Source organism: Parcubacteria group bacterium (assembly GCA_041657845.1).
In the GTDB taxonomy this organism is placed as follows: Bacteria; Patescibacteriota; Minisyncoccia; order Moranbacterales; family JAKLHP01; genus JAKLHP01.
On record JBBABD010000007.1, the window covers coordinates 1 to 41,769 of the forward strand.

Consider the following 41,769-nt stretch of genomic DNA (forward strand, 5'->3'; position numbering starts at 1 on the left):
TGGATTTTCCTGTTTCACTAGACATTTTTTTGGAAATAATTGCCGTTGAAGCTATTCCCAAAGCCGCAACAACACCGATAAAAAGCACTACCAAAGAAAAAACAAGAGCAGATCCGTGTTTTGTTTCTATTTTTTTCATAATATTTTTGTTTTTAGCAAGGTTATGCCATAATGATACCCCCCGCTGGCGCTTGCTGTCAAATTGAAATTAGCTTTCAATCTTGGAAATATTGCTAAAAGCTGAAAATTATAATACGCTTATAGGATGCTGAAAAATTATGAACAATTCATCAAGTTAGCCATAAAAAAACTGCCCAATGGCAGCAACGGTTTTCAACAGCTCAAAAAGGATATTTGCCGGAAAATTGGCGGGTTTCCTCCAACCAATGCCGACCTTCGAGATTGCTATGATAAAATATTAAAAACTAAAAAAATAAAGAGAAGTGAGAAGTTAGAAAAACTACTCAAGAGCCGAGGAGTTAGAACTGATTCCGGAGTAGCGGTTATTGCCGTGCTTACAAAATCCTATCCTTGTCCCGGAAAATGCCTGTATTGCCCGACAGAAAAAGATATGCCAAAAAGTTATCTTTCTAATGAGCCGGCGGTAATGCGCGCGATCAAAGTCGGCTTTGATCCCTACCGGCAAGTGCAAACCAGAATAAAATCTCTGGAACTTAATGGACATAATACCGACAAAATAGAATTGATTGTGATGGGAGGAACATTCTCCAGTCTGCCAATCAACTATCAGAAAAAATTTATTTGCGAATGTTTTCGAGCGTGCAATGAATACCCTGGAAGAATTATGAATCATGAATCACGAATTAAGAATTTGGATAAATTATTATTAAAAGAACAGAAGAAAAATGAGAAAGCGAAGCATCGGATTGTTGGATTGACCCTGGAAACCAGGCCCGACTATATTAATGAAAAGGAAATAGTAAATTTCCGAAATTTGGGATGCACTCGAGTAGAACTTGGGGTGCAGAGTATTTTTGACGATGTTCTTCTAAAAAATAAGCGCGGACATTCGGCAAAAGCCACTGTAGAGGCCTCTAAATTGCTGAAAGATGCCGGATTTAAGATAAACTATCACATTATGCCCGGACTTTACGGATCGAATCTTAAAAAAGATTATTTGATGTTTGAAGAATTATTCAGTAATCCTGACTTTCAACCGGATATGCTGAAAATTTATCCGACAGTCGTCACCGGAAACAGCGCTTTGTACAAAATATGGAAAAAAAGAGGATATAAACCGCTTACTGACAAAAAATTCCAAGAATTTATTTTAAAAGTAAAGAAAGAGATTATTCCTCCTTACGTTCGCATAGCTAGATTAGTTCGCGATATTCCGGGAACTTCGATTGTCGCCGGACCGACAATTTCGAACATTCGCCAGCTTATTGAAAAAGAATCTGTTTGCCAGTGCATACGCTGCCGGGAAGTACGGGCTAGCTATGAAATAAAAGAAAAAATACTATTAGACAGGATCGATTACGATGCCTCAGATGGCAAAGAAATATTTTTGCAATATATTTCTCCTCAGAGCAAAAAACTTTTTGCCCTCCTTCGGCTTCGGATTACAAGCACAGGTTTCGCCATTATCCGCGAAGTGCATACCTACGGAAAACTGGCTAAAATCAACAAAAGGGATAAATTCTCTCCCCAACACATCGGTCTTGGAAAAAAATTAATCCTTGAAGCGGAAAAAATCGCCAAAAAAGAATTCAGTTTGAATAAAATCGCGGTAATTTCCGGAGTGGGAGTAAGAAATTATTACCGAAAACTTGGATATGCGTTGAAAGATACTTATATGATTAAAAAATTATAAGCTTTGACAACCAAGCCCAATCTTGATAATTTTAAGACAACGAGGAGGACAGTAATCTTAACAATAGAAAATACTATTCCAAAAAAGGAGTGTGAGAGATGGATAAACTGACTATACTGAGTGGCAACGGAAACAGTGATTTGACACAAAGAATTTGCGCTTACCTTGGCGTAAAGATGTGCGATGCGAAAATCGGCAGATTTAAAGATGGTGAAGTTGAGGTAGACATCAGGGAATCGGTTAGAGGACAGGATGTATTTCTTATCCAACCGACCTGTCCTCCAGTCAACGAAAACCTAGTGGAACTACTCGTCTTGCTGGACGCTCTCAAGCGAGCTTCAGCAAGAAGGATCAATCTCGTCATGCCGTACTACGGTTATGCAAGACAGGATAGGAAAGTTGTGCCTCGGGCTCCCATCTCAGCCAAACTTGTTGCTGATATGATCCAAGTGGCAGGTGGAAACAAGCTAGAAAGATTGGTCGCTTCGGAATTGCACGCAGGACAAATCCAGGGTTTTTTTAACATACCCGTCGATCACCTCTACACAAAAGATGTCTTTTTGGATCACTTCAGCCAGTTTGATGGGAAGAGACTAGTCGTAATTTCCCCTGATGCAGGAGGCATCGACAGAGCCAGAGCATATGCCCAAAGACTCCACAATGCAGACATCGCCATCGTGGATAAGAGAAGAGAAGAGGCAAATGAGTCAAAAATCATGCATATCGTAGGCGACGTTAAGGACAAAATTGCTATCATCATTGACGATATGATCGATACTGCAGGAACAACCGTACAGGTAGCCGAAGCGGCAGAAAAATACGGAGCATTGGAAATCTATGCCGCTTGCACTCACGCGCTACTCTCAGACAATGCAGTAGAGAGGATTAACAATTCGCCCATTAAAGAGTTAATCGTCGCTAATACGATTCCTCTGGGCGAAAAAGAAAATGCGCTGCAAAGGCTTCGTGTGCTCGATACTTCCCACATTTTCGGAGACGCAATTGAAAAGATCCACGTCGAAAAATCTGTTAGTGCTCTTTTCTAATGATCGCTATTCTGAGGCAGGGAGCCCACGCGCACCCTGCCTCTCTTCATATACTTTTGACATTTTTTCCAGGCGAGATAGTATTAATAGATAAGTAAATTTTTAAAAAATATATGCAAAAAATAATCATCGCCTCAGGTCCGGTAATCGTGGAGAATAATAAAGTTTTACTGGATCAGCATGGGGATACGAACTTTTGGAAATTTTGCGGAGGAAGGGTTGAAAATGATTGGGGACTAATCGAAACAGCGCATAAAAGACCCAAAGAAGAGTTGGGAATTGATATTGAGATTTTAGACGAAAATCCTTTTATTTCATACGCCGTTAAGGAAAATCCGGAAGGAAAAATGGACGTAATTTTGGTTCACTTCCTCGCCAAGAGAATTGGAGAAATAAAACCCGGAAAAGACATACGAGAATGGAATTGGTTTGATCTTGACAATCTTCCGGAAAATCTCGGACCAAACATTATCCCCGCCTTAAAGCATTTTAATTTCATCAAATAATCGTTAGCGCTAAGACCCTTGACAGGGTCTTTTCTTTTCTGCGTCAAAAGAATATAATAAAGGATGTTATTAAAAAAACAACTATGAAAATTATCAACGAAATTATTAAACTGAAAACTGCAACTACTTTGGATTTTATTGACATTACCGACAAAATCCAGAAAAAAATAAAAGAAGCCGGAATTAAAAATGGAATAATCAATATCCAAAGCATGCACACGACTATGGCCGTTATTGTCAATGAAGCCGAACCGCTTCTGATTGAAGATATGAAAAAAATTCTGGAAAAATTAGCGCCGAGAACTTATCAATATATGCACGATAATTTTGAAATTCGAACTGTCAACATGTGCGACGGAGAATGCGCCAACGGACATGCGCATAACAAAGCTCTGCATCTCCCTACTTCTGCAATGATGAATATAATAAAAAACGGCCTTCAGCTCGGAACCTGGCAAAGAGTATTCGCCGTGGAACTGGACAGATCCCGTCCCCGCCAAATCGCGCTTCAGATTATTGGAGAATAGCTTATTTCCCCGCCAATTGTCCACAAGCCCCGGCGATTTCGGTCCCGAGGCTTTTTCTTATGGTCGCATTGATTTTATTTTGAAGAAGGTAATCTTTGAATTTCTCTATTTTATTTTTCGAAGATGATTTAAATTCTCCGAACGTTTCATTATATGAAATAAGATTAACGTGAAGAAGATAAGAGTTTCCAATCGACTTCAAATATTCCATCAATTTATCTGCGTCTTTGATTTCGTCATTCAGACCCTCAAACATAATATACTCGATAAAAACTTTCCTTTTGCTTTTTTTGAAATATTCCTGCAAATCTTTTTTGATATCTTCCAAATCATAGGATTTGTTCACCGGCATATATTGGCTGCGCATCTCATTATCCGCAAAGTGTAGCGAGATGGCTAGATTAACCTGCGGAAATTCAGCTAGATATTTTTCAATTCCTCCCTTGATTCCGACCGTAGAAATGGAAATGCTTCGCGAACCAAAATTAAATAATTTCGGATTAATCAAATCTTCCACACTTTTTTTCACTTCTTCCCAATTGAGAAATGGCTCCCCCATTCCCATATAAACGATGTTGGAAAAATTTCCATTAATTTTATTCTTTTTCAGATATTGTTTCCAAAACAGGATTTGATCGGTGATTTCTTCAGCTGTCAGATTTCTTTTGAATCCTCCTTTTCCGGTCGCGCAGAATTCGCATCTGAGCGAACATCCAACCTGCGAAGAGATACAAGCCGTCCAAGTATTTGGACGAGGCGAAAGTAAGACAGTTTCTATGTAATAAACGTTGTCATCCTGAGCCGCCTCGGCGAAGGATCCTGAACGATTATAATGAAAGCTTTTATTACCAATACTGGGATTCTTCGCGAGGCGCTCAGAATGACAATGAATTTTAAACAAAGCTTTCACCGATTTTCCATCTTTTGATTCTAAAACTTTCTCCACCTTAAAAGATAAAACATTCAACTTCTTATTCAACAATTCCCGTAAATCTTTCGAAATAGTGGAAATTTCCAAAAACGAATAAGCGCCATCCTCAAAGATAGCTTTCTTAATTTGCTCTAACCGAAATTTCGGCTGATTATTTTCTTTTAAGATTTTTTCTAGTTCATTCAAATCCATAATTTATTCCACCGTCACACTCTTCGCCAAATTTCTCGGTTTATCCACATCCAACCCTTTTTGCACTCCGACATAATAGGCAAAAAGTTGCAGTGGGATGACGGATAGCAATGGCGTTAGCATTTCAAGAGTTTTGGGAATATAGATTACATCGTCGGCTATTTTTTTAATAGCGTTATCTCCTTCTGTTGCAATAGCAATTATTTTTCCGCCTCGGGCTTTAATTTCTTGCATGCCGGAAATATTTTTTTCATATACGCTGTCTTTCGGAACAATGAAAATTGACGGAAAATTTTTATCAATCAGCGCAATCGGACCATGTTTCATTTCTCCGGACGGATAACCTTCTGCGTGAACATAAGCAATTTCTTTTATTTTTAGCGCGCCTTCCAGAGCAATCGGAAAATTATATTTCCTTCCTAAATATAAAAAATCTTGATATTTGGCATATTTTTTGGCAATTTTTTTGATATTTTTTGATTGTTTCAATATATTTTCAATCAGCCTTGGAATTTTTTTCATTTCCATCGCGATTCTTTTTCCAGTTACTAGCGACATATCGCGTTGCCGTCCCAAAAATAAAGTGAGGAGAGCCAGAATTGAAAGCTGGGAGGTAAATGCTTTAGTAGAAGCCACGCCAATTTCCGGACCAGCATGATTATATATTCCCGCGTCAGTTTCCCGGGCAATAGTTGATCCGACCGAATTTACAATCCCCAGCACCATCGCTCCTTTGTTCTTTGCTTCCCGAATTGCTGCCAGAGTATCGGCGGTTTCTCCCGACTGAGAAATCGCAATTACCGCGGTTTTTTCGTCGAGAAGAGTTTTGCGATAACGGAATTCGGATGCATATTCAACTTCCACCGAGATCCCTGCATATTCTTCCAGCATATATTCTCCAACAAGTCCTGCATGATACGATGTTCCGCAGCTAACTATTATTATCCTTTCGATTTCCCGAATTTTTTCTGAAACATCCCGAAGTCCGCCAAGCTTCACCATTCCTTCTTCAGCAATAATCCTTCCTCGAACTGCATCAGAAATAGCGTCAGGCTGCTGAAAAATTTCCTTAAGCATAAAATGATCAAACCCCTGCTTCTCTGCTTTTTCAACTGACCAATCCAATTTGGCAATATTTTTTTTCAGCAACTTATTTTTAAGATTGATGACCTCGTAATTTTCCGGTTCAATAATCGCCACTTCTCCGTCCTCCAAAAAAATTACTTGATTGGTATGGCGGACAATCGCCGAAACATCGGAAGCGACAACATATTCCTTTTCTCCAAGCCCCAATATCAATGGGCTTCCCAATTTCGCCGCAATAATTTTATTCGGTTCTTTTTTATTTATTATCGCAAGTCCATATGTTCCCTTAATCATTTTCAAAGTTTCCAAAACAGAACTTTTAAAATCCATTTTTTTGTTAAATTCTTCAATAAGATGGGCAATGGCCTCCGTGTCAGTTTCTGAAGAGAATTTGTGGCCTTTTTTAATAAGCTGTTCTTTCAGCTCCTGATAATTTTCCACAATGCCATTGTGGACTAAAAAAATATTTCCTTCACAATCCGAGTGCGGATGGGAATTTTTATCGCATGGTTTTCCGTGCGTTGCCCAGCGAGTATGCGCAATCCCCAATACTCCTTCAAAACTATTTCCATTAATTTTATTTTCGAGCTCTGACACTTTTCCCACAGCTTTAAGAGTTGTTATCTTTTTATCTTCAAAAACAGAAAGGCCGGCGCTATCATAGCCTCGATATTCAAGGCGTTTTAGCCCTTCTATCAAAATCGGAACTGCTTTTTGTTTTCCAATGTAACCGATAATTCCGCACATAGTCTCGATGTCATTCCGAGCGAGCGATAGCGAGTCGAGGAATCTAATTAGATCTTTCGACTCCGTATCGCGGCGATACTTCGCTCAAGATGACATAATTTATAAAATTCAAAAAATTATTATTATTCGGATTTAGTTTTACATAAAAGAGAAGACTATCATTAATATTAGCGCAACAATCATCGCCAATACCCCCAGCCAGCCGAAAAAACTTACCCAATGAGGATTAGTTTCTTCACCCATTATTTTTTTGTCATTTCCCACAATCATAATTGTGATAAGAAGCGGAACCGCAATCACGCCATTAATGAAAGCGGAATAATACAAAGCCTTGATTGGATTGATTCCCAAACAGCTTATCGCCAAGCCGAATAATATTGAAAAAGCAATCACCAGATAGAATCCCTTGGCCTTGGAAAATTTTAATTCTAATCCTTTATGCCATTTCATCACTTCCGAAAGCGCATAGGCTCCCGATCCGGCCAGAATCGGAACAGCCAAAAGCCCAGTTCCGATTATTCCCAGAGCGAATAATAAATACGCAGCATTTCCAGCAAAAGGTTCTAGCGCCAAAGCCGCCTGCTCAGCCGAACCGATATCGGTTATTCCATTTTTGAAAAGCACCTGCGCCGTTGTTAGAACGATAAAGAAAAACGCCACATTAGCAAAAATCATTCCTGTTTTCACATCAGTCCGCATTCTTCTTATCCTCCCATGCATCAGCCTATTTCGAAGAGTGGCCTTAATAAGTTTCCCCTCTTCCACTTCTTCTGAAGCCTGCCAAAAAAATAAATAAGGCGTAATTGAAGTTCCAAAAACCGCCACCACAGCAAAAATGTATTCTTTATTGAATTGTATCTGCGGGGTAATAATATCTTTCCAGATGAGAGTCCAGCTAGGATGAATTATTATTCCGGTAATAACATAGGCAAACAGCGACAAGGCCAGCCATTTCAAAACCTTCACATATAAATGATATTGGACAAAAATCTCGACCAGAATAATAAAGAATGCAAATAGGATTAGTCCTGCATAAAAATTTATTTTTGTCAGCATCGAAAGCGATGCCGCCATTGCACCCAGATCCGCTCCTATATTCACCACATTAGCAATAATCAAAAGTCCGACAATCGTTATTACGGTTTTTTGGGAATAATGTCTTCTAATGACTCCGGCCAGCCCTTTGTTGGTCACTACGCCGATACGCGCGCAGGCTTCCTGCACTGCCAGCATTATCGGCAAGAGCCAAGCCGCCATCCAAATAATGGCAAAACCAAATTTTGCCCCGACTGAAGAATAGGTTCCAATTCCCGAAGGATCATCATCGGAAGCTCCTGTGATAAGACCCGGGCCCAAAGCTCGCAAAAAAATTCTGGCTCTCTTATACGGATGCCTAATAATTTCCTTGGCTTTCAAAACTTCCGATTCAGCAATTCGCAGTGTTCCGTCAATCGCCTTGATTGCTCCCACTTCTCCCCAAATAATCAGTTTTTTGGCAATAATTAAAGGCACTCCGACTTCTTCGTGAAATTCTCCGATTGTATATAATTTTTCTTTTTTATTTTCCATTTTTTCTTTGCATTTCCGAAATTTAAACAGAGACGGGTTCTATTATCTCTAATATTTCGTTGAAACTTCTAACTTCAAAATCACAATAATTTGTTATTTCATCATCATATCTTCCCTCAGGTATTTTCAGAAGAAAAGTCACCATCCCCGGATATGATTTTTTTATGTCTTTTAAAAATTTTTCGCGATCATCTATGAAAATCAATCCTTCTCCCTTTTTTACTTTTTTGTTTTTCAATATTTTTTTTATTTCAACCGCTTTTGAAAAATCAACAACCGAAATCTTTTTAAAATATTTTGCAATCCCGGAATTATTTATTTTTTCCTTCTGAAATTTCCTGTCTCCGAAAGAAACGACATACAAGTCTTCGTTTTTTACCTCATCTAGAAATTCTATTCCGTCACTGAATATGTATTCCGATGTATCGCTAATAAGTTTTGCGAATTCTTTTTCTATTTTTCCTGTTTCAAATCCCTGAGCTTTTATTCTTTCGATTTGTTTGTAGGGATTATATTTTCTGACTATCTTCTCTCCCTTTTTAACTTCAAAATATCTGTAATATTTTTTAAATGTTTCTTCTGAAACTCCATTCTTTTCGAAAATGCTTCTGATGTCAGCAACGAATTGCTTAGTATTAAATAAAACATCGTCAAAATCAATAAAAATTATCATATGGCTGGTTTTGAAAATTCATAGTTATTTTATTATTTTCATCAAAGCTTTGGCCAATTTTTCACCGTCATGGCGGATAAAAGATCGGCTATCAGCAATAACGTCTTTCTTTATTTCTTTTATTTTCTTATTATCCAAAATATTGGCTAAAACGATTCTATAATCCCTATCTTTTTTATTTTTATTTAAAATCACCACGGATCCGGCTCCTTCTTTTTTTTCATATTTCTTTACTAATTTATCAGGCATTTTTTCTTTATTAAAAACAACAAAATCTATCTTCTTTTTTCCGATGTGATCATTTAATATTTTCACATATTTATCCAGATCAAATCCTTCATTTTGCCCTTTTTTATTTGTAAGATTGCAGTTCAAGATTATTTTGGATTTTGATTTTTCCACAGCTTCACCGATACCCTCCACCATAAAATTAGGCAGAATTGAACCGTAAAGATCTCCCGGACCGATTATAATGAAATCGGCTTTTTTTATCCTATCAATAGCTTTTTTGCAAGCTTTTGCTTTAGGTTTCAGAAAGATTTCTTTAATCCCAAACTTTCTTATTTCCTCATTGTGATCTAAATTATTTTCTCCAACAATAACCTTGCCGTTATTGATTTTTATATGGAGGCGCATATTTCCTTCGCTCACTGGAATAACTTCTCCTTTTATGTTTAAAATTTTTATGGCTTCCTCAACGCCTTTGGAAAAACTTTTATTCATTTTTTCCAGAGCCGAAAGAAAAAGATTCCCAAAACTGTGGCCACAAAGTCCCCCGTTTTCGAACCGATAATTCATAAGGTTTCTCAGCATTTCAGATGAATCGCAAAGAGCCACTAAACATTGACGAACATCTCCCGGAGGCAAAACCCCTAATTCATCCCGAAGCACTCCGGCTGAACCACCATCGTCCGCCATCGAAACAATCGCTGAAATATTCACCGGATATTTTTTAAGACCAGAGAGAAGCACAAAGCTTCCCGTCCCACCTCCAATAGTGACAATATTTTTCTTTCGCATACGAAAACTTATTTCAGAAACTTACGTGATATCCTTTCGGCCAATGTTAAATCTTCCGGACAAGTGATCTGATGCCAAGCCGAAGCTTTCACTACTTTTATTCTATGCTCTTTGGCCATTGATGCCATAGTTTGTGGAAGCCCATATTCGAAATCGCCCGGTTTTTTGGGAACTAATTTATATTTGAAAAAATCTTTATTTAAAACATATACCGCAGTGTTAGCCAATCGGTATTTTCTTGTTTTATGCGGTGCTTCTATGACTTCAACCATATCCCCGTTTTTATCAACCCTAATAACCCCAAACTGCCCGGGATTTTCGACTTCATAACCCAAAACCGCCAAGTCATATTTTATTAATTTTTCCAGATCTTTTTTGCCGTATAAATCATCACCCATCAGAACCAAAAATTTTCCCTTTATCAAATCTTTTGTCCTATAAACAGCCCCTCCTGTTCCGTTAAGTTTTTTCTGAACTACATATTTTATTTTTTTGTTCTTAAATTTACTGCCAAAATACTTCTTTATCATGTCACCATGATAGCCGATGACGAAAATTATTTCATCTATCTCGTCCGGCAAGATATCGAGCTTGTACTCAAGTATCGGCTTGCCACCAACCTCAAGCATTGTTTTATTATTATTTTCGGTAAGATGGTTCATCCTAGTTCCTTTCCCTGCGGCTAATATCACTGCTTGCATAAATTTAGATTACAATATTAATTAACTTTCCCTTTACGAAAATTACCTTTTTTATTTCTTTGTTACCAATAAAATTTTTGATCTTTTCGCTTTCCATTGCTAACTTTTTTACTTCACCCTCAGAAATATCCGCCGGAACTTTTATCCTATCTCTGAGTTTTCCGTTTATTTGGATAACCAATTCTATTTCCTCATCTTTAATTAATTCCAGGTCATACTCCGGCCATTTTTCTTTAAATATGCTTTCTTCATGTCCCAACTTTTCCCAAAGTTCCTCGGAGAGAGCTGGTAAAAATATAGAAACAATAATTAAGAATTTTTCCCAGATTCCCACTGAAATTTTTTCACATCCATAAAAAACATTTGTCATTTCCATCAGTTTTGCAATCGAAGTATTATATTTCTGATTCTCCATATCATCTGCCACAGCTTTTACTGTTTTGTATAATTTCCTGATCAAATTTTCATCATCCTTATAATCTTGAGATGCGCGGACATTTAAATTAAAAACTCTTTCCGCCCAATGCCTAGCGCCCATAATTCCTTCATCACTGAAACTCCTATCTTCGCTTAGCGGACCAAGAAATAATAGATAAATTTTAAGTGCGTCGTAACCGATTTTTTCTCCATATTCTTCAGGATTAACGACATTCCCCTTGGACTTGGACATTTTTTTTCCGTCTTTCAAAATCATCCCGTTAGCCCTGAACCTCTTAAACGGATTGTCAAAATCAGTAAGTCCCAAATCGTGAAAAAACATCGTAATAAAACGAGTGTACATAAGATGCAGAACCGCGTGTTCATTGCCTCCGATATAAATATCAACCGGTAGCCATTTTTTACCCATTTTTTTATCAAAAATCTCTTTGTTATTTTCAGAAGAAATATAGCGGAAAAAATACCAGGCTGAATCTAGAAAATTATCCATCACATCGGCTTCACGTTCAGCTAATCCTCCGCAAATCGGACAGTTTGTTTTGACAAAACTTTCGACATTAGCCAGCGGCCCCTTTCCATTTCCTGCCGGCTCCCATCCTTCTTTCAAATCGGGAAGTTCTACCGGTAAATCTTTTTCTGGAATTGCAACCGTTCCGCATTTCGCACAGTAGACTACTGGAATCGGCGGACCCCAGTAACGCTGCCTGGAAATGCACCAATCTCTCAATTTATAATTTATTTCTTTTTTGCCTGTTTGATTTTCTTCCATCCATTTAGTGATTTCCTCCCGTGCTTTTTCGGAAGTTAAATTATTGTATTTTTCTGAATTTATTAAAACCCCATCATCCGTAAAAGAAGCATAACATCCCTTCCAATCTAATTGTTCTTTTTTGACTCCTGTGCTGAAGCCATAATCATAAGCTTCTTTGTGTTCTTTTTCAGTTTTCCAACTAAATCTTTTATTCTTATCACCATTATGAAATAATATCTTTTTAATTTTTCCTTCACTGTGAATGTACCATAATTTTCCAACAAAATTATTTTCAGCTAGATCGAAGACTTTATCAACTTCTTCTGTATAAATTAATGACAGACTTTCCCAGCTGTTTGTTCCATCTAAAACAGTAGTAAACTTTCTGACTTGTTTATAAAATTCATCATTCAATGAACTTTTTATAGTAACGACAAAGCTTTTATTTGATTCTATAACTTTTTTAATCGGCAAATCATATTTTTTCGCAAATTCGAAATCTCTTTCGTCATGTGCCGGCACCGCCATTACTGCTCCGGTTCCATAACCCGACAATACATAATCCGCCACCCAAACCGGAACTTTTTCTCCGTTGATAGGATTAATCGCATATGCTCCTGTGAAAACTCCGGTTTTCTCTTTGCTTTCTTTTCTTTCCAATTCCGGTTTCTTGACAGCTGATTCGATATATTTTTTAACCGCTTCTTTTTGCTCGGGAGTCGTGATTTTCAAAACTAATTCATGCTCAGGAGACAAAACGCAATAAGTGCACCCGAAAAGCGTATCCGCTCTGGTTGTAAAAACTTCAAATTCTAAATCGCTTTTATCTATTTTAAATTTTATACGAGCTCCTTCTGATTTTCCGATCCAATTTTTCTGCGCGCTTTTGGTAATCTCTGACCAATCCATATCATCTAATCCTGACAATAAGCGCTGCGCATATTCCGTAATCTTGAAAAACCATTGTTTCATCTTTCTTTTCTCGACCACAGCCTTGCATCTTTCGCAAAGCCCATCTGCCTCGATTTGTTCATCCGCCAAAACTGTTTTGCAATCCGGACACCAGTTTACCAAAGCTTCTTTTTGATAAGCCAGTCCTTTTTCAAAAAGTTTCGCGAAAATCCATTGGGTCCATCTATAATATTCCGGCGAAGTAGTATTAACTTCTCTTGTCCAATCACAGCTAAGTCCGGCTGATTGGATCTGAACGCGAAAATTATTTATCGTCCTTTCAAGCATCTTGCTTGGAGTCTCGCCGATTTTCAGAGCATAATTCTCGCTATGGATACCAAATGCATCCCAGCCAATCGGTTCAAAAACATCAAAACCGCGAAGCTTCTTGTACTTTGCCATTACATCGACAGAAGTAAAGGCATAGAAATTGCCAATATGTAAACCTTCCGCACTTGGATACGGAAACATGAATAAAGCATAATATGGATTTTTTGCACCCAACAAATCTGGCGTAAATGTTCTTTCGTCTATCCACTTCTTCGCCCACTTTTCCTCAATTTTCTTCGGATTGTATTTTTCCATTTTGATATTAAAATAGCCCGAATACAGGCTTTTTATAAAGTCACGATTACCTTAAAAGTATAGCAACAAAAAAAGAACCTCGCAATAACCTGCCATTATTATTCTACCGGCGCCCTTTCCTTTATCTGAGAAATGTTATATAGTTAAAAATCAGTCAGGGTTAATTTTTATTACCTACAATTTTATGCTTATTGACGATATAACAATCAAAACATTTTCCGGAAAAGGAGGCGACGGGAAAGCCGCATTCAACAAGACCAAAATGAGTTTAGGGCCTACTGGAGGAAGCGGCGGAAAAGGCGGAAGCGTTTACGCGGAAGGAATATCCGATCTCAGCCGACTAAATCAATTTCGCTTCAAAAAAGAGTTTGGAGCCGAAAATGGAAAAAATGGAAATCCGCAATTCAGGGATGGAGCGGATGGAAAAGATCTTATTTTAAAAGTTCCAGTTGGAACAGTCATCCACAACCTCACAACTAAAGAAAACATTGAAATCACAAAAGTTGGCGAGATTGTCTTAATTGCCGTTGGAGGAAGAGGCGGGAAAGGAAATTTCCTATTCCGTTCGTCCAGAAACACCAGCCCAAAGCAATTTCAGCTGGGAAAACCAGGAAGCGAGCACGAACTTCATCTTGAGCTGAAACTTATTGCCGACGTTGGATTTGTCGGACTTCCTAATATTGGAAAGACTAGTTTGCTTAATGCGCTCACCAACACAAAAAGCAAAGTAGCCAATTACCTTTTCACAACTTTAGAACCGAATTTAGGAACATATTATGAATTAATCCTAGCCGATATTCCCGGACTCATTGAAGGCGCTTCGGATGGAAAGGGACTGGGAATAAAATTTTTGAAGCACATTGAAAGAACTAAAATTATTTTCCATTTTCTTTCCGCTGAAAGCGAAGATCCGATCAAGGATTACCAATTAATAAAAAAAGAACTCAACTCCTACAATCCCAACCTCCTCAAAAAACCGGAATATGTCTTCCTAAGCAAAAGCGATACGATTTCAGAGGCGGAAATTGACAAAAAACTTTCTGAAATCAAGAAAATAAGCCCCGGAGTTATCGCCATATCTCTATATGACGAAAAAAGCATCGACCGCGTTAAATCTTTGCTAAACAAAATTATAGAAGATAAAATCTTTAAAAAGAAAGAGGATTAAAAAATCAGGACTTATGCGTTTGACTATGACAATTCGCTTCTCGGAGGCACGATCACAAAATAGTCCGTCATCGCGCCGTAGCAAGCGGATTGGAAGAGGCAACCGCATAAGCCATAATAATTTATATCTTATTCTGATTTTTAAAAGCTTCCAGAACATTATTTAAAAGACACGCCACTGTCACCGGACCGACTCCTCCCGGAACCGGAGTCAGAAATCCGGCTATTTTTTTTGCCGATTCAAAATCCACATCCCCGAAAACTTTTCCGTTTTTTTTCGATATTCCCCCGTCAATCACGATTGCTCCGCTTTTTATTGTCTCGCCTTTAATAATGCCTTTCGATCCGATTGCGGTTATCAAAATATCCGCTTTTTTTATTTTACTCGAATTTTTCAAAACATCCTTTTTCAAGATGTATTCTCCTTTTATCTTTTTTCTCTCAAGCGCTTTAAGCATCATTTCTCCGAATAATTTTGAGTTGGCAACCACAACCGCCTTTTTCCTTTCAAATTTTTTCTTCGAACTTTCAATGGCTTCCATTATTGCCTGAGGAAATACCGGGAAGAATCTTTCTTTGCCCTTCAAAAATAATTTTATATTCTCCGGATGAAATCCATCAACATCTTTTTCCGGATTAATAGTATTGATTATTTTTTGCGTATTGAATTTTCCGGGAAGCGGAAGCTGGACGATAATGCCGTTAGTTTCAGAATCAGCATTAAGTTTCTTGATTAAATCAATAACCAAGCCCTGGCTGGCATCATTATTAAATTTATAAAGCTTAAACCCAATGCCCGCTATTTTTGCCTTTTTTTCTTTAAGACTCACGTAAATCTCGGAGGCTTCATTTTCTCCGATCATAATAACCGCCAAAAAAGGCTTTTTTTTAGCCTTCTTTACTTTTTTCGTTAAATCTAAAAGTATTTTTTCAGATATTTTTTTGCCGTTCAATAATTTCATACAGATAAATATTATTTGTATCTTAAAGCGTCCAACGGGTCAATCTTACTGGCGCGCCTGGCAGGAATAATTCCTGTCGCAAAACCGACAAACGCAGCAAAAATAACAATGAGCCCCATAAACCAAGCGGGACTATAGAACAAACTTACTGCCTGCCCTCCCATACGAGTTGCAACCACATTGACTATTCCATTGAAAACAAGCCCTTCCACCAGCCCCACGACAATTCCGCCTAGTCCTCCAAGGAAACCCATTATCGTTGATTCCATAATAAACATCATAGAAACTGAAAAGTTTGAGGCTCCAATTGACTTCATTATTCCCAATTCATTTGTTCTCTCTAAAAGAGCAATGGTCATAGTATTAAACATTCCGATTGCGCTCACCACTAAAGCGATTACTCCGAAACACATAAGTACGATCTGCACCACTCTAAACACTTTATTGGCCTGATCAACCGTATCAGAAAGAGATGAAACGGAAAATCCCTTTTCAACTATTGCATCGCGGACAATATTCATTTTCCCATCCGAAGAGCATCTGACTTTCGCTCCGTCATAACTCTCTACTTCTATTTCGCTTAAAGAATCGGAGTGAATATAAACAACATTTTCATCGCTTTCAACAATTCCTATTATAACATACCTTTTATTTAGAACTGGGATTTGCGCTTTTTCAGCTTCCGCATCGGATTCATTCCTGGGAATAAAAGAGGAAAAAATAATTTCTTTTCCAATTATAGAATCAGCATCGCTTCCAAAAAGCTGGACTACGGAAGAAGCAACTACTATCCCTTCCTTATTGTCATCGCTAAGCGGATCTCCCTTTATAATTTTATATCCTCCCAAGCGAAGAAATGAAGGTTGCGTCCCTATCACAACTAAATCCGCCGACAAATCATTCATTTGCCCTCTTGATGACAAGCTGAATGATTTGCTCACCTCCGCTACTCCATCCATACTTTCAATTTCACTGATTGCCTCCCGATTCAAATCTAACTCCGATGACTTGTTTTTTGCAATATCCAAAGTGAGCAACGAATCAGAAGTTGTTATTTTTTCCAGAAGAGTCCTCTGCAGTCCGTACCCCAAAGAAACCAGAAATAAAATAGCAGCGATCCCCACGCTCATTCCTAAAATAGTAAGCAGCGTTCGAGAAGTTCTCGCCTTGAACATTCTAGTTGAAAGTTTTAGAAGATCGAAAAATTTCATTTATTTAATTTAAATAACCTAATAACATAATTATTTCTATTTCTCTCGCTATCCTTTCGGAAGTATTTTTATAAATTCCTAATCCTCCCATAATCCTGGAAAGATCTATTATTTTTTTCATTCCAATAAAATCAATTTTATTTTCAATTCTATCTTTAAGTATAAGAGCAAAGCGCTTTTTCATTTCCGGATCAAAATTCAAATCAAAGAAATCAATAATATATTCGGAAAGAATTTCCGGGGATTTTTCCGGATCATTCCTTACAAAATCCGCCTGCTTAACAATTTCCCTCGCTCTTTGAGCAAAAGACCTTGCCCTTCTTTTGTCCCAGTTGGCTCCTCCGTCTGATTCATTTTTGTCCAGTCCATCTGCCAAAGATTTCTCATCGATATTTTTATAGAGAAACTCGACAAGCAATCTGTCAGCTTTTCCTAATTGTTCCTCCGTAAGCTCAGAAATGATATGGGAAAGTAATTGGCGAGATTTATATGGGATAAGAAGAGTTCCGACTTGCTGGGGAGTAAGACTTTTAAAAGCTCTCATTAAAATTCGAAGCTCTGGAGATATGTTTTTAGCCATATCGGTCATATCTTTCTCGGCTGCTTCAGGAGGCCTCTTCTCCGTATTAATCTCTTCATTAATAATTTTTCCATCCCGCATTGTTATTATGCGATCTCCATAATGCAAATGTTCTGCATTGTGCGTTACCAGTATTATGGTTTTTTTATCAACTTCGTTCAGTTCCTTGATTATTTTCATCACATTCAATGACGATTCACTGTCCAAATTTCCAACCGGTTCGTCGGCCAATATTATTTTCGGATTATTGATAAGCGACCTGGCAATAGCTACTCTTTGTTTTTGTCCTCCGGATAGCTGATTGGGAAATTTATGAGCTTGTTCGGCAATTCCGAATCTTTGAAGAAGCCTCATCGCCTCTCCCTTTCGCTCTTTTAAAGAAGCCCCTTTAAATGTCATCGGAAGACAGATGTTATCAATAACGCTTAAAGATTCAATAAGATAGAAAGCCTGGAAAATCATTCCGATAACATCTTGGTGGACTTCAAGCTTGTCTTGCATTTTCATTTTTGAAAGCGGTTTTCCGTTGATGCTTATTTCTCCCGAAGTTGGAATCTGAAGTCCCGCAATTGAATACATCAAAGTTGATTTCCCGCAACCCGAAGGCCCATGAACAATAAGATATTCTTGAGGAAAAATTTCAAGATTAACACCGTCAAGGGAGCGGACTTCGTTCGATTTCCCTTGATTATAAATAACCTTTAACTGCTCGGCCTTGATTATTGAGTTTTCCATATTACTTTCAAAAGAAAGCTGCGACCATTTTTTATTTTATAATTATAACATACCGTATTAATTTTTCATATAATTTGCTGTTTGGAATCTAAAAATATTTTTTTAATTTCCTCCCCATTTTTTGCTTTCATTAAATTTTCCCGTATCTCCTTCGCGCCTTCAAATCCGGAAATATAACATTTAAAATATTTTCTAAAATTCCCGAATTTTCTTATATTTTTATAATGTTTTTCAAATAAGATTGCATGTTTAACTAGCATCTTTAGCTTATCGTCTTTCGAAATTTCTTTTTTATTTTTATCAAATATCCAGGAATTGTTCAATATTTCCCTGCCGATCATTATCCCATCCGCCCCTGATTTTTCCGCTTTCATCCTTCCTTCTTCCATATTTTTCACATCTCCGTTTCCTATTATGATAATTCCGCTGCCCCTCATGATCCTTACTGCTTCGGAAATATTTTTCCAATCGGAAGTTCCTCCATATTTCTGTTTGGCAGTTCTTCCGTGAAGGCATATCGCAGACGGTTTTTCCCTGGCCAATTCCATAATCCAATCGTTCATTTCATCGCTCTTATAAAATCCGACTCTGGTTTTTACCGATACCGGAATCCGCCGGCTGGCAGACTGGGCGCCTCTTTTTGTTGCTCTGATAATTTCCCGCGCTAGCTTTGGATTTTTAATTAACTGGGCCCCTGCGCCTTGCTTCAAAACATCTTTGTCGGGACAGCCCATATTGATATCGATCCCGTCGAAACCAAGCTTGGCCATAATTTTTGCCGACTCAAAAAACTTCTCCGGATCTTTCCCGAAAAGCTGAATCACAATCGGTTTTTCTTTTTCGGTAAAATTGATATTGGGAGTGGAAAGCAAATTATTTTTTCCCACGCTGCATAATCCGTCAACAGAAACGAACCAGGTATAAAAAACATCCGGCTTTCCGCATTCGGAAACAATTTGCCGAAAAGGAGAATCGGTAATATCCAGCATCGGCGCCAAAGCGAAAAACGGCTTTGGCAATTTTTTCCAAAAATTATCATTCATAAAAACAGCCTATCAAAATTAACCAAAAAAGAAAAGTAATGTACAATTTGCATTTTTACGGTTAACGAAAAAATCGACAGTTTAATGCCGACTTTTAATACAATAAAACGCTAGCGCCTTTAATATATTTCTTAGTTAATTTATTTAATTCTTTTATCAATATTAAGCTGATAATAGAAGTCCGCAGAATCTACTATATTTCTGGCAGCTTTCAGAGAAAACCAAGCCACAAAAACACTCAGCGCCATAACTATTATTAAAGCCAAGCCTCCCGAAATATTTCTACTTAAATCAAATTTGTAATTACGCATAAAAAATATCACGATTAATTTTAAGTATACCATAAAAAATTCAAATCAAAAAAAGACGGCCTTTGCCATCTTTATTTTTTTATTTCGGACCCTTGAGCATAATGCTGTATCCCTTGGCATCATAAACACATCCCGGTTTGGGCCATTCATCCGGATCGGGACAGCAATCTTCATCCATATGCTTTCCTTTGGTGTCGCTTTTGGACGGATGTCCGTAATTTGATTCAGGGCAAGATAGCTTTACAACCTTAGGCTTCAAATTAACCAATCTGGATCTATCCTCTCTTTCCTTTGCTTGCGCTATCTCCTTAACTTTTTCTTCATCATCTTTTCCGCAAAGATCAGAAGATCTTTTTTGATCTTTATCTTCCTCGCACAACTCTCCAGGAGTTTTTAACTTATATTCATTAGCAGCTTTCATATCCGCTTTTTTTTCATTCGATTCATTTTTTTCAACATCAACAACTTCCTTGGCTGTTTCTTTCGTCTCAATAGTTTCCTTGGTCTGGGCATTGGTAATTCCGGAATCATCGGAGCGCGCAATAGGAATAGCGCTTCTGTCTCCCAGCCAAATTGCAGACACAATTATAAAAACGACTACCGAGAAAACTTTTAATTCTTCGCTAAAAGAATCTCTGACTTTGAAATTATTAATAAATTTCAAGATGCTTTCATATTCTTTTTCTTTGTTTTTTATCTTTTTTATTTCCTTTGCAAAAAAATTTTCTAACGCTTTCAAAAAAACATCCATATCCAAGAATAATAAATTACAGAAATTTTGTTCTTTTTTTGTTGCTTTATCGCTCATATTTCTTAACCAAACCATTACTTAATATTTTACCTTATTAAAGCAAAAAAATAAACAGGTTTCTACCCGTTTAATTTAATTATAGCACAAAAAAATGCCTTTGTCCAGTAAAAATTAATTAAAAGTTAATTGAAACACACATACAGGCATGGATCAATCCAGTCTGATTTTGTGTATAATAGTTTGGTTAATTTTTAATTTCAAATTTTTAATTTACTCGTATCTTAGCGCTTCAATCGGACTGAGATTCGCCGCACGACGAGCCGGATAAAATCCAAACACAATTCCCACCCCGGCTGAAACTCCGAAAGCCAAGAGAACCGATGATAAAGTAACTTGCGTTTTAAGACTGCTGACAAAACTTGAAATAACAATCGATGTAATCCAGCCGAGTAAAACTCCAACTGCTCCGCCAAAAAAAGTCAGCATTACTGCTTCGGCCAAAAATTGCAAATTTATGTAAACTTTTTTTATGCCAACTGCTTTTCGAAGGCCTATTTCCCTGGTTCTTTCGGTAACGGTTGTCAGCATCATGTTCATAATTCCAATTCCTCCAACCAAAAGAGAGATTCCCGCAATCGATGCCAAAAGTATTGTGAACGTGCTTGTGATGCTCGATGCAGTGGCAATAATATCCGCCTGATTCATAGTACTGAAATCAGCTTCTGCAGGATCGCTAATTTTGTGCCGCTTCAAAAGGAGATCCGTAATGTCATTTTGAACCGTAGTCATAGTAGTTTGATCCTGAGCGGCTATGCTGATATTGCTAACATAGGTATCGCCTGACAAGAAATGCTGAGCAGATGTTATGGGGACATACACATAATCATCCGGATTGCTAAAACCGGAACCTCCTTTTAACTCCGTTACGCCAATAATTTGAAAATCAACTTTTCCAATGCGAATAGTTTGTCCGACCGGATCAACGCCCGCGCCAAATAAATCGTCTCTCGTGGTAGGACCCAAAATTGCTACTTTAGCCGAAGATTTTATTTGTTGCTCGGTAATAAAAGCGCCTAAATCTATTTTTACATTCCTCACATCAAGATAAGCCGGAACCGTTCCCACCACCTGAGTATTGGTATTATTTCCTTTGGCTGTGATTTGATAACGCTTTGAAACTTCCGGAGCCACTCCCTTTATGCTTTGTACTTCAGTTTCGATAGCGGTGGCATCTTCCATCGTCAAAGTTTGAGCGCTTCCCCTTCCTCCGCTTACCGCTCCTCCTTGCGAAGATCCCGGCATAACAATAATAAGATTAGAACCGATAGCTTCAATACTGCTTGAAATGGAATTTTTAGCGCCCTGCCCGATTGATATCATAGCAATAACCGAAGCGATTCCAATGACAATGCCCAAAATAGTGAGCCCTGATCTCACCTTGTTCCCCATCAGCGAACGAATTGTTTCTTTAAATAAATCAGCAAACATTAAATAATTTACAATTTTCAATTTACAGTTTTCAATGAATTTTTCAATTTTCAATTTGATAATTTTCAAACATTGGAAATTGAGTCATTGTAAATTTATTGTAAATTGATCATTGATCATTGAAAATCTAAACAACGTGATCATTGGGAACATTCTTCTCATCTTTTTCAATCGCTCCGTCTCGAATATGGATTATCCTATTAGCGCAATCAGCTACATCCATTTCATGAGTTATTAAAATTATAGTGTGCCCTTTCCTGTTCAGTTCTTTTAACGCCTCCATAATAATATGGCTGGTTTTTGTATCCAAATTGCCTGTCGGCTCATCGGCCAATATGATTGAAGGATTGTTTATGAGCGACCTGGCGATAGCTACTCTTTGCATTTGTCCTCCGGATAATTGATTGGAGAGATTCATAAACTTGCTCTCTTCCATCCCCGCATATTTCAGACATTCTTTTGCTCTGCTGATTCGTTCTTCTTTGGTTGTCCCTGTATACAAAAGCGGGAGCATGACATTCTGGAGAACGGAGGTCCTTGGCAACAAATTGAAAGACTGGAAAACAAATCCTATTTTATTTCTGCGAAGATCGGAAAGCTCATCGTCGTTTAGCTGCGAAACTTCATTCCCGTCTAAAAAATATTCACCGCTAGTCGGAGTATCGAGAGCCCCCAGAATATGCATCAGCGTTGATTTCCCCGATCCCGATGGTCCAATTATGGAAACGAATTCTCCTTCATTAATATGAAAAGAAACATCATTAAGAGCAATCGTCTCAACATCTCCGTTTCTATAAATTTTAGTAAGGTTTTTACAAGAAATCATAATAATTTAGTGTCCGAATCCGCCAAGTCCTCCTCTGTTCGATGAAGTAGAAGCTGTCGCCGAAGACGAACCTGAAGTAATTGTTTGAGTAACAATATTGTCTCCTGCGCTTATGCCGCTAACGATTTCCGTTTCTGTGTTATTGGAAGATCCGACTTTGACTGTTTTGTTTTCCGGCGATCCATTAACCAGCGCTTGAACATAGGAACTTCCATTTTTAGTTTTCACTGCGCTGCTGGAAACTATAACAACATTCTGTTTAACGTCAGTTATGATTGAAGCCGAAACACTCATTTCCGGTTTAATTCTTGGGTCAAGAGTATCAAAGCCAATTGTGACATTAAACGTAACAACTCCTGAAGTCAGAGTTCCCAATGAATCCATTTTTTCCACTTTTCCGGATTCGGAAAGACCTTCAATGGCACTGAATGTCAGCATCACTTTTTGGCCAATGACAACATTGGGAATATCAACTTCATTCACTTGAACTTGAGCTTTAAGTGTTCCCAAATCTCCAATAATTATTGGGATTTGCCGGGAGCTTCCCGAAGAAAGCTTGCTTAAGTCATCTCCGTTTTTAATATTAATTGCATTTACCGTACCTGAAATCGGAGCCGTTACTCTGCTATCGGCATAATTTGATTTTTCATTTTGATAGCTCTGCGCTGCATATTTTATATTTTCCTCGGCCACCGTTACTGAAATTTCTGCCGCTTCGAGTTTTTTCTTAAGTGAAGATTTGGTGCTTGAACTGGCATCATCATAATTAGTTTTAGCATCTTTTTTGCTCGCTTTAGCTGTTTCAAGAGATGCCAGCGATTGCAAATATGAAGAATGAGCCTTGGTAACATTTGCGCTCAAATCATCGTTTTTTATGTTGAACAAAAATTGTCCTTTTTCCACTTTTTCCCCGACGGATACCGAAAGATTGGCCACTGTTCCGGTAATAGTCGGGTCGACATTAGCGCTATTGTCTACAATCACATTTCCCGATCCGGAAACGGAAGTAGTTAATGTTCCTTTTTCCGCAACTGCCGTTTTGTATTGCACGGCAGTGCTTCCCGATTTTGATTTGCTGTACCAATAGTATCCCCCGGCTATCAGCACAATAATTATCACAATAGAAACGTACTTATGTTTCTTAAATATGCCTATCATTTTATTGTTGATCATTATTCTGATTATTATTTGTATTTTTATCGAAGACTCTGATTAGGTCAGCATTAACAACTCCGCTGTCTCCCGGTTTTCCAATCACCACTATTTCTTCGTCATTCTTGAGATCTCCGATTTTAACGGTATCCCGTCCGAGGTTAATTATAGTTTTATCACTTACTGAAATAGTGTTTTCTTTTCCATCTCTGTCTTTTATAATTAGGCTGTTTTCCGAAATGGAAATTATTGTTCCAGCCACGCCATGCCCATTTCTCATTCCTCGTCCTTCAAACTCAGGAGGGAACGGCATCATCCCCATCGGACCAACGTGTTTTGATCCCATAAAATTCCTCTCGTAATTCTCTCCGAATTGAAATGAGAATTTGGCTTTGTGAAATCCGACTGCCGCTCCCATTGCAAAACTGACCAGAGCAATAATGAAAATTCCCACGATTGCCGATGCGACTATAAACTTTTTTGACTTTAATATTTTTTCCATATCTTTTTAAATAAATTTAAAATGGTTATTAATATGCTTATAATTTTTCTTGAGAGAAAAATACAAATTTAAAAACATCAGTATGCCAAATATTGGAACAAGGATTGCTACTATGTTTACAATCGGCAAGGTTTCTCCGAGCGAATACAAATATTCTTTCCAGCTTCCGGCCACAACCATAAAATCGGAAAATGCCAAAGAGAGTATGCTCCAAAATTCAGATTTCAAAAATGCACTGCCAAAATGAATCAAGGCATAAACAGCCGCTGAAAGAGAACCGGCCATTCCTGAATATGAAAGAATCAATTTTCTTTTGATTTGTCGGCTTTTTTCAAGGCCTATCTTTTGCAAAATTAAACCGTTAAGACCTGCTTTGGGCTCAATTTGCTTCATTTCCTTGAATATTCGGCTTAGTTTGCTCATATGTTTCTATACGAATTAATAATTAGAAAGGGCGCATCTATGATTTATTGGAATTCCATTATTGCATGATTTCTTTTAGTTTTCCCAATGCCCTACTGTGTCCGCTTTTGACGGTGTTATAGGGAACTTTTAAAATTTCTGATATTTCCTGAAGAGAAAAGTCCTCTTTGTAGCGAAGCGTCAAAATTATCCGATACTTTTCCGGAATCTCTTTCAGTTTTTCTTCCATTTCTCTGGCAATGTCCTTTCGTTCCAGAATCTCATCGGGAAGAATGCTTCCATCGGACACGTTTTCCAATTTGTTATTTCCTTCTTCATCGACGAAATTAGAAAAGGGAATCGTTTTCTTTTTTTTAAAATAATCGTAGGTCGTGTTTTTGGCAATGGTAAATATCCACGTCTTGAAACTTCTTTCTCTGTCAAACTTCTTAATATGCTTCCAGGCTTTGACAAAAGTTTCCTGGGTTAGATCTTCGGCCGCCTGAAAATCTCCCGATAATTGGCAGACAAAATTAAAAACCGGCTTCAAATATTTATTGAGCAGTTTTTCGAAAGAATACTCATTTCCTTCCGTAAACTCTTCAATTAATTTTCTATCATCTTCCGGCATATGATAACAAGATTAAGCTTGCATATTAGGCTATGGCAATTTGCTTTTCGGAAGCGCGATTATAAAATAGTCCGCCATCGCGCTGCAGCAAGCAAATTGGCAGAGTCTAATATGCAAGTTATTAAAATCAAAAGACATTGATTAATAACGCCATACATTATATAATAACATTTGTTTTGGTTTTAAGATATTTTTACTTGCCCTGTTAAATAATAACTTATTTATTTAATCGGTGATTTTCATTAAAAATATTCATTGAATAGCTGTAAAAACTATTCAACCGGAATATTTAAATAGGGTGGATAAATTTTCCAAAGAAGAAGAATACATTATCAGCGAAAGCGCTGAAGTTGAAGCCGGCAGAGCGCCGGCCTGGACCAGAAAAATGTTCTCGGTCTTTCCGGCATTCAAAAGCAGAAATTACCAGCTCTATTTCGGCGGACAAGTTGTTTCTTTGATCGGCACCTGGCTCCAGATTGTCGCTGAAGGATGGCTGGTGCTCCAGCTTACCAATTCTGCTTTTTATGTCGGTCTCGTTGCCGCCGTTTCCACTATTCCTACGCTTATTTTTTCCCTTATCGGAGGAGTAATTGCCGATCGTTTTCCCAAAAGAAAACTGCTGATCCTTACTCAAATAGCTTCTATGGTTTTGGCTTTTGTTTTGGGAGGACTGTCCGTTTCCGGAGTTATCACAATCTGGCAAATACTTATTATCGCCTTTCTTTTGGGATGTGTCAACGCCATTGACGCTCCAGCCAGGCAAGCTTTTTCCGTTGATCTGGTTGAAAAAGAAGATTTGCCTTCAGCTATCGCCTTGAATTCGGCGATGTTTAATAGCGCCCGGGTTATTGGACCGGGAATTGCCGGATTTTTGATTGCCACCATCGGAACCGGAGGCGCTTTTCTTGCCAACGGAGCCAGCTACATTGCTGTAATCATTGCACTCCTCATCATCAAAACTGCTCCTCTTCCCAAAACCGATCATCCTCATCCGATTAAAGCCATCAAAGAAGGACTCTCCTATTCCTGGAACCATCCTCTCATCCGCAGTATGATTCTGTTTACCGGAGTTATTGCTGTTTTTGGCTGGGCTTACGGCACTATGCTTCCGGTAATCGCTAAAAATACCTTTCATATGGAAGCAACCGGGCTTGGTTATCTTTATTCCGCTTCCGGAATCGGCGCGGTTATTGGAACAATCCTGATTTCAGCCTTTTCCAAAAAAATAAAAAGCCGCACTTTTATTTTCGGAGGAATTACTTTTTTCGCTTTAAATATTATTTTCTTTACTTTAACCAGCTATTTCCCGTTAGCGCTCATCTTTATGTTCCTTTCGGGAATTGGAATGCTTTCGGCTTTTTCGACTATTAACAGTTCTCTCCAAGGAATCATTGAAGATAAATACCGAGGAAGGGTTATGAGCATCTATTCTTTGGTGTTTATGGGATTTATGCCGATTGGAAGCATTGAAATTGGATTTGTTTCCGAGCGGTTTGGAACCAATATCGGAATTCAATCCGGAGCGCTCATTGTTCTGGCCGCCGCCGCCATCCTTTTTTCTTTCCGCAAAAAAATACGGCTGTCTTTCAAAAATTACAACTTGCAATCGGGCAACAAAAAAACCGGGTTTCAAAGCCCGATCTAAAAAATTTCTATAAAAAAGACCGCCTCGTTTCCAAAATTTTCTCTTCTTATCTGCTCTTTCTAGTATCCATCGTTTCCGCCCGTTATTCTTCCCCCTTAGAGGAATAACTGACAGTTTCACTAATTTAATCTTTTCAAATTTCAATAGGTGGTCTCACTATATAGTACAACTAAATCCCGCTTTTATTCTCTTTTCAATCATATACCCCCTGCAATGCCCCAAAATTCCCAAATACGACTGCAAGCTTAGATTGAAAGATTCTTTGGAAATTAAATCTTCATCCCGTAACTCTCGTTTTTCGGATAGTTTTTTTATCATTCTTCTTTTTGTCTTTGTCCGCAGAATTCGGTGATCGGAAAAGTTAACCATTCCCAGAAAATCAACACCGGAAGAAAGAGTTTTGATTGAAACTTTATCCGGATGAAGTTCAAGTTTCAATTCATTATCCAAAAAATCTCTAATATCAGGAATTTGTTTTTCGAGCCATTTCTTGTCTTTTGAGAAAATCACAAAATCATCCGCGTAACGGATATAATATTCGGCTTTCAGTTTGTGCTTCGCGAATTGATCAAATTTATTCATATAGATATTTACGAATAATTGGGAAGTGAGATTGCCGAGCGGAAGCCCTGCATCTTCTAATCCCCCTCTCCTTTTAGGAGAGGGTCGGGGTGAGGTAACTTTAAATGGCGGAAAACTTAGAATAACATTTTCCAAAAGCCCAATGATATTTTTATCCGGAATATATTCTTTCAGTATTTTTAATAATATTTTGTGGTCAATGTTAGCAAAGAATTTTTGGATATCGCATTTTAAAATCCAACAAGTCTTGGCATTATTCTGGCTCACTTTGCGGGAAAATTCCAAAAATCTATTAACCGCTTTATGTGTTCCTTTCCCATTTCGGCAAGAATATGAATCAGCGATAAAGGTTTTATCGAAAAATGAATAAAGTATGCGATAAATCGCATGATGCAAAAGTCTATCCTTGACGCTAGCTTTGTGAATATCTCTCGGCTTGGGATCGTTGATTTTAAAGGCTTGATAACCGCCGTGGTTATATGTATGATTAAAAAGTTCTTCGTGAAGTGAAAAAATATTATTCATTAAATGGAAAGAAAATTCCTGGACATCTTTCTTGCTCTTTTTGCCTTTTTCAAATTCTTTCCAAGCTTGCAACAGGTTTTCGATAGAAATAATGGAATTATAATCACCATTAAATTGTGTTTTCATTTTGAACTTTTAATTTTTAACTTTAAACTTCTATGACCCCCCCCCAACGGATTACCATCGGTAATATCTAAAGAAAAAACGGCGTATCAATTTTGGCTGGTTTTGTATCGCAATTTCCCCAAAACGGAACGCTACGGGCTTGGGCGTAAAATTGATTTATTGTTTATCGAAATTCTGGAGTTAGCTTTTACCGCTTCTTATCTTCCACCGGAACAAAAAATAATCCTGCTGGGAAAAGTTATTTCAAAAATGGATTCCTTGAAGTTCTTTATTCAGCTGGCCTGGGAAAATAAACTGATTCCCAATAATAAATTTCTAGAACTTTCGAAAAATCTTGAGGAAATTGGAAGAATGCTCGGCGGTTGGAAAAAAGGACTTTTACAAAAACTCTCACCCGCTAATGGATGAGAGAAAAAGCAAGTTTCGGAACTACGACTCGATGGCGATTCTCGGCATTCCAGACATTGTCGTTCTCGAACCTGTTGACGTTCACCTTGAGCTTACCGTCGGAGTTGAAGTTCACGTTGGCAACGAAGAAATATGCAATAAGCCATCCATTCCACCATCCTTTGAATACTCTCGGGATTGAATCTTATTTGGAACCTAGAAGTTCACCAGCTTACCACACCAACTGGCTGTTTTTTTATTTGAAAAAATATATCCACTCTCTTGCAAGACTTATCCGGCAAAATTCTCGGATAAAAATTTTCAACAACTTTGACTTGAAGCCGTAGCCGCAAATTTTCCAGAGTTGCATTATTATTATATAAAAAAATCCCCTGGATTCAAAGTGTTAAAGAATCCAAGGGACTAAGGTTCAGAAGGGCAAAGCTCTGGAGTGTTAAGCCAGTTGCGGAACTACGACCCGACGGCGACTCCCGGCATACCAGACATCGTCGCTCCCGAACCTGCCGACGTCCACCTCGAGCACACCGCCGGAGCCGAAGAACACGCAGGCAACGAAGAACTGATTATTCGACTTAAATAGGAAAAAAGTGGGGTATCCATCCTTTCGCAGCCAGCCGCGATACTTTCTCACAAAGTTCTTTATCTGATGTTGGGTAAGACAGAGCCTGCCCACATCATAATTTAAACTTCCGAACATTTGCGCAAAAGTCGCGTCCTTCGCCATCTCATAAACTTCCACTGGGGTTTCGTCTGTCGCCGGTCCTTTTTCATCGGCTCTATATTTTTTGAAATCAGAGTCGATATAGGCGAAAACATCTTCCGCTTCCGCCAGGGTTTCCGCTCCATCAACCGCGTCGAGGATGAGAGATTCACCGCCGGAGATAAGTTTGAGAATGACTTCCCTTGCTTTCTCCGTCTTTTCAACGATAATGCGCGCAATGGCCTCGAGCTTGCTACTTCCCTCGGGAGTTGCAAGGTGATAAATATTTTCCATTGATCCGCCAAGCTTTTTCACAAGCTCGACTAGATTAGAAATAAATCCCATAAAAACTCCCATTGCCGATACTATTGCTTCCACTTCCTTTTTCGATCTAGGCATAATGCCCTCCTTTTTTTGACCGCCCCTCGCTTTGAATTCAATCAAAGTCCCAGGCTAGTCAGAATTTTGTTTCATCGCAGCTTTCAGAAAATTTACAAAAACTCCCTAAAAGCTGCGATGATTTTTATGAATTCAAAGAACTGGATGATTTTTTGTTAATTTTTTCATCAACCTAACAGTATACGCTCAAAATGGCGTTTTGTCAAACGCGATAGGTTGATTTTGCTTTAAATAAAGGTTTTTTTACGAAGATTTAGTATTTCCAGCATGCATTCCTGCCGCGTATCCCGTACTCCAGCAGATTTGAAGATTATATCCGCCGGTCGGACCATCCAGATCCAGAATTTCTCCGGCAAAGTAAAGATTTTTAATTTTTCGAGATTGCATCGTTTTGGAATCTACCTCTTTAAGATTCACTCCTCCGCTGGTAACGATTGCCTGGTCAAATCCCAAAAGGCTGCCTACCGTCATTTTCATTTCCTTAAGCAGATGCAGAATCTTTTTTCTTTCTTCCTTGGTGATGAAATGCAATTTTTGATGCGGATCAATTCCGGAAAGTTTCAAAAATGTTTCAATCATTTTTTGGGGTAAAAGTTCGGGAAGGTAATTTTTGAAATCCTTCTTCCTGTTATCTTCAAAATCCCTTTGCAATCTTTTGTCAAGTTGCAACAAATCCAAAGCCGGTTTCAAATCAATTTCTATTATCACTTCTCCATTTTTCAAAAGTTCTCCGATTTTTTTGCTTGCATCCAAAATTATTGGACCGCTAATTCCAAAGTGCGTGAAAAGCATTTCGCCGAATCGGCAGTCTTGCTTTTTTCCATTTTGGAAAATATTTATTTGGATATTCTTAAGGCTCAAGCCTTGCAAATCTTTTATCCAATTTTCTTTTATTTTTACCGGAACAAGCGATGGCTCCGGATTCACAATAATATGACCCATTTCTTTTGCCCAAATATAACCATCTCCTGCTGATCCGGTTATCGGATAGGCTTTTCCTCCGACAGCCAGAATGAACTTGTCGGCAAAAATATTTTCTTCTTTTAATTTAACGCTTTCAATTTTTCCTTTGCTAATTTTGAATCCAAACACTTCTCTTCCCAAAAGCATCTGCACATTATTTTTCTTTAAATATTCTTTCAAAATATTCAAAACATCTTCCGCTTTATCGGAAATCGGAAAAACTCTTCCGCCTCTTTCAATTTTTGTCTTGAGTCCTTTTTCTTCAAAAAATTTAATCACTTCTTCCGGCCCAAACTGCGAAAAAGAAGAAAAAAGAAATTTCCCATTTTTTCCTATTTTTTTAATAAATTCTCGACTATCAAATTCCGCTTGAGTAATGTTACACCGTCCTTTTCCGGTAATCAAAAGTTTTCTGCCCAGAGTCCTGTTTCTATCGATAATAACAACACTAGCGCCGCTTTCCGCCGCTTTTCCCGCCGCCATCATTCCCGCCGGACCTCCGCCAATCACCGCCACATCGAATTTTTGTTTAGTTTCCATAGATTAAAATAAAAACTGAATAATAGTAATATATTCTCAGTAATAAACTTTGTCAAAATAATATCTCACATCCCATTCCCATTTCTTGACGCTAAAGAAGCTATGGCCTGAACAATCCCATCCGCATTTCCAGGCTAAGGCCATTTTTTCCGGAGAATTTACTTTTTTATCAACAAGGTCTTTTATCCTTTTCCCCACATCATTTACCGCTTGCTCCGGAGAATCGAAACAACTATATCCTGAATTAGTCTGGTTATATGTTCCTCGATAGCCCCAATAATTGTAGCAAGTTTTTCCGTCTTTTTGAGGAGAGCGCTTTCCCCAATTGCTTTCTTTTTTGGCAATTGCCACTAGAAAGGCCGCTGACATCCTGTCCTGCTTGGAAATGTATGGAGCCATTTCTTGTATCGGATATCCGGAGACCATTGAATTCAACCGGCTCTCCAGATCATAGGAAAAATCGGTGCTGGAAACTATTCCTTTGTTTTTAAGCACTTCCGCAACAAAAAAAATGACTGCCAAAAAAACCAAAACCATCAAAGAGACAAGGATAATTTTGAAATGATTGAAATTCAAGGTTATTGTTTTTTCTTTTTTATTTTTCCTATTTTTCATTAAGAAGCATTATGCTTTTAATAACCACATCTTCCACCGGACGATCATTGGCTCCGGTTTTCACATTTTCAATTTTGAGAGCTGTGTCCATGCCTGACAAAACAATTCCAAAAACCGTATAGCTTGGCGGAAGAGGCGCCTCGGGACTAGCCGTCACAATAAAAAACTGGCTGCCGTTGGTATTTGGACCGGAGTTGGCCATAGCCAGCGTCCCTTGCGGATATTTTTCCGTTCCTTTGAGTTCATCATTGAATTTATATCCGGGACCGCCGGTTCCCCAAGTAGACGAATCTCCCGTCTTGGAATTAGGATCTCCTCCTTGAATCATAAAACCTTTGATTACTCGATGGAATTTTATCCCGTCATAAAATTTTTGGTCAGAGAGCTTCATAAAATTATTAACCGTAATCGGAGCTTCGGCATTGTAGAATTTTACTTTAATTTTCCCAAGGTTGGTTTCGATTTCGGCCGCGTTATACTTTTCGGTATAGTTTAAAACATCCGGGCTGACATCATTATTTTTTTCCTGACTTTTTGCATTTAGCGTGCTTGAGATATGATCTGTGTTTTGCGTTTGATTTTGATCCATATTTTTTTGATTTTTGCTTATGCTGCCGCTTTGCTGGGAACTGCACCCAGAAAGCAACATCACAATTGCAATAAATGATAACGATAACAATATTTTTGACCTCATAATGATTCTAGCTTTAGTTATTAATTTAACCGCAGGTATATTCTACCATAAAAAAACAGTCCCGAATATTCGGGACTGTTTGAAATTTCAATATAGATACGTCGAACTATATTCTTTTTACCTGAGTTGCATTTGGTCCTTTTGGGCTTTCGCTTACTTCGAATTCAACTGCATCACCTTCTCGAAGTTCATTGAATTGAACATCAACGAGTTCTTTCGAATGAAAGAAAAGGTCTTTGTCGCCTCCTTCAGGAGTAATGAAACCAAAACCTCGCTCGGTCAGTTTCTTTATTGTTCCTTTTGCCATTGTTTTTAACAAAAATTTGATTAAATGCTCACTTGGGTTCTATGCAAGAAAAGTTCGACTACGCTGCTTCTGCATGCCACCGTGGCATATGTCTATGATAGCACCTTACACAACATAAGTCAAATCGAAATATCAAAAAAGTAAAATGATGCAACTATTTACATAGCCAGTATTAAATTAAAAAAAGCTATTCATATCTCAAAGCCTCCAAAGCATGGATCTTCGCCGCACGAAATGCCGGCATAATTCCAGTGATAATTCCCAGAAAAACAATAAAACAGGCGATGGAAATGATAAAAGAAGAAGGGATAAAAACAAAATAAGCCAAACTTACACCCATTCTGCTTCCCATCACAATCATCACCTTGTTCACTAAAAAAGCAAAACCGCATCCAGCAAAAAAGCCAATCACTCCGCCCATAAAGCTTATTATCATAGATTCAAGCACAAACATTTTGAAAACATCGATTCTTTTAGTTCCAAGCGCTTTTAGAATTCCAATTTCCTTGGTTCGCTGGAGAAGAGATACGCTTAAAGTATTAAGCATTCCCATAACCGATATGGACATTATTATTATTCCAAAAATCACCATAATGATTCTCACCGTGTTGAAAAAATTGTTAATATCAACGAGCAAATCATTGACGCTATCCGTCAGGAAACCCATTTGTTCTAATTGCGCTTTGACATTATCGAATTTGGCCATATCAGAAATCGCAACTTTTCCTTCTTGAGCCGAATTAATCCCGAATTTGTCCTCAAGAGTTTTGAATGGGATATAAATATAAGCGTTGTCGGTTCCAGATATGACTCCCGAAATTGATATCTCATTATTTTCCGCCACGCTGTCTTCTCCCGCCTTAGAATTAATATCCTTCGTAATCATAATATTATAGGTTATTGTTTTTCCAATCGCATCATATGAATTCTGAAATCCCAGAAGGCTAGCTAATCGATCGGAAATAAGCACATTATTTTCTTCATTGAAAAATTTTCCTCCATTTTGCCTGTAATTAATTCTGGCCATATCCAAATAATCAACAGTTGTGCCATAAATAACCACGTCCGTTTGCGATTCCCCTAAAATAATCTTTCCTCCTCCGTTAACTCTTCTTTCTATTTTTTCCACTCCATCAATATTTTTTATTTTGTCCACCGATTCTCCATTCAGAAAGACGAAATTATCCAGATTTCCATTACTTACATCGATAACGTTAATCGGGTTATCCTTAGTCACCTCATCCACAATCATTCTTTGTACTCCAAATCCCATGCTTAATAAGAACGTGATGATCGCAATTCCTAGAGCCACCCCTCCAATTGTTAGAACCGACCTCGTTCGACTTACCTTAAGATTTTTAAGACTAATATAAAGAATCATAGAAAGACTGATGCCCATATGTTTTTCCTTCCAGGTTTCTTTTGGCTTTTCTCCAATGGTATAATTAATGTCCTCTCCTCGGACACCCTTTCCCATAATTCCTTCTTTTTTTGAAAAAAGTTTAAACTTCATTTTTTTCTGCATTAGTATTTTGATTATTCTGGGCAGGAACTTCCGAAACAGAAAAATCATCCTCATTATTTAAATCAGAAATAATTTCTCCATCGACCATTTTTACCGCCCTAGTAGCATAATGAAATTGGTCGGCGTTGTGAGAAACCATTAATACTGTTATTCCAAATTTTTCATTAAAATTTTTGATAAGATCCATAAGCTGGACTCCGGATTTTTGATCCAAATTTCCTGTCGGCTCATCGGCAATAATGAATTTCGGATTGAGAAGAAGCGACCTGGCAAAAGCTACTTTTTGCTGTTGCCCTCCGGAAAGATCAAACGGACGATAATGCGCCCACTCTTTCATCCCTACTATTTCTAAAGTTTTGTATGCCCGCTCAACGCTTTCTCGATATCCGCGTCCTCCAATAAATCCCGGGATAGCAACATTTTCGATCACCGAAAGTGATTTTATCCAAAAAGCCTGCTGAGGAATAAAGCCAATATACTGATTTCTAAAAAATGCTCTCCAGTTCTTAGTATGATCCCAGATACTTTCATCTTCTACATAAATCGATCCGCTAGTTGGAGGTTCCAGCCCGTAAATAGTATGAAGAAGGGTTGATTTTCCGCAACCTGAAGGTCCGATAAGCATCACGAATTCCCCCCTTTTTATTTCAAAACTCACTTTTTTCAAAATATTCACCGTGGTTGATCCCAGAACAAAATCCTTGGATATTTCTAGGACTTTCACCACCGCATCTCCTGCCGCATGATGTCCAAAATCAGCAGATAAATCGGCATGCTCTCCCAAAATATTTTCCTGCATGGAAACAATCTCTTCGTCCTGATTTTCTTTTTGTTTTTGACTTTTTATCTCTGCCATAATTTTGTTACCCAGCCGAATTTATTGCTGAAAGTATTAACGACAATTTCCGTCGCATTGTCCTTGGCCCCTTCTACTACGACGGTTACCGAGTTAGAATTTGTTTTATTGTCTGCCATATCAACCGCTTCCACCACATAACTATAAACTTGTCCCGGATCAACCGGAATAGTTACTAAGTGATAAGTATTAGCCGGGTCTTCGGCTGTACTTTGTTCGAAATTATTGAGGATAGTTCCTTTTCCGAAAAGCACTTTAGTTTTTGTCGTCTCATCCGTTTCTATTTTAACATACAAATTAGCTTTCGCATCCTTTCCTCTTCCTGTTACTCTTCCTACTGCGCGATTGGTTGTCAGTCCTGGAGGACGGCTGTCGGTTAGCGTGGTGACTTTAGCGCTCATCGTCGCCGCTTCAATTCCGTTGCTGTCTATTCCACTGGCAATTACCTCATATTCAATCGCAGGATCAAGTCCTTCGATTGTCGCTGAATGTTCCGTGCTCAGATCATTTACTAAATAATTATGATAGCTAGATTCGCTTGAACCCTTAAATTTAACTAAAGTGGATGTGGGATGAGTAGTTGTGTATCCAACTGCAATCGTTGGAATATCGACTGCTTCTTTGTTTTGCACTGTCATATTTTCCACTCTTGGCTGCTCCAAGGTAGTAAAAGCATATTGGTCGGAACTGAAAGAATTCAGATCGGCGTCAAGACATTCTATTTGATAGAGATACTGAGTAGCGCTTTCCAGAATAGAAAGCTTTTGAATGTGAGTCGTTCCGCCAGCAGATTCTTCAACAGTGTTAGTAAAACTTCCTTTTCCGTATTTCAATGTACAGGTTCCGCTCATATTTGTCGTCCAGGAAATATTAGCCGTACTTAATCCTACTTCCGAAGTAACTACATCGGAAATAGTTGGAGGATCATTAGTGGTGAAATTAGAAACTACCGACGTTCCAATGTTCCCATCCGGATCAACAAATTTTACTCGATAATAATATTTAGTAGCCGCATTTAATCCGGTAAGATTTACTGTGTGAGAAGTGACGCTGTCTATCTGTCCGTTGGTTTGTCCGAGGGTAATAGAAGTTCCGTACTCGATAAATGAGCTAGCTACTCGATTCGTCGACCAGGCAATAGTAGCCGCAAAAGACGCCACAGAAATCGCCGGTTCAGTCACGATATCAGGAGGACTGGTGTAGCGCCCGGTTGGGATAAGTTCTACCGTGCTAGTGGCAATAGAAAAGTTATTGGTCTTATCTTTCGATTTTACATAATAATAGTAAAGTTTGCTTTCTAGCTCTGTATCTACATAAGCCGAACCGGTGGTTGTCGCAATTTCTTCGAAATCGACATTGTCATCGGAACGATAGATCGCATACCCAGCAAAGTTTCCCGGATCATAGCTGGCCGGAGTGCTCCATTTGAGCGCAAGAGAATATTCAGCACTTTCCCGATCGGAAGTATCGAATATTTGGACGTTGAGAGGCGATCCAGGAGCAGAAGTTTCTGCATAGAAAAGAACTTGCGCCGGATTCACCCAGTCAATATCAGTTGAATTAGTTTTCAATCCTCCTTCATTCAAAGCTACTACATAGAAAATATTTTCTCCGTATTGAGTAGCAAACGGTCCAGGTCCAGCTGCTTTGGCTGTTGTTTCGATGGTATTGTAAGCTGTTGGCCGAGCATTGACTGAATAATAATATTTAAGCTTTGATGGATCCCCGGAATAAGATTCCGGCAAATCCCAAGTAAAAGTAAACTCATTATCAGCATTATCTTCCTCATCCGGGTCGACAGTTAGAATAGTTGGCGGAGAAGCGGCTCCTCCGGAGTAATAATAATCTTGAATTAAGGCCACTGAAGCATTTCCGGCATTATCAACTGCGCGCAAATAGAAAGTATTTTTATTTGGCTGATAAGGCTCTGCCTGAATAGAAACGGTCGCAGGATCAGGAATATCTGTCCAAACTCCTGCTTCATCTCCTCCGGTTCGGTATTGAAATTTGGCAAGTTGTGAATTAGCATCAACTGAATCATCCGCCCAAGTAAAAGTAAACAGCGAAGCGGAAGAATATCCAGTCGGATTGACTGAAGTCGTAGACGGATTTGATGGAGCAACACTATCATAGCGATATATAAAGGCAGGATAAATATCAACTGGCACCATTCCAGCATTATCTATTGCCTGAATTCGAAGATAATAATATTGCCCGCTAGTCATTCCAGCTGCAGTATAGTTTGTTTCTGTTTGGAGTTGGCTCGGCTCTCCGTCTATTTCTGTTCCGAAATAAACATAATAACCCGCCACTCCGGAACCGCCTGAATTATCTGCCGCTCCTCCGGCAGTTTCAGCCGCCGGCCATTCAAAGTAAGGCGCCTCATTTCCATACCAAGTATCGGTAACTATTGGAGTTGTTTTAGTGCTAGTTGAATAAGCACTAATTGAAGTTGGATTGCTTGGGGCAGAAAGATCTTGATAATAATTAATTGAAAAATCATCAAGCTTTGGAGAATAAATCTGATCAGAAGAGCTGAAAATCATTTTTGCTTGAATATAGCGTTCTGGGTTTGAATTTATAGAAAACCTATGCGTGTTTCCTGAAGTATGATCATCGGAAACAGTTGACCAGCTTCCCCAATTTGAATTGTTGGCAGAAGTCCTAGTCTGAATTTCCAAAGATGTATTAGCAGGAAGAGTATAATTGGCAGTAAGATTAGCAAAGCGATAGGCTTGAGCAAGATCAATCGATTCTGAAGTATACGTTCCCGTTTTTTCAAATCCGGTTCCGTTAGCGGATGAACTAACTACATAGCTGTACAAACCATCAGAATAAGTAGTTCCTCCTCCAGCTCCGGTAATTACCCAGTTCCGACTGGAAGCGTTCGTTCCGATTCCTCCATAAGTCGCTTGCCCGGGAATAACGCTTAAGGCTTCCCAATCCGGATTAGACTCGTTAGTGTCATAGCGGTAATAGTTATTTGGATTAGTATTTCCTCCTTGCGTCACGTAGAGATACCCGTCTTTGCCGTCAATCAAAGACGCTCCATAATTAACATTGGCCGGAAGAAGATTTGAAGTAGTCCAGGAATCATCTTCGAAGTCTCCGCTTATCTTGCAATTAGTCCGCGAATTTCCAGCCGAAATGCGATAAATAGTTTCATCTTTGTATATTATCTTGCTTCCGTTTCCACTCGTACAGCTTCCGGTTGTCGACAACGCTTGCCAACGAGAACCAGGCGAACCATCGGTATCATAACGCCACCAGGTTGTCGATCCTCCTTGCGTTAAATAAATGTATTGCGATCCGTCGTAGGCCATAGAAGATCCGGCAGCCAGAAGAGCAGGCGGGCGATCAGTTGTTATCTCTGTCCAGGAATTAGTCTCAATATCATATTTGTAAAAATACGGGTTAGTCGTGTCTGTTCCGGTTCTCCTTGTCCTAATTCCACTTCCTGAAACATAATAGATAGCACTCTCCGTTCCATTGTAAACAATATTCGATCCATTGTAAGCGCCGATTGGAAGATCGGCCAAAGAATTAAATGAACCTGTTGAAGTGTCATATTTTCCAAAGGTATTGTCATAAGCTCCCCGACCAAGATAAATATTCCCGTTTCCATCGTCGGCCATTAAAGCTCCATTTGAAAATGGGAAATAAACCGACCCGCTTACGTCATGAGGCCCGAAGAAATCCCTATTGGGAAGCTCCCAGGTATTAGTTGCAATATTAAATCTGTAGAAGGCAGTAGAGGATGTTCCTCCGCGTGTCGTATACAAATAACCATTATAATATTTCATTGAAGCGCCATAATAAATCGTGGACGGCGCATCGGGAAGAAATGACCAAGTTTCAGTATTGATATCATATTTCAAAAACTTCATTCGATTATTCCCTGACAGAGCATAGATGGTATGATCTCCGTCAAATTCCATACTTCCTCCAATATAAAATCCGATTGGAGCCGCGGGAAGTGTAGTCCAAGCATCTTCGGTTTCTCCATGGCCTCCGTCATCGGCAATGGAATATTTAGCAAAGTATGGATAGAAACCTCCCTGAAGAACATAAATATTATTTCTTCCATCATAAATAGAATCTGCTCCATAGGATGTCTTTTGCCCATCGGATGTGTTCGGATTTCCGAAATCGGCATTTTCCATCTGAGTCCATTCTGGCGTACAATCGTCCTGTTCGTTGCAAGTATCAAATCGATAGAAAGCATCATCTCCTCCCGGAGTCATGTAGATGTACCGGCTTCCGTCATAATTCAAAATCGAACCGTAAGTAAAAATTTTCGGAGCGTCATCCATCTGAAGCCATCTATGATTAGCAATGTCATATCTCCAAAAAGTTGGCTGCGATACTCCTCTGGACGCGTAAAGATATCCTTCCGGTCCTTCCGTTATGGTTCCTCCGTTATAAATTCCCAAAGGAGCCAAGTCTAGTTCGGTCGGATTAGCAGTTGAATTTATCCACGTATCCGTTTCAATTTCATAACGCATCAAAACCTGAGTATTGTTTCCCTGAAAAGTATACAGACAATGGTTTCCATTTAAACTTTCTTCTCCAGCTGTTTTGCATTCGCCCATAGCTAGTTCTCCTCCTATATATGTATAGTACGGAGAAGCGGAAAGTCTAGATTGATTCCAAAAACCGGAAACATTATTGAGGCGAAGAGATCCATCAACCGAACTATAAGAAATTTTTCCGCTATCGAAATCTGCTCCCGTCTTATTAAAATCATCCTGAAGACTTTTAGTGACCGTTTGTTCAGGTGAGACCCCTTTGTATTTATAAATGAATGGCGACCAGGCATCCGAAACCAAATTATTATTATCCTTCGCTTTTATTATTAGATAATATGTTCCGTAATTGTGCACTGGATCAGTATCGTAATTCATCGCTTCATTTACGGAATAGTTAGTTGCTGTCTGATAGACTCCATCTGTTATTGGATTAGCTTCGCTATTTTTTCCGAAATATACATAATACCCGGCAACTCCCGATCCATTATCTTCTCCGGCAGTCCAGCTAAAATAGGGATGTTCATGGGTATATTCATTGTCTGTTAAAATAGCTTCGCCATCCCGTTCAGACGAAGAAACTAGATTTTCCGGAACGGAAGGATTCGTATCGCTGGAAGCATAAGAAATTGTATAATCATAAACGGTCGGGGTACTTGTGCCATTTGAAGTTGAAAGAGTGATTTTAATATAAGCATACCTGCTGATTGTTAAGTCACTGATTACCCCATCTGTAATATTGTGCCAAGAAGTACACGCAGATTGATCGGCATTACTGCACAATTCATAAGTTACACTCGTATTGGCAGGAGTATCTTGATTAAAAGAAAACGACGTTCCGCTTGATACCTGACCCAAATCAATCGCATCGCTTACGTATGTATTAGTTCCAGTAGTTGGATAATTATTAGTCGGCACAGTAAAGCTCCACATATCTGCTGAAGCTGAAGGCAATCCGACTCCCTGCCCGATCGTCGCATAAATTGAACTTCCTCCAGCATACTCAATCGAAGCTCCTCTTTCTGGACCTCTTCCGAAAGTAAATTTCTGGCTGTTCGGAAGATGTCTCCACGCGTTAGCTGTAATATCATATTCCCATGTTTCATCTTTATATAATCCAGCTAAGGCGTATATCTTTGAGTTGTTCGAATCATAAGTCATATCCGATCCATAATGTTGAGAGAAAGGCGTCTTAGTTAAATTAGACCAAGTGCCTGAAGACACGGTGTATTTTAGAAAAGCCGTTTCTCCATCTCCCGGAAACATATAGACGTCCGTTCCATCTGAAGTAATTCTGGCTCCGATATAAGGATAATAAGTGGTTATTTGGCCGGAAGTGTTAATGGCTGTTGCGATACAACTTCCCCAAGCGGGCGTAGATAACCCTGAGTTGTACCTGTACATGCAAGGATTCGCTCCTCCGCGGATATAATAAATATCATTTCCGACAAATGCCAGTCCGGCTCCATCAGTAGCCGTCGCCCCAGTCGGCTGAGCTGTCATTGCCGACCATGTTGTTCCATTAAATATTTGAATGATGCTGGCATTGCTGTATCTGGGCATATATATGTTTCCGGAACTATCAGCTTCGCCTTTCATATCATTTCTAATTGTAAAACTCGGATTAGGCGCACCGGTTGTCCATGAATTGCCAGTCGTATTGTAGACAAAAAAGTTAGCCGTGTTGTTTCCCTGAAATGTATACAGCTTGCTATTTGCTCCCGCCTGCTTGTTCCAAATAACATCGCTTCCCAAATACAAAGCCTGAAGAGTTCCGGCTGTATTTGAAAACTGTTTCGGTCCAATCCATCCTTGTCCAGCAGTTGCTGCCGGATCAAATTTCCAAAAATCCGTCGTTCCGTTTCCTCTGAAAGCATAAATAAGATTTTCGGTTTCATTAAAAGTTAACGACCCATAATTAACTGCTTGAGGCGTCGGATCAGAAGTTAAAACTTCCCAAGTATTGGTTGAAAGCTGATATCTAAGAAAATCCATATAGCCGTACGACCTCATAAAATATAAATACCCATTCCAATAAAC

At 38.7% G+C, this 41,769-nt stretch carries 36 protein-coding genes; 8 read left to right on the plus strand and 28 right to left on the minus strand.

The window, feature by feature from the left end; genetic code table 11:
• The first annotated feature begins 265 nt into the window (after positions 1-265).
• The 4 genes from WC906_01965 (at position 266) to WC906_01980 (ending at position 3,913) form a co-directional block, all read left to right on the plus strand.
• A complete protein-coding gene (locus tag WC906_01965; GenBank protein MFA5777179.1) occupies positions 266-1,834 on the plus strand; it encodes a tRNA uridine(34) 5-carboxymethylaminomethyl modification radical SAM/GNAT enzyme Elp3 in 1,569 nt (522 codons plus the stop codon).
• Positions 1,835-1,932: 98 nt separating this feature from the next.
• Complete coding sequence (locus WC906_01970) at positions 1,933-2,880, plus strand: ribose-phosphate pyrophosphokinase (GenBank protein ID MFA5777180.1); 948 nt, start codon at positions 1,933-1,935, stop codon at positions 2,878-2,880.
• 113 nt (positions 2,881-2,993) lie between these two features.
• Complete coding sequence (locus WC906_01975) at positions 2,994-3,386, plus strand: NUDIX domain-containing protein (GenBank protein ID MFA5777181.1); 393 nt, start codon at positions 2,994-2,996, stop codon at positions 3,384-3,386.
• A gap of 83 nt (positions 3,387-3,469) precedes the next feature.
• Positions 3,470-3,913 carry a secondary thiamine-phosphate synthase enzyme YjbQ gene (locus tag WC906_01980; protein ID MFA5777182.1) on the plus strand — a complete coding sequence of 148 codons (444 nt, stop codon included), beginning with the start codon at positions 3,470-3,472 and terminating at the stop codon, positions 3,911-3,913.
• 1 nt (position 3,914) lies between these two features.
• Here the strand turns inward: WC906_01980 and rlmN are convergent, their stop codons facing one another.
• From rlmN to WC906_02015, 7 genes are all read right to left on the minus strand, one after another.
• Positions 3,915-5,036 carry a 23S rRNA (adenine(2503)-C(2))-methyltransferase RlmN gene (gene rlmN / locus WC906_01985; protein ID MFA5777183.1) on the minus strand — a complete coding sequence of 374 codons (1,122 nt, stop codon included), beginning with the start codon at positions 5,034-5,036 and terminating at the stop codon, positions 3,915-3,917.
• A 3-nt stretch (positions 5,037-5,039) separates the two neighbouring features.
• Positions 5,040-6,869, minus strand: coding sequence for a glutamine--fructose-6-phosphate transaminase (isomerizing) (gene glmS / locus WC906_01990; protein MFA5777184.1), 1,830 nt, complete (start codon positions 6,867-6,869; stop codon positions 5,040-5,042).
• A 138-nt stretch (positions 6,870-7,007) separates the two neighbouring features.
• The gene (locus WC906_01995; GenBank protein MFA5777185.1) at positions 7,008-8,438 is read right to left on the minus strand and encodes a divalent metal cation transporter; all 1,431 of its coding nucleotides are present in this window, start codon (positions 8,436-8,438) and stop codon (positions 7,008-7,010) included.
• 22 nt (positions 8,439-8,460) lie between these two features.
• The gene (locus tag WC906_02000) at positions 8,461-9,111 is read right to left on the minus strand and encodes an HAD hydrolase-like protein (GenBank protein MFA5777186.1); all 651 of its coding nucleotides are present in this window, start codon (positions 9,109-9,111) and stop codon (positions 8,461-8,463) included.
• Positions 9,112-9,135: 24 nt separating this feature from the next.
• The gene (locus tag WC906_02005; protein MFA5777187.1) at positions 9,136-10,131 is read right to left on the minus strand and encodes a gluconeogenesis factor YvcK family protein; all 996 of its coding nucleotides are present in this window, start codon (positions 10,129-10,131) and stop codon (positions 9,136-9,138) included.
• An 8-nt stretch (positions 10,132-10,139) separates the two neighbouring features.
• On the minus strand, positions 10,140-10,832 hold the full coding sequence (locus tag WC906_02010) for a sugar phosphate nucleotidyltransferase (GenBank protein MFA5777188.1): 693 nt from the start codon (positions 10,830-10,832) through the stop codon (positions 10,140-10,142).
• A gap of 4 nt (positions 10,833-10,836) precedes the next feature.
• Positions 10,837-13,557: a class I tRNA ligase family protein gene (locus WC906_02015; protein MFA5777189.1), complete on the minus strand. Its 2,721-nt coding sequence runs from the start codon at positions 13,555-13,557 to the stop codon at positions 10,837-10,839.
• A 184-nt stretch (positions 13,558-13,741) separates the two neighbouring features.
• On the opposite strand from WC906_02015, the gene obgE reads away from it, so the two are divergent.
• On the plus strand, positions 13,742-14,725 hold the full coding sequence (gene obgE, locus WC906_02020) for a GTPase ObgE (protein MFA5777190.1): 984 nt from the start codon (positions 13,742-13,744) through the stop codon (positions 14,723-14,725).
• A 121-nt stretch (positions 14,726-14,846) separates the two neighbouring features.
• Here obgE and WC906_02025 read toward each other — a convergent pair whose 3' ends face one another.
• From WC906_02025 to WC906_02080, 12 genes are all read right to left on the minus strand, one after another.
• Positions 14,847-15,686: a bifunctional 5,10-methylenetetrahydrofolate dehydrogenase/5,10-methenyltetrahydrofolate cyclohydrolase gene (locus WC906_02025; protein MFA5777191.1), complete on the minus strand. Its 840-nt coding sequence runs from the start codon at positions 15,684-15,686 to the stop codon at positions 14,847-14,849.
• An 11-nt stretch (positions 15,687-15,697) separates the two neighbouring features.
• Positions 15,698-16,897 carry an ABC transporter permease gene (locus WC906_02030; GenBank protein ID MFA5777192.1) on the minus strand — a complete coding sequence of 400 codons (1,200 nt, stop codon included), beginning with the start codon at positions 16,895-16,897 and terminating at the stop codon, positions 15,698-15,700.
• Between the two features lie 4 nt (positions 16,898-16,901).
• Positions 16,902-18,212 (minus strand): ABC transporter ATP-binding protein, encoded by a 1,311-nt coding sequence (locus WC906_02035; protein ID MFA5777193.1) that lies wholly within the window; start codon positions 18,210-18,212, stop codon positions 16,902-16,904.
• A gap of 65 nt (positions 18,213-18,277) precedes the next feature.
• Complete coding sequence (locus WC906_02040) at positions 18,278-19,255, minus strand: tRNA-dihydrouridine synthase (protein MFA5777194.1); 978 nt, start codon at positions 19,253-19,255, stop codon at positions 18,278-18,280.
• 140 nt (positions 19,256-19,395) lie between these two features.
• Positions 19,396-19,566: a hypothetical protein gene (locus WC906_02045; protein MFA5777195.1), complete on the minus strand. Its 171-nt coding sequence runs from the start codon at positions 19,564-19,566 to the stop codon at positions 19,396-19,398.
• A 79-nt stretch (positions 19,567-19,645) separates the two neighbouring features.
• The gene (locus WC906_02050; GenBank protein MFA5777196.1) at positions 19,646-20,374 is read right to left on the minus strand and encodes a hypothetical protein; all 729 of its coding nucleotides are present in this window, start codon (positions 20,372-20,374) and stop codon (positions 19,646-19,648) included.
• Between the two features lie 213 nt (positions 20,375-20,587).
• Entirely contained in the window at positions 20,588-21,826 is a 1,239-nt protein-coding gene (locus WC906_02055) for an ABC transporter permease (GenBank protein MFA5777197.1), read from the minus strand.
• Positions 21,827-21,932: 106 nt separating this feature from the next.
• Positions 21,933-22,631, minus strand: a complete 699-nt coding sequence (locus tag WC906_02060; protein MFA5777198.1) for an ABC transporter ATP-binding protein — start codon at positions 22,629-22,631, stop codon at positions 21,933-21,935.
• A gap of 6 nt (positions 22,632-22,637) precedes the next feature.
• Positions 22,638-23,804 (minus strand): efflux RND transporter periplasmic adaptor subunit, encoded by a 1,167-nt coding sequence (locus tag WC906_02065; GenBank protein ID MFA5777199.1) that lies wholly within the window; start codon positions 23,802-23,804, stop codon positions 22,638-22,640.
• On the minus strand, positions 23,791-24,285 hold the full coding sequence (locus tag WC906_02070; protein ID MFA5777200.1) for a hypothetical protein: 495 nt from the start codon (positions 24,283-24,285) through the stop codon (positions 23,791-23,793). The genes WC906_02065 and WC906_02070 overlap by 14 nt, the downstream gene beginning before the upstream one ends.
• 6 nt (positions 24,286-24,291) lie before the next feature.
• Entirely contained in the window at positions 24,292-24,708 is a 417-nt protein-coding gene (locus WC906_02075; GenBank protein MFA5777201.1) for a hypothetical protein, read from the minus strand.
• Positions 24,709-24,766: 58 nt separating this feature from the next.
• Positions 24,767-25,318 (minus strand): RNA polymerase sigma factor, encoded by a 552-nt coding sequence (locus WC906_02080; GenBank protein MFA5777202.1) that lies wholly within the window; start codon positions 25,316-25,318, stop codon positions 24,767-24,769.
• Positions 25,319-25,616: 298 nt separating this feature from the next.
• Between WC906_02080 and WC906_02085 the strand changes: the two genes are divergently transcribed.
• On the plus strand, positions 25,617-26,963 hold the full coding sequence (locus tag WC906_02085; protein ID MFA5777203.1) for an MFS transporter: 1,347 nt from the start codon (positions 25,617-25,619) through the stop codon (positions 26,961-26,963).
• Positions 26,964-27,119: 156 nt separating this feature from the next.
• On the opposite strand, the gene WC906_02090 is transcribed toward WC906_02085, so the two are convergent.
• Entirely contained in the window at positions 27,120-28,196 is a 1,077-nt protein-coding gene (locus tag WC906_02090) for a reverse transcriptase/maturase family protein (GenBank protein MFA5777204.1), read from the minus strand.
• A 159-nt stretch (positions 28,197-28,355) separates the two neighbouring features.
• Between WC906_02090 and WC906_02095 the strand changes: the two genes are divergently transcribed.
• Together WC906_02095 and WC906_02100 are read left to right on the plus strand one after the other, a co-directional pair.
• The gene (locus tag WC906_02095) at positions 28,356-28,604 is read left to right on the plus strand and encodes a four helix bundle protein (protein MFA5777205.1); all 249 of its coding nucleotides are present in this window, start codon (positions 28,356-28,358) and stop codon (positions 28,602-28,604) included.
• 31 nt (positions 28,605-28,635) lie between these two features.
• Positions 28,636-28,785, plus strand: a complete 150-nt coding sequence (locus WC906_02100; protein ID MFA5777206.1) for a hypothetical protein — start codon at positions 28,636-28,638, stop codon at positions 28,783-28,785.
• 252 nt (positions 28,786-29,037) lie between these two features.
• Here WC906_02100 and WC906_02105 read toward each other — a convergent pair whose 3' ends face one another.
• The 8 genes from WC906_02105 to WC906_02140 all read right to left on the minus strand — a co-directional run bounded on the left by WC906_02105 (position 29,038) and on the right by WC906_02140 (position 41,742).
• On the minus strand, positions 29,038-29,703 hold the full coding sequence (locus WC906_02105; GenBank protein ID MFA5777207.1) for a hypothetical protein: 666 nt from the start codon (positions 29,701-29,703) through the stop codon (positions 29,038-29,040).
• 243 nt (positions 29,704-29,946) lie between these two features.
• The gene (locus tag WC906_02110; GenBank protein MFA5777208.1) at positions 29,947-31,206 is read right to left on the minus strand and encodes an NAD(P)/FAD-dependent oxidoreductase; all 1,260 of its coding nucleotides are present in this window, start codon (positions 31,204-31,206) and stop codon (positions 29,947-29,949) included.
• Between the two features lie 36 nt (positions 31,207-31,242).
• Positions 31,243-31,821, minus strand: a complete 579-nt coding sequence (locus WC906_02115) for a hypothetical protein (protein MFA5777209.1) — start codon at positions 31,819-31,821, stop codon at positions 31,243-31,245.
• The gene (locus WC906_02120; GenBank protein ID MFA5777210.1) at positions 31,811-32,515 is read right to left on the minus strand and encodes a peptidylprolyl isomerase; all 705 of its coding nucleotides are present in this window, start codon (positions 32,513-32,515) and stop codon (positions 31,811-31,813) included. Before WC906_02120 ends, WC906_02115 begins: the two co-directional genes overlap by 11 nt.
• A 106-nt stretch (positions 32,516-32,621) precedes the next feature.
• On the minus strand, positions 32,622-32,822 hold the full coding sequence (locus tag WC906_02125; GenBank protein ID MFA5777211.1) for a cold shock domain-containing protein: 201 nt from the start codon (positions 32,820-32,822) through the stop codon (positions 32,622-32,624).
• Positions 32,823-33,009: 187 nt separating this feature from the next.
• The gene (locus tag WC906_02130; GenBank protein ID MFA5777212.1) at positions 33,010-34,335 is read right to left on the minus strand and encodes an ABC transporter permease; all 1,326 of its coding nucleotides are present in this window, start codon (positions 34,333-34,335) and stop codon (positions 33,010-33,012) included.
• Complete coding sequence (locus tag WC906_02135) at positions 34,325-35,203, minus strand: ABC transporter ATP-binding protein (GenBank protein ID MFA5777213.1); 879 nt, start codon at positions 35,201-35,203, stop codon at positions 34,325-34,327. The genes WC906_02130 and WC906_02135 overlap by 11 nt, the downstream gene beginning before the upstream one ends.
• Positions 35,191-41,742: a hypothetical protein gene (locus WC906_02140; GenBank protein ID MFA5777214.1), complete on the minus strand. Its 6,552-nt coding sequence runs from the start codon at positions 41,740-41,742 to the stop codon at positions 35,191-35,193. Before WC906_02140 ends, WC906_02135 begins: the two co-directional genes overlap by 13 nt.
• Between the last annotated feature and the right edge of the window lie 27 nt (positions 41,743-41,769).

Bases quoted from the DNA above. Each gene is read 5' to 3' on its own strand.
- WC906_01975 (MFA5777181.1), top strand. From the start codon at position 2,994: ATGCAAAAAATAATCATCGCCTCAGGTCCGGTAATCGTGGAGAATAAT.
- WC906_02105 (MFA5777207.1), bottom strand. From the start codon at position 29,703: ATGCCTAGATCGAAAAAGGAAGTGGAAGCAATAGTATCGGCAATGGGA.
- WC906_02035 (MFA5777193.1), bottom strand. From the start codon at position 18,212: ATGGAAAACTCAATAATCAAGGCCGAGCAGTTAAAGGTTATTTATAAT.
- WC906_01965 (MFA5777179.1), top strand. From the start codon at position 266: ATGCTGAAAAATTATGAACAATTCATCAAGTTAGCCATAAAAAAACTG.
- WC906_02000 (MFA5777186.1), bottom strand. From the start codon at position 9,111: ATGATAATTTTTATTGATTTTGACGATGTTTTATTTAATACTAAGCAA.
- WC906_02070 (MFA5777200.1), bottom strand. From the start codon at position 24,285: ATGGAAAAAATATTAAAGTCAAAAAAGTTTATAGTCGCATCGGCAATC.
- WC906_02130 (MFA5777212.1), bottom strand. From the start codon at position 34,335: ATGAAGTTTAAACTTTTTTCAAAAAAAGAAGGAATTATGGGAAAGGGT.
- WC906_02090 (MFA5777204.1), bottom strand. From the start codon at position 28,196: ATGAAAACACAATTTAATGGTGATTATAATTCCATTATTTCTATCGAA.
- WC906_02065 (MFA5777199.1), bottom strand. From the start codon at position 23,804: ATGATCAACAATAAAATGATAGGCATATTTAAGAAACATAAGTACGTT.
- WC906_02040 (MFA5777194.1), bottom strand. From the start codon at position 19,255: ATGAATGATAATTTTTGGAAAAAATTGCCAAAGCCGTTTTTCGCTTTG.
- WC906_02045 (MFA5777195.1), bottom strand. From the start codon at position 19,566: ATGCGTAATTACAAATTTGATTTAAGTAGAAATATTTCGGGAGGCTTG.
- WC906_02120 (MFA5777210.1), bottom strand. From the start codon at position 32,515: ATGAGGTCAAAAATATTGTTATCGTTATCATTTATTGCAATTGTGATG.
- WC906_02005 (MFA5777187.1), bottom strand. From the start codon at position 10,131: ATGCGAAAGAAAAATATTGTCACTATTGGAGGTGGGACGGGAAGCTTT.
- WC906_02075 (MFA5777201.1), bottom strand. From the start codon at position 24,708: ATGAGCAAACTAAGCCGAATATTCAAGGAAATGAAGCAAATTGAGCCC.
- WC906_02135 (MFA5777213.1), bottom strand. From the start codon at position 35,203: ATGGCAGAGATAAAAAGTCAAAAACAAAAAGAAAATCAGGACGAAGAG.
- rlmN (MFA5777183.1), bottom strand. From the start codon at position 5,036: ATGGATTTGAATGAACTAGAAAAAATCTTAAAAGAAAATAATCAGCCG.
- WC906_02115 (MFA5777209.1), bottom strand. From the start codon at position 31,821: ATGAAAAATAGGAAAAATAAAAAAGAAAAAACAATAACCTTGAATTTC.
- WC906_02015 (MFA5777189.1), bottom strand. From the start codon at position 13,557: ATGGAAAAATACAATCCGAAGAAAATTGAGGAAAAGTGGGCGAAGAAG.
- WC906_02100 (MFA5777206.1), top strand. From the start codon at position 28,636: ATGGCGATTCTCGGCATTCCAGACATTGTCGTTCTCGAACCTGTTGAC.
- WC906_02060 (MFA5777198.1), bottom strand. From the start codon at position 22,631: ATGATTTCTTGTAAAAACCTTACTAAAATTTATAGAAACGGAGATGTT.
- WC906_02010 (MFA5777188.1), bottom strand. From the start codon at position 10,832: ATGCAAGCAGTGATATTAGCCGCAGGGAAAGGAACTAGGATGAACCAT.
- WC906_01980 (MFA5777182.1), top strand. From the start codon at position 3,470: ATGAAAATTATCAACGAAATTATTAAACTGAAAACTGCAACTACTTTG.
- WC906_02025 (MFA5777191.1), bottom strand. From the start codon at position 15,686: ATGAAATTATTGAACGGCAAAAAAATATCTGAAAAAATACTTTTAGAT.
- obgE (MFA5777190.1), top strand. From the start codon at position 13,742: ATGCTTATTGACGATATAACAATCAAAACATTTTCCGGAAAAGGAGGC.
- WC906_02080 (MFA5777202.1), bottom strand. From the start codon at position 25,318: ATGCCGGAAGATGATAGAAAATTAATTGAAGAGTTTACGGAAGGAAAT.
- WC906_01995 (MFA5777185.1), bottom strand. From the start codon at position 8,438: ATGGAAAATAAAAAAGAAAAATTATATACAATCGGAGAATTTCACGAA.
- WC906_01970 (MFA5777180.1), top strand. From the start codon at position 1,933: ATGGATAAACTGACTATACTGAGTGGCAACGGAAACAGTGATTTGACA.
- WC906_02125 (MFA5777211.1), bottom strand. From the start codon at position 32,822: ATGGCAAAAGGAACAATAAAGAAACTGACCGAGCGAGGTTTTGGTTTC.
- WC906_02050 (MFA5777196.1), bottom strand. From the start codon at position 20,374: ATGAGCGATAAAGCAACAAAAAAAGAACAAAATTTCTGTAATTTATTA.
- WC906_02030 (MFA5777192.1), bottom strand. From the start codon at position 16,897: ATGAAATTTTTCGATCTTCTAAAACTTTCAACTAGAATGTTCAAGGCG.
- WC906_02110 (MFA5777208.1), bottom strand. From the start codon at position 31,206: ATGGAAACTAAACAAAAATTCGATGTGGCGGTGATTGGCGGAGGTCCG.
- WC906_02140 (MFA5777214.1), bottom strand. From the start codon at position 41,742: ATGAGGTCGTACGGCTATATGGATTTTCTTAGATATCAGCTTTCAACC.
- glmS (MFA5777184.1), bottom strand. From the start codon at position 6,869: ATGTGCGGAATTATCGGTTACATTGGAAAACAAAAAGCAGTTCCGATT.